This is a genomic window from Patulibacter defluvii (genome assembly GCF_034096925.1).
GTDB classification, from domain to species: domain Bacteria; phylum Actinomycetota; class Thermoleophilia; order Solirubrobacterales; family Solirubrobacteraceae; genus Patulibacter; species Patulibacter defluvii.
Window position 1 is genome coordinate 53748 of record NZ_JAWZSQ010000013.1, and the last position, 56439, is coordinate 110186.

Below are 56439 nucleotides of genomic sequence, written 5' to 3' on the forward strand. Positions count from 1 at the left end.
CGACGTCGCGGGCGCCCTCGACCGCGGCCGCCCAGACCAGCTCGGCCTGCTGGACGTCGCTGCCGGGAGCGACCGGCCGCGCCAGCTCGGGGTCGCGGGCGGCGAGGGCGGCGATCCGCGGCGCCTCGGCCCCGTGCCGCTCGACCAGCCGCCGCGGGACGGCGAGCGCGGCCAGCGACCGCCGCGAGGCGGCGCCGACCAGCGGCACCTCGGTGGTCCGGCAGGGGGTCGCCGGCAGGCCCGCCTCGGCGACGGCGCGGTCGAGCGCGTCCTCCGCCATCCGCCGGTAGGTGGTGAGCTTGCCGCCGGTGATCGTGACCGCGCCGCTGCCGGCGACGTGGACCACGTGGCGGCGCGAGAGGTCGGCGGTCGCCCCGGCGTCGCCGGCCACCAGCGGCCGCACGCCGGCGTAGGCGCCGATCACCTGCTCGGGCCCGATCGGGCGGCGGAAGGCGGCCGAGGCGCTGCGCAGCAGGAACTCGCGGTCGGCCGCGGTCGGCTCGGGCAGGTCGGGGATCGGGCCGTCGATCGGGTCGTCGGTGAGGCCCAGGATCACGGTCCCGTCGGGGCGCGGGATCACCAGCAGGAAGCGGCCGGACTCGCCGGGGACCGGGACCGAGACCTGGGCCCGCAGCTGACCGCCGAAGGCCGAGGGATCGAGCACCAGGTGGGTTCCGCGGCTGGGCCGCAGCTGGACGCCGGGGTCGAGCTCGCCGGCCCAGACGCCGGTCGCGTTGACGACCGCGCGCGGGGCCAGGTGCAGGGTCTCGCCGCTGGTGGCGTCGACCGCCTCGACGTCGCCCGGGGCGGCCCGGCGGACGTCGATCCCGGTCAGGATCGTGGCGCCGTGGGCGGCGGCGGTGCGGGCGATCGCCAGCACCAGCCGGGCGTCGTCCTCCAGCTGGCCGTCCCAGCCGAGCAGCGCGCCGCGGAGGTCGCGCTCGGCCAGGCCCGGGGCCAGGTGCAGCGCCTCGGCCGCACTGACCCGCCGCGAGCGGGGCAGCGCCGAGGGCGCGGTGCGGGCGGCGGCGCGGAGCGCGTCGCCGAGGCCGAGGCCGATCCGCAGCTCGGCCGCCTTGGCGCGGCCGACGTCGCCGGCGAGCGGGATCAGGTAGGGCAGCGGCCGGACCAGGTGGGGCGCGGTGCGGGTCAGCAGCACATGCCGCTCCTGGGCGCTCTCCAGCGCCAGGTCGACCGCGCCCGAGGCCAGGTAGCGGAGCCCGCCGTGGACGAGCTTGCTCGACCAGCGGCTGGTGCCCCAGGCCAGGTCGCGCCGCTCCAGCAGCACCACGCGCAGGCCGCGAGTGGCGGCGTCCAGGGCCACCCCGGCACCTGTGACGCCGCCACCGATCACGACGACGTCGACCGGCTGACCGTCCCCCAGCCGCGCCAGCTGGCGGCCGCGCGCGTGCGGATCGAGCGCGCCGGGGACGGTGGAGAGGTCGAGCGCCATGACCCAATGGTGACTGGTGAACAGATTTTGTGCAAGTGTTCACCAGGACTGTCGTCGTGGACGCCCTCGCGAGCGGGTAGGGTCCGCCGCGTGCCCGGCCCCGCCCCGCTCGCCGCCGCCCGCCGCCGCGGGCTCCCCGCCGCGCTGGCGACGATCGCCCTCGCGGCGCTCACGGGCTGCGGCGGCCAGGCCGAGCAGGTCCGCGAGGCCGGGGCCTACGCCGACCGCGTCAACCGGATCCAGCAGGCGTTCGAGCGCGACCTCGAGCGGCTGAACCGGACCCTCCCCCAGGCCGACCGCCGGGCCGACGTCGAGCGCGCCGTGACCCGCCTGCGCGACCGGATCGACGGCGCCGAGCGGCAGCTCCAGGCCGTCCGCCCACCGTCGGTCGTGGCCGACGCCCACGCCTCGCTGGTCCAGGCCTTCGCCCGCTGGAAGGCCCCGCTCGACGAGTTCCGCCGGGCGCTGCGCGATCGTGAGCCGCGCGCGACGCTGCGCGCCAAGACCCGCTTCGACACCGAGACCGCGTCCGTCGAGGGCCGCGTCAACGACGCCCGCCGGCGGATCAACGAGGGGCTTCGCAGCCTCGCCGACTGACCCACGCCCACGCACATGCCACCGTTCGCGATCGTCCTGCTGCTCGTCGTGCCGCTCGCCCTGATCGGGGGCGGCGCCGGCGTGCTCGTCGACGACGGCAGCTGGTGGCCGGGCGCGGCCGGGGCCGCGGTCGGCGCCGCGATCGGGGCGCTGGCGGCGGTGCTCGTGCTGCGCCGCCGGCGGCGGGTCCGCGACGGCGCCCAGGCCCAGCGGCTGACCGGCCTGCCGCTGGTCGCCCACGTCCCCCCGCCCGGCAGCGGCGACGACGACCGGCGGCGCCAGGAGGAGGCGTTCCGGATGCTGCGGGCAGCGCTCCAGCTGGCCAGCCCCGACGCCCCCGGTGGGCCGACGGTGGCGGTCACCTCGTCGGCGCCGGGCGAGGGCAAGACGACGATCGCCGCCGGGCTGGCCCGGGCGCTGGCCCGCGCCGGCCGGCCGGTGGTGGCGGTCGAGGCCGACCTGCGGCGGCCCGGCCTGGCCGCCGCGCTGGGACGGACGGCCGACGCGGCCCCGCGCGGCCTGACCGCGGCGCTGGTCGGCGGGGTGCCGGTGGCGGACCTGCTGGTCGAGGTCGAGCCGGGCCTGCGGCTGCTGCCCGCCGGCGAGCTGCCGCCGAACGCGCCCGAGCTGCTGGGCAGCCCCGACGGCGCCCGGGTGCTGGCCGAGCTGGGCGAGCTGGACGCGACCGTGGTGCTCGACACCGCGCCGCTGCTGCCGGTCGCCGACACCCGCGAGCTGCTGGCCCACGGGGCGGTGGCGCGGGCGATCCTGGTCGCGCGGCCGGGGCGGGTGCAGCGGGCGGAGCTGGGCGAGGCGGCGGCGCTGCTGCCCGACGGCCTCGGCGCGGTGCTGGCCGTGGCCGGCCGCGCGAGCACCCCGCGCAGCTACGACCGCTACCTGCGCGACACGACCGGCTGAGCGCGCTCAGGCACCGGCGGCGGCGAGGACCGCCTCGGGGTCGGCGACCCCGTAGCCGACGGCCAGCCGCTCCTGCACGCGCTCGGGCGCCATCCCGCGGTGCAGCAGCTCGCGGGCGACGAGGACGGCGCTGCGCTGGATCGCGGGCGCGGGATCGGCGGGGGCCTCGGGGGCGTCGGGGCCGGCGGCGCCCACGCTTGCGTCGGCGCTGGCGGAGGCGGCGGAGGCCGGGGCGGGCGGCGGCTCGATGGCGGCCAGCAGCGCGTCGAGCCGCTCGCGCAGCCGGTCGAGCTGGGGGACCAGCGGGACGGCGGCGGGGGGCTCGGGGGCGGCGACGGGCTCGGGGTCCGGGGAGACCGGGGCGAGCGGCTCGGCAAGCGCGGCAGGCGGGGCGGCCTCGGCGGGCTGGGCGGGCGCGGCGGGCACAGCCGGCGCGTCGGCGACGCTCGCGACGACCTCCTCGACCGGCGCCACCTCGACCTCGGCCCCGGACGCGGCCTCGGCCGCCTTGCGCTTGGCCTTCTTCCGCTTCTTGCCGCCCTTCTTGCGGTCGCGGCGATCCTCGGGGCCGATCATCATCGGCCGAGCGGGTCGGGGGCGTGCGGCGGGCGGGGGACCATGCGCGCGTCCATCCTCGCACGCAGCCCCTACCCTTGTCTGATGCCGTCGACGTGGTTCTGGATGCAGGTGGCGCTGGTCGTCTGCGTGCTCTTCAGCATCGCGATCGCCGCGGTCAAGCTCTGGGCGTGACCGCCGGTAGCGATTTCCCGGCCCGCGACCGTTGTGCGATGATCGGCGCGCCGGCAGGTCCGCCGGTCTCGTACGTCCAGTGACCAGCACGCCAAGGAGTTCCATGTTCGGCTCGATCGTGGTCGGTACCGATGGTTCGGACACCGCCAAGCAGGCGGTCAAGGAAGCCGTCGACATCGCGGTCGCCCTCGGTGCCCGGGTCGAGATCGTCTCCGCCTACGAGCCCGTCTCCGGCGCGCGCCTGCGCGAGGAGGCGAAGCAGGCCCCGGCCGACGTCGAGTGGATGGTCAACGAGCGCGCCGACGTCGAGGTGACCCTCGGCCAGGCCAAGGACTACGCCACCTCCAAGGGCGTCAAGGACGTGCGGACCTACGCCCGCCAGGGCGATCCCGCCGACGCGATCCTCGACGTCGCCGAGGAGTTCGGCGGCGACCTGATCGTGGTCGGCAACAAGGGCATGACCGGCGCCAAGCGCTTCCTGCTCGGCTCGGTCCCGAACAAGGTCAGCCACCACGCTCCCTGCTCGGTGCTGATCGTTCGAACGACCTAGCGGACGCCAGTCATCCACCCGCGGGCCCTGCGATCATCGCGGGGTGGCCGCCCCCGACGACCCCGCCGCCGAGCGCTGGATGCGCCAGGCGATCGCCGAGGCGCGGATCGCCGAGCGGCACGGCGACGTGCCGATCGGAGCGGTCGTGGTAGCCGACGATGGCACCGTCCTCGGGCGCGGGCGCAACGAGCGCGAGCGGGACGAGGACCCGACCGCCCACGCCGAGATCCTCGCCCTGCGGGCCGCCGCGGCCGCGCTCGGCAGCTGGCGGGTCCACGACGCGACCCTCTACGTGACCCTGGAGCCGTGCGCGATGTGCGCCGGCGCGATCGTGCTCGCCCGGATCCCGCGGGTCGTCTACGGCTGCACCGACCCGAAGGCCGGGGCCTGCGGCAGCGTCCTCGACGTCACCGCCGAGCCGCGGCTGAACCACCGGCCGGAGGTGATCGGCGGTGTCCTGGCCGACGAGTGCGGCGACCTGCTGCGGTCGTTCTTCGCCGCCCGCCGACGGCCCCGCCACGGCCGGACCGGGTGACGGCGGCGGCGGGCGGATACCGTGTCCACGTGCCCCCGAACCCCCTGAAGCCGATCCAGGACGTCGTCGAGCGCGTCCTCACCGAGACCGGCGCGGCCGACTTCGGCCGCAGCATGTCGAGCATCGACGACCTGACCGCCGAGGTCCAGCACGTCTACAAGCGGGTCGACGAGATCGAGCAGCGGATCGAGCAGATCGTCCCGCTGCTCGAGCGGCTGGTCGTCGCCGCCGAGGGGCTGGAGCGGGAGATCTCGCCGATCAGCGCGCTCGCCTCCTGGGTGCCCGGCTCCGGCGGACGCCGGCGCCGTCGCGAGCAGCGGGCGGCGCGGGCCGCCCGGGCCGCGCTCGGCGCCGGCCAGCAGCGGCCGTCGGCGGGCGCCGGTGGCACGGCCGCCGCCGAGGCCGAGCCTCCCCCCGGCGCGACCGGCGTCCGCCCGCCCCGCTGAGCGTCCTCAGGCCGGCTCCGGCCCGTCGATCCCGGCCTCGGCGAAGGTCTCCATGTCGCGGTGGAGCCGTCCCGCCTGCTCGATCAACGGCAGCGCCAGCGCCGCGCCGGACGCCTCGCCGAGCCGCAGCCGCAGGTCGAGCAGCGGCTCCAGGCCGAGCTGGGCCAGGACCGCGCCGTGGGCCGGCTCGGCCGAGCGGTGACCGGCGACCAGCCCGTCGCGGACGTTCGGGCAGAGCCGGACCGCGGCCAGCGCGGCGACGCCGACCGCGAAGCCGTCGAGCACCACCGGCGCCCGCCGGCGGCCGGCCTCGAGGATCGCGCCGACGACCGCCGCCAGCTCCAGGCCCCCGACCTCGCGCAGGGCCCGCAGCGGCGTGGTCGGCCAGCCGGCCCGCTCCAGCGCCCCGCGGACGACCGCCCGCTTGCGCTCGAGCCCGGCCGCGTCGGCGCCGGCGCCGCGGCCGACGGCCAGCTCCGGCGTCAGGCCGGCCAGCGCGCAGGCGAGCGCGGCCGCGCTGGTGGTGTTGCCGATCCCGATCTCGCCCGGGACCAGGCAGCGGGCGCCGCGGTCGAGCAGCTCGCCGGCCAGCCGCGCACCGGTGGCGATCGCGGCGCTGACGTCGTCGGCGCTCATCGCCGGGCCGGCGGTCAGGTCGTCGGTGGCGGCCCGGACCCGCTCGGGCCGGACCCCGGCCGGGGTCTCGCCCGCCATCCCGACGTCGACCACCGCCAGCAGCCCGGCGTGGTGGCGGGCGAGGACGCCGATCGCCGTCCCGCCGCGGGCCGCGGCCGCGGCCACCTGGGCGGTCACGTGCGAGCCGTAGAGCGAGGTCCCGCGGGCGACGTGGCCGTGGTCGGCGGCGAGCACCAGGATCCCCGGCCGCAACGGGCTCGGCGGCGCGTCGCCGGTCCAGGCCGCCCACCGCTCGACGGTCTGCTCCAGCACGCCGAGGCTGCCGATCGGCTTGACCAGCCGGTCGGCGCGGTCGCGAACCGCGGTCGCCGCCCGCTCGTCGCTGGCGGCGACGGCCGCGACCAGGGCGGCGAGCTCGGGGGCCAGCGGGTCGTCCGCCGCGGCCACGTCGTCCGTGGCCCCGGGCGCGGCGGCGGTCGCCTCTCCCCCGCGCTCGCCGACCGCCCCGCCGACGGGGGCGACGTCCTCGGCCGGCCAGCGCTCCTCCAGCAGCACCGCCGAGAGCGGCGCGCGGGCGGCCCAGCCGGCGGCCTCGAGCCCCGGGCGGACCGGGCGCTCGTCGGGCCAGCCGACGCAGAGCCAGGCCATCGGCTCGACCCGGCCGGGGATCGCCAGCAGCGAGCGCAGGTCGTCGCGCTGGTAGAAGCTGACCCAGCCGATCCCGAGGCCCTCGGCGCGGGCGGCCAGCCACAGGTTCTGGATCGCGCAGGCGGTCGAGTGGACGTCGGTCTCGGGGATCGTGCCGCGGCCCAGGACCTCGACGTCGGGCCGGCCGTGGTCGCAGCAGACGACGATCCCGAGCGGCGCGTCGACGATCCCCTCGATCTTCTGGTCGAGGAAGTGGCGGGCGCGGTCGCTGAACCGCTCGGCCTGCCGCAGCCGCTCGCGCTGGGCCAGGCCGCGCATCGCGACCCGGGTCTCGTGCTCGCGGACGAGCAGGAACCGCCAGGGCTGCATCAGCCCCACCGACGGCCCGCGGTGGGCGGCGGTCAGCACCCGCTCGAGCACGTCGTCGGGGACCGGGTCGGGCCGGAAGCGGCGGATGTCGCGGCGGGCGCCGATCACCTCGTAGAGCGCGTCCCGCGCGGCGTCGGGGAACCGCCAGCCGGCCGGGTCCTGGGCCCGCTCGGCCGCCCGCGAGCGGTCGAAGCCCTCCGGCGTCGCCGGCCGGAGGTAGCTGTCGGTCCCGTCGCTCATCGCCCGACAGTCTCGCGGACGTGCGGCCCGGGCCGCCTGGTGGGTGGGGGTTGGCGCGTGGTTGGCGGCTCCGCCGCGCCGCCCACGGCGACCTTCCGGTCGCCGAGCGACCGGAACGTCACCGGCGGCGTGGAGGCCGCCGGTCCGCGGCCCGCTGTGCGAGCCTGCCGGGCGTGACGCTCGACGGCCTTCGCCACGCGATCGGCTTCCTGACCCGGATCCCGGTCCGGTTCGGCGACGACGAGCCGCCGCGGCTGGCCCAGGCGGTGCCGTGGTTCCCGCTGGTCGGGGCGCTGGTCGGGGCGATCGCGGCCGCGGTCCTGGCCGCCGCCGCGCAGCTCCCGGGGGCCGAGGCCAGCGGGGTCGCCGCCGCGCTCGGGCTGGCGGCGGGGATCGTCGCCACCGGCGGCCTGCACGAGGACGGCCTGGCCGACACGGCCGACGGACTCGGCGTCCACGGCGATCGCGAGCGGCGGCTGCTGGTCCTGCGCGACTCGCGGCTGGGGACCTTCGGCGCGCTGGCGCTGCTGCTCTGGGCGCTGGTGGCCTGGAGCGCCCTCCGTCCGCTGGCCACCGAGGACGCGGTGCGGGCGCTGGTGGCGGCCGGCGCCGCCTCGCGGTGGGCGATCCTGGTCCACGTCCGCGGCGGCCGCCCGGCGCGACCGGACGGGGCGATCCACGCGCTGCGGGTCGGTCCGCTCGGCGGCGCGCTGGCCTCGATCGTCACCGCCACGGCGACGCTGGTGCTGCTCGATCCGGTCGTCGGGGCGACCGCGCTGGCGGTGGCCGGGCTGCTCGGCCTGCTGACCGCCGCGGGCGCGACCCGGGCCTTCGGCGGCCTGACCGGCGACACCTGCGGCGCGACGGCGGCGCTGGCCCAAGCCGCGGTGCTGGTCGTCGCCCTCGCCTTCGCCGCCTGAGCCGGCGGCCCGGCCGGCCCCGACCCGCTCGCCTCAGCCGGCGACCGCGCGCGCCCCGGCCGCGATCAGCAGCAGCGCCCGGACGGTCTCCTCGACCTGCTCCTCGCCGGTCACCAGCCGCCGCAGCGCCAGGCCGTCGATCGTGCTCACGATCAACGGCGCGACCGCGCCGGGATCGGGCACGTCGAGCAGGATCAGCGCCTCGCGCGCCAGCCGCTCGTAGGCGGCGCGGCTCTCGGCCACGGCGTCGCGCAACTGGGGGTCGCGGGTGGCGTGCAGGTAGAGCTCGAACTGGGCCACGGTCACCGCCACGTCGGCGGCGCCGGCCATCGCCGCGCCGACCATCCCCGGGAGGTCGGCCAGGCCCAGCTCGCCGGTCCGCAGCCCGCGGCCGATCGCCTCCAGCCGCGCGACCTCCTCGCCGACGAACAGCCGCAGGCTCTCGCGCAGCAGCTCGTCGCGGTCGCGGAAGTGGTAGGTCAGCGTGCCCAGCGAGACCCCCGCCTCGCCGGCGACCTGGCGGTGGCTGACGGCGCCGATCCCCTCGCTGCCGATCAGCCGCAGCGCCGCCCGCAGGACCCGCTCGCGGGCCGGGACCTCGACCGCCGGCTCGCCGCTCACCCGGGCCACCGCTCGTGCCAGCGCTCGACGGTCTCGAGCTGGGCGGCGAGCGAGATCAGCCGCGACTCGCCGTTCTCGGGCCCGAGCAGGGTGGCCCCGATCGGCAGCCCGGCGCCAGTGAAGCCGGCCGGCACGTTGATCCCCGGCCAGCCGAGCACGTTCCACGGGTAGCTGTAGGGGCAGGCGCCGGCGACGACCTGGTCGGTCTGGAAGTTGGTCAGCCCGTCGATCGCCTCGACGGCCAGCGGCGCGTTGGCCGTGGTCGGGGCGAGCAGCACGTCGCAGTCGCGGAAGCTGCGGCCGACCCAGCGCTGGTAGGCGGCCTCGACCCGTCGCGCGAACCGCAGCGTCGGCCCGCTCAGCACCAGGCCGGTGCGGGCGTTCTCGCGCGTGCGGTGGTCGATCGCCGCCTCCCGCGGGAGCCGCTGCACCCACTGGCGGACGCCGTTCATCGAGCGCGGCATGAAGATCGGCCCGACCGGCCCGTAGGGAATCGTCCGCTCGACCACCTCGTGGCCGAGGTCGCGCAGCACCTGGCCCAGCCGCAGCACCTCGCGGCGGATCTCGGGATCGAGCCGGCGGTGGGTGGCGACCCAGGGCGCGTTCAGCGCCAGGCCGATCCGCAGCCGACCGGGGTCGCGGGTGGCGGCGATCGCGTAGGGCTCGTCGGGCGCCGGCGGCTGGTGCAGCTCGCCGGGGTGGTTGCCGGTCAGGACGTCGAGCAGCAGCGCCGCGTCGCCGACGGTGCGGGCGAGCGGCCCGTGGACGGTCAGGCCGTGGAACGCCTCGGCGTCGGGCCAGGTGGAGATCCGCCCGCGCTGGGGCTTGATCCCGACCAGGTGGGTCCAGGCGGCGGGGATCCGGACCGAGCCGGCGCCGTCGGAGCCGACCGCGGCCGCGACGATCCCGGCCGCGACCGCCGCCGCCGAGCCGCCCGACGAGCCGCCCGGCGTGTAGGCCGGGTTCCACGGGTTGCGGGTGATCCCGAAGCCATCGCCGACGGTGATCGGCCACTGGCCGATCTCGGGCGTCGTGGTCTTGCCGACGATCACCGCGCCGGCCGCCCGCAGCCGCACCACCAGCTCGGCGTCGGCGGTCGCGGCGGGGAACGGGCCGGCGCAGCCGAAGCGCGTCTCCTCGCCGGCGATGTCGGTGTCGTCCTTGACCGCGACCGGGACGCCGAGCAGCGGGGCCCGCTCGCCCGCGGCCAGCCGCCGGTCGGCCTCGTCGGCCGCGGCGCGGGCGCTGTCGGCGAGCACGGCGCGGAAGGCGTTGAGGGTCGGCTGCGTCTCGGCGATCCGGGCGAGGGCGGTGTCGACCAGCGCGCGCGAGCTGGTCTGGCCGGCGGCGAGGGCGGCGGCCTGCGCGGCGAGGCCGGCGGTCGCCGGCGCGGCGGTCGTGGTGGTGGTGCTCATCGGGCGGTCCGTGGTCGCGGGCGGGACGCGCCGCCACCCCGGCGACCGCGTCGTTCGTACGTACGAACGAACAGTAGCGGCTGTGCTGTCCAGGTCAAGCCGGAACCGGGACGCCGGCCCGCACGGCGACGCGCTACCCTCCCGGTTCCGCTCGTCGCGGTTCCCATGGAGGGGTGCCAGAGCGGTTGAATGGGGCGGTCTCGAAAACCGTTGTGCGGTCATGCCGTACCGAGGGTTCGAATCCCTCCCCCTCCGCCTAGCAGTCGCGAATCGCCCGCCCCGCCGGGCGATTCGCCGTTTCGGGGCCGCTCGCCGCTAGGGTCCCCGCCGGAGCGGGCCGCCCCCGGTCCCGAGCGAGGAGCAGGCGTGAGCGCAGCACGAGCGGAGCAGGCGACGGCCCCGGTCACCGGCACGGTGGTGCGGGTGGCGGTGGCGATCGGCGACCGCGTCCACGCGGGCCAGGAGTTGGTCGTGGTCGAGTCGATGAAGACCGAGTTCGAGCTGCTGGCGCCGGCCGATGGGGTCGTCGAGGCCGTGGCGGCGACGGTCGGCGTCGGGGTCGAGGCCGGCCAGCCGCTAGTGACCGTCCGCCACGCGGGCGAGCAGGCGGCGACTGCCGCCGCCGTCGCGACCGCCGCCGATCCGGACGCGATCCGCCCCGACCTGGCCGAGGTCCACCGCCGCCACGCCCTGACCCGCGACGAGGCCCGTCCCGACGCCGTCGCCAAGCGCCGCGCCCGCGGCCAGCGGACCGCGCGCGAGAACCTGGACGACCTCTGCGACCCCGGCACCCTGGTCGAGTACGGGCCGCTGGCGATCGCCGCCCAGCTGACCCGCCGGCCGCTGCAGGAGCTGATCGAGCGGACCCCGGCCGACGGCCTGGTCTGCGGGCTGGCCGAGGTCAACGGCGAGCTGGTCGGCCGCGAGCGCGCGCGGGCCGCGGTGCTGGCCTACGACGCGACCGTCCTCGCCGGCACCCAGGGTGCCGTCAACCACCGCAAGAAGGACCGGATCTTCGAGGTCGCGCTGCGCAAGCGGCTGCCGGTCGTGCTCTTCGCCGAGGGCGGCGGCGGGCGGCCCGGCGACGTCGACGTGCAGTCGGTCGCCGCGCTCGACGTGCCCGCCTTCGGCCTCTTCGCCCGCCTCAGCGGCAGCGTGCCGCTGGTCGGGATCGCCTCCGGCCGCTGCTTCGCCGGCAACGCCGCGCTGCTCGGCTGCTGCGACGTGGTGATCGCGACCGAGGACGCCACGATCGGGATGGGCGGACCGGCGATGATCGAGGGCGGCGGGCTCGGGGTCCACGCCGCCGACGACGTCGGGCCGATCGACGTCCAGACCGCGAACGGCGTGGTCGACGTGCGCGTGGCCGACGAGGCCGAGGCGACCGCCGTCGCCCGCCGCTACCTCTCCTTCTTCCAGGGGCCGGTCGCCGACTGGCGAGCCCCCGACCAGCGCGCGCTGCGGCACGCGATCCCCGAGCGCCGGACCCGCGCCTACGACCCCCACGTGGTGATCGAGGCGCTGGCCGACGAGGACGCGGTGCTGGAGCTGCGGCCCGCCTTCGGCCGCTCGCTGATCACCGCGCTGGTCCGGATCGAGGGCCGCCCCTACGGCCTGCTGGCCAGCGACCCGCGCCACCTGGGCGGGGCGGTCGACAGCGACGCCGCCGACAAGGCCGCCCGCTTCCTCGGCCTCTGCGACGCCCACGGGCTGCCGGTCGTCTCGCTCGTCGACACCCCCGGCTTCATGGTCGGTCCCGAGGCCGAGCGCAGCGGCAGCGTCCGCCACATGAGCCGGATCTTCGTGACCGGCGCCAACCTGACCGTGCCGCTGTGCGCGATCGTGCTCCGCAAGGCCTACGGCCTGGGGGCGATGGCGCTCTGCGGCGGCAGCACCCTGGCCCCGCTGGCGACCGTCGGCTGGCCGACCGCCGAGCTCGGCGCGATGGGCCTGGAGGGCGCGGTCAAGCTCGGCTTCCGCAAGGAGCTGGAGGCGATCGCCGACCCGGACGAGCGCCAGGCCCGCTTCGACGCGATGGTCGAGCTGGCCTACGAGCGCGGCAAGGGCGTCAGCGTCGCCTCGATGTTCGAGCTCGACGACGTGATCGACCCGCTCGACAGCCGCCGCTGGATCGCGGCGACGCTCGGCGACGTCGACGCCCGCCGCCCCGGCGATCCCCCGCCGCGGCCGAACGTCGACACGTGGTGATCAGTCGCGCCCGGCGGCGCGAGCCCAGGCCAGGAACGCCAGCTGGAACGGCAGCCGCAGCAGCAGCGAGCGGCGGCCGCCGGGGACGAACTCGTAGCGCTCGGGGTGGGTGGCCATGTGAACGTTGGCCGGGAAGACCCCGAGCAGGGTGGCGATCGAGAACCAGCTGCCGAAGCGGCGGGTCCGCGGGTGCAGCGTCGCCGCCCCGCCGACGATCTCGGCGACCCCGCTGGCGTAGACCAGCTCGCGGTGGGCGGGCAGGTAGTCGGGCATGATCGCCTCGTAGGTCTTGGGCGTCACGAAGTGCATGACGCCGGCGACGACGAAGAAGGGCCCGAACGCGCGACGGAGCGACATTGGCGAATCCTACCCGCGGTCGCTAGGCTCGCACCAGCGGCGGAGGGCGGTGTGCGAAAGGCCGTCCGGTCCGTCCGGCAACGCGCCCGCTGGGGGCGCGGCGACCTGGGGAGAGCGTGATGCGGATCCGTGGCCTGGTGGCCCTGCTGGCGGCGATCGCCGCCTTCGCCGTCGGAGCGAGCTCGGCGTCGGCGGTGCTGACGGCACCGGCCGGCCAGCCGCCGGGCAGCAACGACTTCGGCTGCCGGCCGAGCGCGGCCCATCCGCGGCCGGTGATCCTGACCCACGGGCTGAGCGCGTCGGGCCCGCTCAACTGGGCGACGCTGTCGCCGCGGCTGAAGGCGCGCGGCTACTGCGTCTTCGCCCCCACCTACGGCCTCAACCCGCTGATCGCCTTCCTCGGCGTCCCCGGCGGGATCCTGCCGATGGAGCAGAGCTCGCGCGAGTACGCGGCCTTCGTCGACCGCGTCCGGGCCGCGACCGGGGCCAGCAAGGTCGACATCGTCGGCCACTCCGAGGGCACCGTGATGCCCCGCTGGTACCTGGAGAAGCTGGGCGGCGCGGCGAAGGTCCAGAAGTTCGTGGCCCTGACCCCGCTCTGGCGCGGGACGACGCTGCTGGGCCTGGACCAGGTGCGCGACCTCGGCGCCCAGTTCGGCCTGGCCAAGCCGGTCCTCGACCTGCTCGGCGTGCTCTGCGGGTCGTGCTCGCAGTTCCTCCGCGGCTCCGACTACCTGAACGCGCTCAACGCCGATGGCGAGGCGGTGCCCGGGATCGAGCACACCAACATCGTCACCAAGTACGACGAGCTGGTCAGCCCCTACACCAGCGGGATCATGCGCGACGGCGGCACCAACGTCGTGCTCCAGGACGTCTGCCCCAACGACTTCTCGGAGCACGGGCTGGTGGCCTTCGACCCGGTCGTCGCGACGATGGTCGAGAACGCCCTCGACCCGGAGCACGCGCAGCCGGTGCGCTGCGGCTAGGCGCCGGCGACCTCGTCGGCCTCGAGCGTCCGCCCGCGGCCGACGAGCAGGCCCAGCAGCGCGGCGACGACGGCGAGGCCGACGCCGACGTACATCGCGCTGTGAAGGCCGTCGATGAACGAGGCGTAGGCGCCGCTGGTGACCGCGTCGGCGACCTGGTCCGGGGTCCGCCCGCCGCCACCGGCGGCCTGCGCGATCGCCGCCTGCAGCTCGGCCGGGGCCTTCCCCGGGTCGACCGGGGAGACGCCCTGGGCGACCAGCTCCTGGGCGCGAGCGGCGACCGCGGCGACCGGCCCGGGGGTGCCGGAGGCGGCCAGGTCGTCGGCCAGCGAGCTGCCGACCGAGGAGGCGATGATCGAGCCGAAGACCGCCGTCCCGAGCACGCCGCCGAGCTGCTGAGCGGTCGACTGGAGCCCGCCCGCGACCCCGCCGCGCTCGACCGGCACGTTGCCGACGATCGCCTGGGTGGTCGAGACGATCACCAGCCCGAAGGCGATCCCGATGATCAGGAAGTACGGCCACTGGCCGCCGTAGCCGGTGTCGACCTCGAGCCGGGCCAGGCCGACGAAGGCGATCGCCACCAGCAGCATCCCCAGCACCAGCGGCACCCGCGGCCCGTAGCGCTCGGTCAGGTAGCCGCCGAGCGGCGACGAGATCACGAAGACCGCGGTCAGCGGCAGCATCCGGACGCCGGTCTCGACCGGGCTGTAGCCGTTGGTGTTCTGCAGGTAGAGGCCGATGAAGAAGAGCACCCCGAAGAGCGCGAAGAAGCCGACGACGACCAGCACCGTGCCCGACCAGACCGAGCGGACGCGGAAGATGTCGAGCGGCAGCAGCGGGTCGGCGGCGCGGTGCTCGCGGAGCACGAACAGCCCCAGCACCACCAGCCCGGCGGCGGCGAAGCCGAGCACGTAGGCCGAGCCCCAGCCCTGGTCCTGGGCCTTGATCAGCGCCCAGACGACCAGGAACAGCCCGCCCGAGAGCAGCGCCACGCCGGGCAGGTCGAAGGCACCGGTGTGCTCGTCGTCGCGCGACTCGCGGACCCAGGCGATCGCCACCACGGTCGCCAGCAGGCCGAGCGGTAGGTTGAGCAGGAAGATCGACTCCCACGAGACGTGCTCGACCAGCAGGCCGCCGATGATCGGTCCGGAGGCGACCGCCAGCGCCGACGAGCCGCCCCAGATCCCGACCGCGCGGTTCAGCTCGGCCGGCGGGAAAGCGGCCCGGATCAGGGCCAGCGTGTTCGGCATCAGCAGCGCGCCGGCGACGCCCTGGAGGACGCGGAAGGCGATCAGCATCCCGATCGAGGAGGAGAGCGCGCAGCCGAGCGAGGTGATCGCGAAGCCGACGATCCCGATCACGAAGATCCGCTTGCGGCCGAAGCGGTCGCCGAGCTTGCCGCCCAGGATCAGCAGCACGGCGAGCGACAGCAGGTAGCCGTTGGTGACCCACTGGAGCCCGGCGAGGCTGGCGTCGAGGTCGGCGGCGATCGTCGGGTTGGCGACGCCGACGACGGTCCCGTCGAGCCCGACCATCATCACGCCGAGGGCGACGGCGACGAGGGTCAGCCACGGATTGCGCTGGGCCGCGGCGCGGCGGTCGGCGCGGGTCAGGGCGCCCTCGGGCGAGCGCGCGGCGGTCGGTTGGTCGGGCTGGCGAGCGGTCATCGGCGGCGGTTCGGGGAGGATGGGCGGCGTGGCCGGCGGAGCGTCCGCTCCGGTAGCGCCGCGAAACGGTACAACACTGACCCACTTCCTTCCCCGCCCCTGTGACCGACCCCACCGTTCCCGCCCGCGCCGACGCCCGCCGCAACCGCGACGCGGTGCTCGACGCCGCCGTCCGGGTGCTCGCCGAGCGGCCGGAGGCGAGCATGCGCGAGATCGCCGAGGCCTCGGGCCTCGGGCGGACCACGATCTACCGCCACTTCCGCCAGCGCGAGGAGCTGGTCTCGGCGCTGCTGCGGCGGGTCTTCCTCGAGGCCCAGGCGCTGGTCGACGAGACGGTGGCGGCGGCCCGCGCCGCGCGGGCGGCGGGCGACCCCGGCGCCCCCGACGCGGTCGCGACGATCGCCGCGCTGGCGGCCCGGATGCTCGGCCTCGGCGCCCGCTACCGGGTGCTGGAGCGGCACGGCGACAGCGAGGGCGAGCGGGCGCTGCGCGACGCCCAGGGCGACGAGCCGCTGCGCTCGTTCTTGGCCGAGGCCCAGGCCCGCGGCGAGGTCCGCGACGACCTGCCGGTCGACTGGCTGCTGCGGGCGATCGAGGCGCTGATCCGGACCGGGATCGCCGCCGAGGGCGAGCCCGGCGTCGGCGACCACCTGGCCGCCTCGATCCGGGCGCTGCTGACCCCGACCGCAGCCTAGGGCAGCGGCGGCGGGGTCGGCACCACCCGCCCCGGCGCGGCGCAGCGGCCGCCCCGCAGCCGGTAGACCGAGATCATCGGCCCCGGCCGCTCGTAGTCCAGCTCGTAGCTCGTCGCCTGGCGGTCGATCTGGTACTTGACCGGCGCCGAGAGCGGCCCGTACGGCCGCCGCTCGCCCTGCGGCCGGAAGGGGTTGATCTGCCAGACCAGCGTCCCCCGCCGCCGCAGCTCGCGGTAGTAGCGGACGGCGCTCGGCACCAGCTTCGGCGTCCGCGCCGCGCGGCCGGCCTGGTAGCTCGACGTCACGACCCAGCAGTAGCCGTAGCGCTCGAAGACGTCGAGCAGCTCGGGGTAGAGGATCTGGACCCAGGAGGAGAAGCCGGCCTTGGTCCGCGTCTGGCGCGGGTAGCGCTTGCGGTCGCGACGCTGGATCGCCGGCAGCGAGTGGTAGATCGACCAGCGGGTCAGGCTGTACCACTCGTGTCGACCGTCGATCGTCGGCATCCAGCGCAGCGGCGACATCGACTCCAGGACCACGCCGTCGCGGGCCGGCACGTTGCGCAGCATCCAGTCGCGGAGCACGGTGCGGGTGTCGGCGCGGCCGCTGATCGCGACCGCGTTGCCGCTGTGGACCAGCGACTGGGCGGCGAGCGCGAGCCCGAGCACCGCGGCCACCAGCGCCGTCGCCAGCCGCGGGCGGATCCGTGGACGGTCGCGGAGCAGCGCCGTCGCCACCCGCGCCGCCTCCTGGACCGCGAAGCCGGCGGTCAGGCACATCACCGGCACCACCGGCAGCAGCCAGCGGGCGAAGAAGCGGTCCTGGCCGCCCATCACCAGCAGGTAGAGGGCGACCATCGGCAGCAGCAGCGCGGCCACCCGCCAGCGCCGCCGGACCAGCAGCGCGGCGCCGACCACGGCCGCGACCAGCGGCAGCCAGCCGACGCCCCAGGTCGCCGACCAGGCGTAGAAGGCGAAGCCGTTGGTCATCGGCTCGCCGACGTAGCGGCCGCCCGACGCCCACCGCTGCTGGTACTCGATCGCCCGCCACATCTCGTGCGGGTCGAGCAGCACGTAGGGGTCGGCGACGACGAACGCCGCCAGCGCCACCGCGCCCATCAGGACCGTCGAGCGCAGGACCGGGCCGCGGCCGTCGGCCGAGAGCCGCAGCGCCGCCGCCGCCAGCCCGACCAGCACGACGATCCCGGCGTTGTACTTGAAGCCCGCCGCCAGGCCGACGGCGAGCCCGACCGTCAGGTAGCCGCGGCGGCCGCCGTCGCGCAGGATCCAGGCCGCGCCGAGGATCCCGAGCGCCAGGAAGAGCACCGTCGGCCCGTCGCTGAGGGCCAGCCGCGAGTAGGCGACCGGCAGGAACGCGACCGCCAGCAGGCCGGCCGCGACCATCGCCGCCACCCGCCCCAGCAGCTGCCGCCCCGCCAGGTAGAGGACAGGGATCGCGGCGGTGCTGAGGGTGACCGCCATCAGCCGCCCGAGCAGGTAGGCCTGGGTCGGGTGCTGGGCCAGGCCCTCGGCCGGCGACAGCCCCTGGGGCCGGAACCAGGCCTGGTCGAGCAGCGCCAGCAGGCCCATCATCCCGGGCGGGTTGACCAGCTCGCGGAAGCCGAGCCGGGTGTCGAAGTAGCTGGCCGCGTCGGGGACGAAGCGGGCGCTCTCGTCGATGTTGTAGACGAACGGCAGGTTCTGGTCGAGGTTCCAGACCCGCAGCAGCAGGCCGACCGCGACGATCGCCGCGACCAGCCCGACCTCCCAGCGGAGGACCCCCTCGCGCGGGAGCCGCATTCAGCCGGTCACCCGCATCGCCGCCGCCAGCTGCGGGCCGAGCGGGTGGGCCGCCTCGCCGAGCCGGACGGTCAGCGGGCCGCCGAACGGCTGGCGGTCGGTCAGGGTCAGCGTCACGCCGGGAGTGATCCCGCGCTCGGCCAGGTGGCGGAGCATCGAGGGATCGGCGTCGGAGACCCGCACGAACCGGACCCGGTCGCCGACCTCGACGTCGATCAGGCTGCGGGTCGGCTGCTCGGCGATCTCCAGCTCGCGGTCGGGGATCGGGTCGCCGTGGGGGTCGAACGCCGGATGGCCGAGCTTGGCCGCGATCCGCTCGGCGAGGTCGTCGCTGATCGCGTGCTCCAGCCGCTCGGCCTCGTCGTGGACGCGGTCCCAGGGGACGTCGAGCACCTCGACCAGGAACAGCTCCAGCAGCCGGTGGTTGCGGAGCGTCCGCAGGGCCACGCGGCGGCCCTCGTCGGTCAGCTGGACGCCGCGGTAGGGCTCGTGGTCGAGCAGGCCCAGGTCGGCCAGCCGCCGCAGCATCGCCGAGACCGATCCGGGGGTGATCCCCAGCCGCTCGGCGAGGGCGGTGGTCGGCACCGGGCCCTCGAGCCGGGCCTCGAGCGCGAAGACCGCCTTCAGGTAGTCCTCGACGGCCGTCGAGGCGGGCGTCGCGGGGGACGTCGAAGGGGACGCCGCGGGAGGGTCGGCAGGCGAGCGGGCATCCGGCTCCACAACGGGGAGCCTAATCGCCCGTCGGCGGCCCCGCCGCGTCCCGCGCGGGCGGTGGACCACCCGACCGGTCCACCGCCGCCGAAGCGGACCTGGCGGTGGACCGATGGACCCGCGATCCTGTACCGGACCGTGGAGCACCGCTCGTTCATCCCCGTGACCCGCCTGCTGGCGATGCTGGGCGACTGGCTGCCGGCCGCGACGGCCGACGCCGGCGGCCCCAAGTACGTCGCGCTGGCCGACGCGATCGGCGCCCGGATCCACGACGGCGAGGCCGCCGGCGGGCTGCGGCTGCCGTCCGAGCGCGAGCTGGCCGGCCGGCTCGGCGTCAGCCGCGGGACGGTCGTCTCCGCCTACGCGCTGCTCGAGGAGCGGCAGCTCGTCGAGCGCCGCCGCGGCAGCGGCACCTGGGTCCGCCCGGTCGTCGCCCCGGTCACCGCCGCCGACCGCCGCCACGGCCTCTGGTCGCTCTACCGCGGGCCGGCCAGCGGCCCCGACGCCCAGGAGCCGATCGACCTGGCGATCGGCGCCCCGCGCGACATCCCCGAGGTGCTGATCGAGGGGATCGGCTGGGCCGGCAGCCAGCTGCGGGGGATGCGCGACCACGGCTACCACGCGGGCGGGGTGATGGTGGCCCGGCGCGCGATCGCCGACCGCTACACCCGCGCCGGCGTCCCGACCGAGCCGGAGCAGATCGTCGTCACCTCGGGCGCCCAGTCGGCGGTCTCGCTGGTCGGGCGGCTGTTCCTGGGCCAGCACGCCCCGGTCGCGATCGAGACGCCCGCCTACCCGGGCGCGATCGAGGCCTTCCAGCGCGCCGGCGGCACCCTCGTCCCGGTCGCGCGCGACATCGACGGCCCGCGGCCCGAGGCGCTGGCCGCGGCCCTCGCCGCCCGCCCGACGCCGCTGATCTACGTCGTCCCCGACGTCCACAACCCGACCGGCGACGTGATCTCGCTGACCCGTCGCCGGCGGCTGGTGGCGATCGCCGAGGAGCACGACGCGCTGCTGGTCGAGGACGCGACGCTGACCCAGCTCTCCTACGCCCCGCCGCCGCCGTCGCTGCTGGAGCTGGCCCCGCCCGGGCGGGTGCTCCAGGTCGGGTCGATGAGCAAGGAGCTGTGGGGCGGCCTGCGGGTCGGCTGGATCCGGGTCCACGACCCGCACCTCGCCGACCGGATCGCGCGGCTGCAGGCGGCCGACTCGTTCGGGACCGACGTCGTCACCCAGCTGGCGGTCGCCTGGGCGATCCCGCGCGCGGCCGAGGTGGTCGCGGAGCGGCGGGTCGCGCTCGGCCAGCGGATGACGCTGCTGCGGGCGCTGCTCGCCGAGCACCTGCCGAGCTGGACCGTCCACCCGCCGCGCGGCGGCGGCTCGCTCTGGGCGCGGCTGCCGGAGGAGGCGGCCGAGACGCTGATGGCGCTCGCCCGCCGGCGCGGCGTCAGCGTCGTGCCGGGCACCGCCTGCGCGGTCGGCGACGAGTTCGGCGACCACCTGCGGCTGGCCGCCTGGGCCGGCGAGGACGAGCTGCGGATCGGCGTCGAGCGGCTGGCCGCCGCCTGGGCCGACGTCGTCGGCTCGCCGCCCGCCGGCGCCCCCAGCGCGGCCCGGCTGCGGACCTGGGACGCGCCCGACGTCGTCTCGCCCTGACGCTCGGCCGCCCGTCCGCTCCGCGCCGCCGGCGCCCGCCGATCAACTAGCGTGCTCGGCGATGACCGAGCGAGACGACCTGTCCCCGGATCCCGACCTGCTCGCCCGCCTGGCCGCGCTCGCGGTGCGGGTCGGGGCCAACGTCCAGCCCGGGCAGGTGCTGGCGGTCAACGGCCAGGTCGGCGGCCACGAGCCGCTGGTGCGGGCGATCGCCGCCGAGGGCTACCGGGCCGGCGCCCGCTACGTCGACGTCAACTGGTTCGACCCGCTGGTCAAGCGGGCGCGGCTGGAGGGCTCGGCCGAGGACGACCTCGACTTCGTGCCGCCGTGGCTGGGCGCGCGGGTCGAGGCGCTGGGCGCGGCGCGGGCGGCGAACATCTCGCTCGTCGGCCAGGTCCGGCCGGGGGTCTTCGCCGACATCTCCCCCGCCCGGATCGGCCGCGACCAGCTGCCGGCGCTGCGCCAGACCGCCGAGGTGATCAACCGCCGCGAGCTGAACTGGACCGTGATCCCGGCGCCGAACGCGGGCTGGGCCCAGCAGGTCCACCCGGGGCTCGACCCGGCCGCGGCGCTGCGGCGGCTGGAGCGCGACATCCGCACCGTCTGCCGGCTCGACGACGACGACCCGGTCGCCGCCTGGCAGGCCCGCGCGAGCGAGCTGCAGGCCAACGCCGCGCGGCTCAACGAGCACCGCTTCCGGGCGATCCGGCTGGTCGGGCCGGGCACCGACCTGACCGTCGGGCTGCTGCCCTCGTCGCGCTTCATCGCGGCCGGGATGGACACCGCCGGCGGGATCACCCACCAGGCGAACGTCCCGACCGAGGAGGTCTTCACCACCCCCGATCCGGCGCGGGTCGACGGGGTCGTGCGGGCGACCAAGCCGCTGACCCTCGGCGGCACGACGGTCGACGGGATCGAGGTCGAGTTCGCGGGCGGCGAGGTGGTCCGGATCGACGCGACCACCGGCGCCGACGTGCTGCGCGGGTGGATCGAGCGCGACGCCGGCGCCCGCCGCCTGGGCGAGCTGGCGCTGGTCGACGGCGACGGCCGCGTCGGCCGCACCGGCACGGTCTTCCACGAGACGCTGCTGGACGAGAACGCCGCCAGCCACCTGGCGCTCGGCTCGGCCTACCTGATGTGCCTGGCCGACGAGGCCGACCACCAGCACGCCAACCGCTCGGCGATCCACGTCGACTTCATGGTCGGCTCGCCGGAGGTGACCGCGATCGGCGTCGCCGCCGACGGCCACGAGACGCCGGTGCTGGTCGAGGGCGCCTGGCGCGCCTGAGCGGGCCCTATCCTGACGCCATGGGCGAGCAGGACGGCGACGCGATCGGCTTCAAGGTGCTGCGGCGGGGAACGGTCGTCCGCTCCGCCGACGGCATCGAGCTGGGCACGGTCCGGCGGGTCGAGGAGATCGTCCGCGAGCACCTCTTCGACGGGATCGTGATCGACACCGCCGACGGCAAGCGGTTCCTCGACGCGCCCGAGGTGGCGCGGATCCAGGAGCGGGCGGTGACCACCACCTTCCCCGCCGCCGAGGCCGAGCAGCACCTCCAGCCGGTCGGCTCGCGGCTGGCGGCGATCGCCCAGAACACGACCACCGCGCGGCGGCTGAAGCGGCTCTCGAACCGGACGATCGACCGCGCCCGCGACGCCTGGGACCGCCGCTAGGCGGCGGTCGGCGCGGGGCCGAGCATCGCCTCGAGCCCGCGCTGGAAGGCGCCGATCGCTCGTTGCAGGGCCGGCGTGTCGCCCCGCTCCAGGAACTCCAGCAGCAGCCCGCGGACGCCGGCGACGACCAGCACCGAGAAGGTCTCCTCGTCGATCAGCAGCCGCTCGCCGATCCCCGGGACGCGGTCGAGCCAGGCCGGCACCAGGGCCTTGAAGTCGTCGATCACCGCGGTCGCGGCCGGCCGCAGCCGCTCATCGAGGGCGGCCTCGGAGACGACCCCGAAGTAGGCGGCGATCAGCACCCGGTCGGAGGTGAAGCCGTCCCAGATCCCGGCCACGCCGGCCTGAAGCGCGGCGACCGGGTCGTCCTGCTGGGCGATCGCCTCGCGGACCTGGGCCACCAGCCGCTCGCCGATCCGCCGCACCATCAGGTCGATCAGGTGGGTGCGGGTGGCGAAGTAGTAGAGGACCATCCGCTTGGTGACGCCGGCCTCCTTCGCGACCCGGCCGACCGAGGTCGCCGCGTAGCCGTGGTGGGCGACCGAGCGGAGGGCGGCGTCGAGGATCGCGTCGGCCTGCCGCAGGCCCTTGCGGGTCGGCGGCTCCTTGCGGGCGGCGAGCGCGGTCTCGGGCGGGCGGTCGCTCACGTCCCCCAGCCTAGAGGGGGCGGTGGCCGGGGCGATTTCGTACCGCTCGGTACGGATGATGCTACGGTCCCGTAGGAAGGAACGGACCGAGTGGTTCGTTCTGGAGTCCCAAGGAGCCGACGATGCCCCCGATCGCGACCGCCCCGACCACCCCCGGCGCCCCCGCCGTCCCGCCGCTGGATCCGGCCACCGCACCGCTGCCGCCCGGCCCCCGCGGGCGGGCGATCGGCCGCTGGCTGCTGCGGCTGCAGGAGCAGGAGGGGCCGCTGGAGTTCCTCGACCTGATGGCCCAGCGCTACGGCGACGTGGCGATGCTCCACACCCCGCGCCAGAAGGTCGCCGTCGTCCGCGGGCCCGAGGCGGTCCGCCACGTGCTGGTCGCCAACCAGGACGTCTACGGCAAGTCGAACCAGTACGAGCTGCTGGAGCCGGTGCTCGGCAAGGGGCTGGTGACCAGCGGCGGCGAGCTGTGGCAGCGGCAGCGCAAGCTCGTCCAGCCGATGTTCGCCAAGCGCCACCTGGTGCCGTTCGCGGATCACATGGCCGCCGCCGCCGGCAGCGCGCTCGACGAGTGGGAGCGCGACCTGCCCGACGGGGCCGGGGTCGAGGTCGCGTCGCAGATCCTCCACATCGGGCTCGACACCGTCGGCCGGGCGCTGGTCGGGACCGACTTCACCGGCCACGCCGAGCGCTTCGGCGAGGCGCTCGGCAACGCCCTCCACCAGGCCGGCGCCGTCGGCCGCTCGGCGACGGTCGCGATCGGCCAGTACGCGCCCGGGGTCGGGATCCAGCGCGCCGCCCGCTTCGGCCATCCGCGCCGCTGGGCCAGCGGGATGGGCTCGGCCGAGATCCTGCTGGGGACGGTCGACGCGCTGATCGACGAGCGGCTGGCCCACGGCCACGGCGACCGCGACGACCTGCTGCGGCTGCTGATGGAGGCGCGCGACGAGCAGACCGGCGCCCCGATGAGCCGCGAGCAGGTCCGCGACGAGCTGATGACCTTCGTCGCCGCCGGCCACGAGACGACCGCCCACGGGCTGGCCTGGATGACCTACCTGCTGTCGCAGCACCCCGAGGCCCGCGAGCGGCTGGAGGCCGAGGTCGACGAGGTGCTCGGCGGCGACGTCCCGACCGCCGAGGACGCCGACCAGCGGCTGCCGTGGACGACCGCCTGCTTCCAGGAGGCGATGCGGATCTTCCCGCCGGTCTGGCACGTCCAGCGGGTGGCGGCCGAGGACGACCTGCTGGGCGGCTACCGGATCCCGGCCGGGACGCTGGTGCTGGTCTCGATCTGGTCGACCCACCGCGACCCGAAGGTCTGGCCGAACCCGGCCGGCTTCGACCCGCGGCGGTGGCTGGGCGACGCGCCCAAGCAGCGCTCGCGGTTCGCCTACCTGCCGTTCGGCGGCGGCCGCCGGATCTGCGTCGGCCAGGGCTTCGCGATGATGAACGCCACGATCCTGGCCGCGATGATCGCCCAGCGCTTCCGCTTCGACTTCGTGCCGGGCTCGCCGATCGTGCTCGATCCGACGGTCACGATCCGGCCGCTGCACGGGATCCCGATGACGATCCACCGGCGCCGCTGAGCGGGCCCGCGGTCGGCCCCGGCCGCCGCCCCGGCGCCCGCCCCGCTACCCTCGACAGTCCCCGGAGAGGTGCCGGAGCGGTTGAACGGGCACGACTGGAAATCGTGTAACGGGGAAACTCGTTCGGGGGTTCGAATCCCCCTCTCTCCGCCTGATGAGCGCATATCGAGCCCCGGTCCTGTGTGCAGGGACCGGGGCTCGATACGTTTCCCGTCGGGGGTTTCCGCGTGACGCACGACGAGCAGCCGGCCGCCGGCCCGACGCCCGAGCCCGCCCGGCTCGACGGCTCGCGGCTGCTGGCCGAGCTGGCCGACGAGCGGCGGCGCGAGCGGACGCGGCTGGCCGACGCGCTCCACGACGACGCGCTGCCGCGGCTGTTCGTGCTCGGCCAGGACCTGGCCGAGGTCCGCGAGACGATCGACCAGGACGAGGTCGCCCAGCTGCGCGAGCAGGTCGGCGGGGTGCTCGCGGCGCTGCGCTCGCTGACCCGGTCGCTGCAGGAGGACGCGCTCGCCACGCTGCCGCTCGACCATGCGATCGAGCGGATCGTCGAGGACGTCGCCCGCCGCGGCCGCTTCGCCCACGCCGTCACGGTCGACCCCGCGGCCAGCGGCGTCCACGACGCCCAGATCCGCGACATCGTCCGCGAGCTGACCGGCAACGCCGCCCGCCACGCCGCCCCCAGCCGGGTCGAGGTGACCGTCGATGTCGAGGACGACGGGATCCGGGTCGTGGTCGCCGACGACGGCCGCGGCCTGACCGACGGCGCGGTAGCGGCGGCCCGCGATGCCGGCCACCTGGGCCTCTCGCGGCTCGATCGCGCCGCGACCGCCTTCGGCGGCCGGCTGCGGCTGGAACCCGCCGGCCCCGGCCTGCGGGCGACCGTCTGGCTGCCGCGGACCGCGCTCGCCGCCCAGCGGCGGCAGGAGGAGGAGCTGGGCGAGGAGCGGCGGTGGGCGGCGGCGCTCGTCTCGGCCCTCCGCGACGCCCTCTTCGTGGTCCGCGACGGCCGCGTGGTGCAGGTCAACGACGCGCTGGTCCAGCTGACCGGCTACCCCCGCGACCGGCTCGTCGGCCAGCCCCCGGCGCGGCTGCCGTTCTGGCTCGACGACGGCGAGCTGGTGGCCCGCGAGATCGTGCGCGAGCGGCCGCTGCCCGATCCCGGCGTCCAGACGACCACGCCGCTGCTGCGCCTCGACGGCACCCGCGTCACCGCCCAGTGCGTCGCGCAGGCTGTCCAGTACGGCGTCGGCGGGCTGACCGGCACGCTGGTGGTGGTCCGCGACCTCGACGAGCTGCGGCAGGCCACCGAGCGGGCGCGGGCCGAGGAGGACCGGCGGACGGCGATCGATCTGACCCGCCGGCTGTCGCGCCTGCACCACGCCGTCGCCGGCGGCCGCGACGCCGTCCTCGACGAGCTGGCGCTGGTGCTGCGCGACGTGCTCGGCTGGCACAACGCACTGCTGAACCTGCGCGAGCCCGACCGCCTGCGCGTGGTCTGGGCCAGCAACGAGCCGCTCGCCCGCAAGGCGGTCGGCACCACCTACCCGCTCGACGGGCTCGACTACTACCTGCAGCCGCGGTTCGAGCGCGCCGGTGCCTTCCACGTCCCCGAGGAGCTGGCCCCGGACCGCACGACCGAGATCTCGTGGGCTCCGGCGTTCGAGCCGCTGCCGGACGACAGCGATGCCGAGCAGCCCGGCGACGTGATCCTGGTGCGGCTGCGGCGCGCCGACGGCGAGCTGCTGGGCCTGCTCTCGGTCGACCAGGCGACCTCGGGCCGGCGTCCCGACGACACCCAGCTCGGGTTCCTCGTCGCCGTCGCCGACCACGCCGCGCTGGCGCTCGAGCAGGCCGGCGTCTGAGGTGGAGGGCCTGCTGTGGGCCGCCGGAATCGCGGTCGGCCTGTGGGCGCTCTGCGGCCTGGCGATGGTGCTGCTGGCCCGCCGCCTGCCGCCGGGGCTGCTGCGCGACCTGCTGGAGTTCCTGCCCGCCTGCGTCGCGACCGCGCGGACGCTGCGTGGTGCGCCCGAGGTGCCACGGCGGGCGAAGCTCGCGCTGCTGCTCGCGGTCCTCTGGGTGCTCTCCCCGATCGACCTGCTGCCCGAGTTCCTGCCGGTGATCGGCCCGCTCGACGACGTGGTCGCGGTGGTGCTGCTGATGCGGTTCGCCGCCCGCAGCGTGCCGCGACCGCTGATCGAGGCCGCCTGGCCGGCCAACCCGCGGGTCCTCGCGCGGCTGCTCGACGGCCGCCGCGGCGGCGAGCGGCCGCGCTAGCCGACGTCCTGCGGGAACCGCAGCCGGCGGTCGGGGTCGACCCGCCGGCGGACCGCCCGCAGCCGCTCGAGGCTGGCCCCGTAGTAGGCCCGCCGGAAGCCGCCGAGGCCCGGGTCCGGGTAGTTGACGTAGGCGCCGCCGGTCGTCCGCCCGCGCAGCGCCCGCCGGTTGCCGCGGACCCAGGCCCGGGCGCCGGCCAGGCCGCCGCTGCCCGGCTGGGCGTAGTGCTGGATCTGGGCGATCGCCGCCCGGTGCGGGAACGCCCCGGGATCGGCGGCGTCGCGGACGGCGCCGCCGAGCGCGTCGAGGATGATCGCCCCCGAGCCGCCGCGCCGCGCCTCCAGCCGGGCGGTCAGCCGCCGGCGGCCGGCGGCGTCGAGCGGCCGCGCCAGGTAGTCGCTGGTGCCGGCCCAGGTCTCGCGCGGCATCCGCCCGCCGGGCCGGGTGCCGGCCGTGTGGCAGGCGGCCAGCGGCTGGCCCAGGCAGCCGGCCCAGCGCAGCTGGTTGGTCAGGTGCGGGGCGACGCCGCTCGACAGCCGCGCGCCGCCGATCCGGGTCAGCGGCGCGATCGCCCGCCGCAGCGCGCCGACGTCGTCGCCCAGCCACTGGCCGATCGCCCGCACCGCCGGCGTCGTGCCCCGCAGCAGCGAGAACGTGCTCGACAGCCGCGGGTCGGCGTCGGGCACCAGCGCCTGCCAGGCGGCCAGCGCCTGCTCGGCCGCGGACCACGGCCACGAGATCGCGAACCAGGCGCTGCGGCGGACCGCCGCCGGCTCCAGCCGCGCCTCGAGCAGGACCGCGAACTGGCCGCCCCCGCCGCCGCGCAGCGCCCACAGCAGCTCCTCGTCGCCGCGGCGGTCGACGGTCCGCAGCTCGCCGGTCGCGGTCGCCACCCGCGCCGACCGCAGCCGGTCGCTGGTCAGGCCGAGCCCGCGGACCGCCGGGCCGATCCCGCCGCCGAGCGCCAGGCCGCCGAAGCCGACCGAGGGGCAGGTGCCGGCCGGCAGCGTCAGGCCGCGCCGCGCGAGGCCGGCGTAGACGTCGATCAGCTGGGCGCCGGGGCCGACCACCGCCTGGCCGTCGGCGATCCCGACGTGGCGCAGCCGGCCGAGGTCGACGACGACGCTGGCCGGATCGCCGCCCGCCCAGCCGGCGAAGCCGTGGCCGCCGCTGCGCGGGACCACCCGCACGTCGCGCTCGGCGCCCCAGCGGAGGGTCGCCGCCACGTCGGCGGCGTCGCGGGCCTGGACCACCGCCGCCGGCCGCGGCGCGTAGGCGCCCTGGGCGATCCGGCGGGCGGCGGCGTAGCGCGAGGAGCCGGGGGTGACGACCGGGCCGCGGGTCCGCCGGGCCAGCTCGCGGAGCGCCGCCGGCGAGGGCCGGCCGGCCGCGGTCGCGCCGTCGGCGAGCAGCGCACCGCCGGCCGCGGCCACCGTCAGCGCGGCGCCCTCGCGCAGCAGCGTCCGTCGCGAGCGCCGATCGACCATCGTCCGAGGATGACCGATCGGCGCCCCGCCGCCGACCTTCCCGGCGCCGCCCCGCTCGCCGCGATCAGCGGGCGGTCAGCCGCAGCGTCCGCGCCCGCTGGGGGGTCAGCAGCGGCGTGCCGCCGAAGCGGGCGCTGGCCCGCAGCGCCACCCGACCGCGCCCGGGCAGCGCCCGCGCCGGCACCCGCAGCGTCCGCTGGTAGCGGCAGCGAGCGCCGACGGTCCGCAGCCGCGCGCTGGTCCGCGCCACCCGCCGGCCGCCGCGGTGGAGGTCGATCCGGACCGTCCCCGAGCAGCCGGCGACCGCACCGATCCCGAGCGGCAGCCCGAGCTCGCCGCTGAGCCGGAAGCGGAACGGCGCCCGCCGGTCGCTGGTCGGGCGGGCCCGCAGCGAGAGCCGGCCGGGCGCCACCCGCTGGGCCGGCGGCGAGCTGGAGGGCAGCCCCGAGCCGTCGCGCAGGCGGCCGACGCGGACCCGCTGCGGGTGGTCGCCGACGGGGATGCTGGCGATCTCCTTCTCGCTCGCGTAGGAGATGATCGCGACCCGGTCCTCGCCGCTGACCGAGACGTAGCAGTACTTGCCGTCGCTGCTGTTGGTCGCCCAGTAGGGCTTGTCGCCGACCGGGATCACCGTCGTCCGGAAGTCGGCGCGGGCGACGATCGCGGCGTAGTCCGACATCGTGCCGGCGACGCACAGCTTCGTGCCCTCGGGGTTGATCGCCAGCCCGTGATGGGCCGAGTCGAGTACATACTGCTCGCGGCTGAGGGTCTTCGCCTTCGCGCTCAGCGGCAGCGCGGCGACCCGGGTCACCCGCTGCTCCTGCTGGTCGTACTCGACGAAGCCGTGGAGGAACGACAGCTGCAGGTAGATGTAGCGCTCGCCGGGGGCGATCGCCATCGGCCGCACGGCCGCGCTGGCGCCCTGGACCCCGAACTCGGCCATCTTGCGGTTCATGTGGACCTGCTGGAGGACCTTGAACGTCTTCGCGTCGATCACCTCGAAGACCCGGTCGCCCTTGGCCGAGTCCTGGCTGGGGTCGTCGAAGTTGGTGAAGACCGAGCCGATGCTGGCGTGGTAGATCCGCTTGCCGTCGGCCGAGTAGTTGCTCTCGTGCGGCTGGTCGCCGGAGGGGATCCGGTGGGTGATCCGGCCGGTGGCGGTGTCGACCACGTCGACGACCTTGGCCGTCGAGGCCGAGACCAGCAGCTGCTTGCCGTCGGGCGAGATCGCCATGTGGTCGGAGCGGTTGCCGTCGATCCGGGTCCGCCAGACCAGCCGGTGGGTGCGGAGATCGATCGCGACGACGTCGGCCAGGCTCGGCCGCGAGACGTAGACGTAGCGCCCGTCGTGGCTGGTGAACATGTCGTCGACCAGCTGGTCGTGGCCCTCGCCGATCAGGTTGCGGATCAGCAGCGCGTAGTAGACGAGCTGGACCGGGTCGCGCTGGATCTCGGCGATCCGCTGCTGCAGGTCCGGCACGATGTTGATCCGGAACAGCCGCTTGAAGCTGGTGGTGTCGACGACGTCGGCGGTGCCGTCCCAGTTGTTGCCGACGAGCATCACCTCGCGGGTGCCCGGCTGGGCGGGGACGGCCGGCCCCTCGGCGAGCGCGGCGGCGGGCCCGGCGGCGGCGGTCGCGAGCAGGCTCGCGACCAGCAGCGCGAGCCGGCGTGGGCGGCGGAACAGCGGCATCAGGACTCCCTCGGAACGACCGGCCGGCGCGCCTGCGGTGCCGCGGCGAGCCAGCGAACGGCGCCAGCCTACCAGGGTGGTTACACTTCTGAAACTCCGGGTGGCTCCGCGCCACGCCGACGTGGCCCTGCCCGGGCCGCGCGATCGCTCCTGCCCCCGCGCCGACGGGTGCTCCTGGCATGATCGGCGTCGTGTCCACGCCTTCGACACCCGATCTGCTCGCCCTCGCGCTCGCCAACGCGGGCGCCGACGACGAGGATCCGGTCCGCGATCGGATCCTCGACGCCGCCGTCGAGCAGTTCCAGGCGATCGGGATCCGCCGGGCCAGCGTCGGCGACATCGCCCGCCGCGCCGGCGTCGGGCGGATGACCGTCTACCGCCGCTTCCCCCAGCGCGACGAGCTGATCATGGCCGCGATGCTGCGCGAGGCGCAGCGGGTCGTGGCCCAGATCGCCGCCCCGCTGCTGGCGATCGAGGATCCGGTCGAGCAGCTGGCCGAGGCGACGGTGCTGGCGTTCAACGCGATCGTCGAGCAGCCGATCCTCAAGCGGGTGCGCGAGACCGAGCCGGAGGACGTCGGCCAGTGGGTCACCGGCGGCAGCGGGCCGCTGCTGACGCTCGGCCGCAGCGTGGTGGCGGCGCTGCTGCGGGGTCACGTCGAGGCCGGCCGGCTGCGGCCGCAGAACGTCGACCTGACCGCCGAGCTGCTGGCGCGGTTCACGATGTCGCTGATCGCCCAGCCGGAGACGCTGATGCCGATCGGCGACGACGACGCGCTGCGCGAGTTCGCCCGCCAGCACGTGCTGCCGATCGTGACCGGCCAGGCGCCGCCGCCGCGCCCGCCGGCCAAGCGCGCCCGCAAGCGTTGACCGCCCGGCTGCTCCTCGTCCGCCACGGGACCACGGCCGCCGTCCGCGCCGCGGCCTTCCCGCACGACGAGCCGCTCGACCCGCGCGGCGTCGCCGAGGCCCGGGCGCTGCTCCCGCACCTGCCCGCGCGCCCGGCCGTCCGCCGCTCCCCCGCCCGTCGCTGCGGCGAGACGGCGGCCGCGCTCGGCCACCCCGACGCGCCCGTCGACGACGAGCTGCGCGAGGCCGGCTTCGGCGACTGGGCCGGCCGTGCGCTGGCCGACCTCCACGGCGAGACGCCCGAGGCGGTGGTGGCCTGGATGACCGACCCCGGCTTCGCCCCGCCCGGCGGCGGCGAGTCGCTGGAGGCGCTCTGCGCCCGCGTCGGCGGCTGGCTGGAGCGGCGGGCGGCCGACGAGCAGCCGACGGTGGCCGTCACCCACGGCGGGGTCGTGCGGGCCGCGATCGCCGTCGCGCTCGGGGCCCCGGCCAGCGCCGCCTGGCGGATCGACGTCGCCCCCGGATCGCTGACCGAGCTGCACGCCCACGACGGCCGCTGGCGGCTGGTGCGGGCCAACTGGACCCCGCCCCGCGACGAGCTGCGGCGGGCGCGGGCGACCGCCGACGACGACCCCGACGACGGCCCGCCGGCGTGAGCGAGCGGGCCCCGATCGCCGCCGGGCTGCTGCTCGGCTGGGCCGCCGACCGCGCCTTCGGCGACCCGCGGCGAGCGCATCCGGTGGCGCTCTTCGGCCAGGCGATGCTGGCGGTCGAGGCACGGCTGTGGCGCGACGACCGCGCGGCCGGGACGGCCTACGCCGCCACCGGGGCGCTGCTCGGCGCCGGGCCGGTGCTGCTGGCCGACCGCGCCCTGCGGCGGCGCCCCGCGGCCCGCACGGGGCTGGTCGCGGCGGTCACCTGGGCCGCGCTCGGCGGTCGCTCGCTGGCCGCGGCCGGCCACGACCTGGCGACGCTGATCGCCCGCGACGACCTGGAGGGCGCGCGGGCGCTGGCGCCGACGCTGGTCGGCCGCGACCCGGCGACGCTCGACGCCGCCGGGCTGGCGCGCGCGGGGCTGGAGTCGGTGGCCGAGAACAGCTCCGACGCCGTCGTCGCCCCGTTCGTCTGGGGCGCGCTGCTGGGCGCGCCCGGGGTGGCGCTGCACCGCGCCCTCAACACGATGGACGCGATGGTCGGCCACCGCTCGCCCCGCTACGAGCGATTCGGCTGGGCGGCGGCCCGCGCCGACGACGTCGCCGGCTGGCCGGCGGCCCGCGGCGGCGCCGCGCTGACCTGCCTGGCCGCGGCCACCGTCGGCGGCTCGGCGGGCGGGGCCTGGCGGACCTGGCGCCGCGACGGCCACCGCCACCCGAGCCCCAACGCCGGCCGGGTCGAGGCCGCCTTCGCCGGCGCGCTCGGGGTCCGGCTGGGCGGGCGCAACGTCTACGGCGGCCGGGTCGAGGAGCGGCCCGAGCTGGGCGACGGCCGCGCCCCCGAGCCGGCCGACCTGGAGCGGGCCGCGCGGCTGTCGCTGCGGGTCGGCGCGCTGGCCGCGCTCGCCGCCGCGGCCGTCGCGCTGCGGCCCGGCCTCCGCCGCGGGCGACGCTGACCGCCGACCCGACAGCGACCCCACCCGTCAGGATCCCGTCCGTGCCGCCCGTCCCCCGCACCCGCCCGCTCGACCCGTCGGCGCCCGCCGGGACGCTGCTGGTGGCCGGCACCACCTCGGACGCCGGCAAGTCGCTGCTGACCGCCGGGATCTGCCGCTGGCTGGCGCGCCAGGGCGTGCGGGTGGCGCCCTTCAAGGCCCAGAACATGGCCCTCAACGCGGCCGTGACCCCGGACGGGCTGGAGCTGGGCCGCGCCCAGGCGGTCCAGGCCGCCGCCTGCGGGATCGAGCCCGAGGCGCTGATGAACCCGGTGCTGCTGAAGCCGACCGGCGACCGCGTCAGCCAGGTGGTGCTGCTGGGACGGCCGTTCGGGACCGCCGGCGCCCGCGACTACCGGCGGCTGCGGGCCGAGCTGCGCGATGCCGTGCTCGACAGCCTGGCGACGCTCCGCGGCCGCTTCGACGCGGTGATCTGCGAGGGCGCCGGCAGCCCGGCCGAGATCAACCTCCGCGAGGGCGACTTCGTGAACATGGGCCTGGCGCGGGCCGCGTCGATCCCCACGATCGTCGTCGGAGACATCGACCGCGGCGGCGTCCTGGCCGCCCACTACGGGACGATCGCGCTGCTCGACCCGGCCGACCAGGCGCTGATCGCCGGCACCGTGATCAACAAGTTCCGCGGCGACCCGGGACTGCTGGAGCCGGGCGTGGCGGCGCTGGAGCGGCTGACCGGGCGGCCGCTGCTGGGGGTCGTCCCGTGGGCCGAGGGGCTGGAGCTGGACGCCGAGGACGGCCTGGCGCTGCGCCGCTTCGACCGCCGTTCGAGCGCCGCCGACGCGCTGCGGGTGGCGGTCGTCGGCCTGCGCCGGATCAGCAACTTCACCGACCTCGACGCGCTCGCCGTCGAGCCCGAGGTCGACCTGCGGCTGACCCGCGACCCCGACCTGCTGCGCGAGGCCGACCTGGTGGTCCTGCCCGGCAGCAAGGCGACGGTCGCCGACCTCGAGCACCTGCGGGCCGACGGCCTCGACCAGGTGCTGCGCGAGCGGGCGGCGCGCGGGCGGGCGATCCTCGGCGTCTGCGGCGGGTACCAGATGCTCGGCGAGCAGGTCGAGGACGACGGGATCGAGACCGGCGACGGCACCGTCCCCGGGCTCGGCCTGCTGCCGGTCCGGACGGCGATGGCGGCCGACAAGATCACCCGCCGGCGGACGGGGCGGCTGCGGGTCGGCGGCGACGGGGCGCTCGCGGCCGACGGGCCGGGGGTCGACGCCGGCGGCTACGAGATCCGCCACGGCCGGGTCGTCCGCCACGGCGGCCTCCGCCTGATCGACGCCGATCCGGTCGCCGCGGCCGGCGGCGAGGCCGATCCGGCCGACGAGGGCTGCGTGGTCGGGACGGTCGTCGGCAGCTCGTGGCACGGGCTGCTGGAGCACGACGAGGCGCGGCGGGCGCTGCTCGGCTGGGCGGCGGCAACCGCCGGCCGCGGGTTCCGTCCCGGCGACGTCCGCTTCGCCGAGGTCCGCGAGCGGCGGCTGGACGCGCTCGGCGACCTGGTCGAGCAGCACCTCGACGGCCCGGCGCTGCTGCGGCTGCTGCGGGAGGGCGCGCCGGGCGGGCTGCCGACGCTCGCCTGCGGGCCGCTGGACTAGACCGGCAGCTCGTACTCGATCCAGGTCGAGCGCGACGCCCCGAGCCGGTCGTAGACCGCCTGCGCCCGCGCGTTGCCGGGCGCCGTCGTCCAGGTCAGCGCCCGCACCCCGTGGCGGCGGGCCTGGTCGCGGGCGGCGGCGATCAGCGCCTCGGCCAGGCCGCTGCCGCGATCGCTCGGGGCCACGTAGAGGTCGTAGAGGACGGCGATCCGGGCCGCGTCGATCGTCGACCAGGTCCAGTAGACCGTCGCGAAGCCGACCGCGGTCCCGTCCGACTCGCGGCGGGCGAGCAGCTGGACGCCGTGCCGCTCGGGGTCGGCGACCAGCGCCCGAGCCAGGTCCTCGAGCGCGTCGGCCGGGGCCGGCGGGATCTTCTCCGTCTGCTCGTAGAAGCCGCAGTAGGCCTCCATCAGCGGGACCAGGGCGCCGACGTCGCCGGCGCCGACGAGGTCGATCCGATGCGGGCTCATGACCCCAAGTGAAGCGCAGCGACCGGCTCCACCGCCGTCCGCGAGCGGGGCGTGACGCCGCCGTCCCCCGGATCAGGCATGGTTGTCGCGATGCGTGCGCTGATCGTGGGTGCGGGCGAGGTGGGGTGGTACCTGGCGGGCCACCTGGCGCGGGAGCAGCACGAGGTGGTCGTGCTCGACCGCGACCGGGACCTGCTGCTGCGCCGCTCCCGTTCCGGGCTCGACGTGCGGGTCGAGCGGGCCGACGCCGTCAGCCCGCGCGAGCTGGCCGAGCACCGGGCCGGCGAGGCCGACCTGTTCGTCGCCGTCACCGCCAGCGACGCCACCAACCTGCTCGCCTGCCTGCTGGCCCGCGAGCAGAACCCGGACAACCCGCCCCAGACGATGGCCCGGGTCCGCGACGCGGACTACTACGCCGAGGGCGAGGACTCGGTCGCCGGGACGCTCGGGATCGACCTGCTCGTCAGCCCCGAGCTGGCCGCGGTCGGCGACCTGGAGCGGGCGCTGCGGGTCCGCGGCGCGGTGCGGGTGGAGACCTTCGTCGACGACCGGCTGGCGCTGGCCGAGTGCATCGTCACCGAGGGCTCGCCGGCCGCCCGCCGCGCGATCAGCACCCGCCCCCACGTCACCGACTCGCGGATCGTGGCGCTGCTGCGCGAGGGCCGCGTGCACCTGACGAACAAGGACACCACCCCGCTGCCCGGCGACCACCTGGTGCTGGCCTGCCCGCGCGAGCAGCTGAAGGAGGCTTGTCGCGAGATCGACCCCGACGCCCAGCCGGTCCACCGGGTGGCGATCTTCGGGGCCGGTCAGATCGGCGTCGCGCTGGCCGCCCGGCTGGCCGCCGCCGGCCGCGAGATCGTGGTCCTGGAGCCCGACGAAGCGCTGGCGCGGGAGGCGGCCGAGGAGCTGTCCGACCGCACGATCGAGGTGCTGTGGGAGGAGGGCGCCTCGGAGGACGCGCTGCGCGAGGCCGGCGTCGACACCTGCGACGCGTTCGTCTCCTGCGCCGGCGACGACCGGACGACGCTGCTGGCCTGCACCCACGCCGACCGGCTCGACATCGGGCTGGTCCAGGCGGTGCTCTCGCGCGAGGAGTTCACGCCGCTGGCCGAGGCGCTCGGGGTCGACGGCACGGTCGCCCCGCGGCTGGCCGCCGCCGAGCGGATGCTGCGGACCTCGCGCGGGACCGGGGCCCGCAAGAGCACGCTGCTGGTCGACGGGCTCGAGGCGCTGGAGTACCGGATCGGCGACGGCAGCCCGCTCTGCCGGCGGCCGCTGGTCGGCGCGCTCCCGCGCGAGACGCTGCTGGCGGCGGTGGTCCGCGACGGCGAGGTCCGCTTCCCGGGCCAGATCGACCGCTTCGCCGGCGGCGACGTGCTGCTGGTGCTGGCGACCGGCAACGGCGCGGCCAAGCTCGGCTCGGTGCTCGGGTCGTGAGCCGCCGGCCCGCCCCGGCGCTCGACCGCGCGTCGCGGGCGCGGGCCGCGCGTCGCTCCGCCGCCCGCGTCCGGCGCTCGCCGATCGGCGCCCGCTTCGGCCCGCTGACCCGCCGCGCGCTGACCGCCGGCGCGGTCGCGATGGCCGCGGCGGCGCTGCTCTGCACGCTGGTGGCGGCGATCACCGACCAGCGGGCGGTGGGGGCGTTCGGCGGGACCGCGGTCGCGGCGACGATCCTGACGCTGCTGCTGCGGCGCTCGTGGGTCGGCCGCGCGATGCCGACCCCGACCGGCCGCGACGGGCTGATGGCCGCCGGCCTGACCTGGCTGGCGACGAGCCTCTTCGCCGCCGTCCCGCTGCTGTTGAGCGACGCCACGCCGCGGCTGGCGCAGGCGATCTTCGAGGGCACCAGCGGGATCACCACCACCGGCGCGACCGCGATCGCCGACGTCGACGGCCAGGCCCACGCGGTGCTGCTGTGGCGCTCGCTGAGCCACTGGATCGGCGGCATCGGCATCGTCGTCCTGCTCGTCGCGGTCGCGCCGGCGGCGGGCGGCGCGGCGCGGCGAGTGCTGCTCGGCGAGACCAGCCGCGCGACCGAGGAGACCGTCGCCCCGCAGATGCGCGACACGGCCCGGATCACCGCCCAGCTCTACCTGGCGGCGACCGCGGTCGCGCTGGTGGTGCTGCTGCTGGTCGGCCTGACGCCGTGGGAGGCGATCAACCACGCGATGTCGATGGTGGCCAGCGGCGGCTTCTCGACCCGCACCGCCTCGGCCGGCGGCTTCGACTCGGCACCGGTCGAGATCGCGATGTTCGTGCTGATGGTGGCCGCGGGCGTCAGCTACGTGGTCTGGTGGCGGCTGGTGCTGCGGCGCGGGATCGGCCACCACTGGGCGGAGCTGCGGGCCTACCTGCTGTTCATCCTCGCGATCGGGGTGCTGCTGGCGATCGCGGCCCACGGCGGCGACGCGCCGCGCTCGGCGCTCGACGGGCTCTTCACCTCGGCCTCGATCGTGACCGGGACCGGCTTCACCACCGCCGATCCCGACAGCTGGGGCGAGGAGGCGCGGCTGCTGGTGCTGATCGCGATCGCCTCGGGCGGGATGGTCGGGTCGACGACCGGCGGCTTCAAGGTCCGCCGCTGGATGACGCTCTTCGGCGGCGTCCGGGCCGAGATCCAGCGCCAGATCGCGCCGCAGCGGATCGTGGTGGTGCGGATCGGCGGCAAGCCGGTCACCGACGACACGGTGCGGGCGGCGTTCGGCTTCATGGCGGTCGCCTTCATCGCCCTGGTCGGCGGGGCGGCGCTGCTGGCCGCGGCCGGCTACGACCTGCTGTCGGCCTTCTCCGGCGCCGCGGCCTGCCTCTTCAACGTCGGTCCCGGGCTCGGGCGCCTGGGCGGGATCGAGTCCTACGCCGAGGTGCCCGACTCGGGGCTGCTGGGCCTGAGCTTCCTGATGCTGCTCGGCCGGTTGGAGCTGTTCACCGTGCTGGCGCTGTTCACGCGCGGGCTCTGGCGCGCCCGCTGATCGGCGGCGTAGGCGGCGGCCGCGCCGGCGGCGGCGACCAGCGCGGCGATCCCGCCGATCGCCATCCCGACCCGCGGCCCGGCGGCGCCGGCGATCCAGCCGACGAGCGGGGCGCCGATCGGGGTCGAGCCGAGGAAGACCAGCGAGTAGAGCGCCATCACCCGGCCGCGCATCGCCGGCTCGACCTCCAGCTGGAGGGTCGAGTTGACGCCGGCGGAGAAGGTCACCGAGGCCATCCCGAGCAGGATCAGCGGGGCGACCTGGAGCGGCAGGCTGGGGGCGACGGCGGCCAGCAGCTGGAAGCCGCCGAAGAGCGTGGCGGCGCCGACCAGCAGCCGCGGGGTGACGCGGGCGCGGGCGCCGGCGACGAGCGCGCCGATCACCGAGCCGACGGCCATCGTCATGGTCAGGAGGGTGAAGGTGGTGGCGGTCCCCTGCCAGGTGTCGTGGGCCATCAGCGGCAGCACGATCTGGAAGTTGAAGGAGAGCAGGCCGATCAGGGCCATCATCCCCAGCGGGATCAGCAGCGTCGGGGTGCGGCGGACGTAGCGGACGCCCTCGCGGACGGCGCCGGGGCGGCGCTCGGCGCGGGGGGCGACGTGCATCTGGTCGGGGTCGAGCCGCCAGAGGGCGGCGATCATCGCCACGAAGGTGAGGGCGTCGAGCACGAAGCACCAGGCGATCCCGACCAGCGCGATCGTGGCGCCGGCGATGCCCGGGCCGACGATCCGCGCGCTCTGGATCACGACGCTGTTGAGGGCGACGGCGTTGACCAGGCGGTCGGGGCCGACCAGCTCGATCGGCAGCGACTGGCGGGCGGGGTTGTCGATCGCCATCGCGGCGCCGCGCAGGAAGACCATCGCGTAGACGACCAGCGGGGTGACGATCCCGGTCGCGGTGGTGACGGCGAGCACGACCGCGGGCAGCATCAGCGCGGTCTGGGTGGCGATCAGCAGCCGCCGCTTGTCGACGCGGTCGGCGAGCAGCCCGCCCCAGGCGCCGAAGAGCATCAGCGGCAGGAACTGGAGGGCGGCGGTCAGGCCGACGGCGAGCCCGTCGCCGGTCAGCTGGACCATCAGCCACATCGCGGCGACGTTCTGGATCCAGTTGCCGCTGACCGAGACGACCTGGCCGGCGAAGTAGCGCCGGTAGTTGGGGACGTGCAGTGAGTCGAAGGTGCGGTGGAGGGTCTCCGTCATCGGGCTCCCTTCGTCGCCGCCGTCGCGGGCGTGAGGTGGGTGTCGTTCGGGGTCGCGGCCGGGCCGTCGTCGTCGAGCAGCTGCTCGATCAGCGTCGCGGCCCGTTCGAGGGTCTGGCGGTCGGCGGCCGAGAGCCGCTCGACCCGCCGGGCGAGGAACGCGGTCTTGCGCGACCGGACCTCGGCCAGGTGGGCCTGGCCGGCGTCGGTGATCGCGACCCGGCAGGAGCGCCCGTCCTCGGGATCGCTGTGCCGGACCAGGTAGCCGTGCTGCTCCAGCTTGGCCACGATTCGCGTGGCCGACGGGCGCCGGATCCGCTCCCGCTCGGCCAGCTCGCTCGGCGTCAGCGGCCCGTGCCGGGCGATCGTCGCCAGCGCGGCACCGAGCGTCGGGCCCAGATCGGGATGGTCGGGGTCGCTCGTCTGCCGCAGCCGCCGCGCGGCGCGGGCGATCGTGATCCGCAGATGCGCGGCCAGCTCGGCTGGATCGTCGTCGGACGTAGTTCGCACTGGTAATTAGTTTAGCGAACTATATGGCGGTGGGTGGGGCGCGTCGGCGTGGTCGGCGGGTGGCGTGGTGGCTCGGGGCGTGGGCAGCTGGCCGGTGAGCGTGCCGTGGCCGGGTCGGTCAGGCGAGCGGGCCGCGGCTCCGGCGGGCCTGATTGGCCTTCGTCAGAGGCACGTACGGGAGCGGGGGCTGGTGGCGGTTCGGGGCGGCGTCGGCGGGATCAGCCGCACGGCAGCGGCGTCATTCCGCCCCTGCCCCGGCGGGAGGCCAACGTCACATGCCCCAGCCGCTCCGTCCGCCGTGTGACGTTCGCCCCCGCCCGCGGCCGCGAACGTCGCATGGGGCGGGTGGGGGCCGCCGGCATGTGACGTTCTTCCCGGCCAGCGACCGAAACGTCACATCTGGCGACGGGCGCCCGCCCCAACGCCGCATTCGCCTCCCAGCCGCTCCCCGCCACCACCCGACCCCGCCCCGCGCCACCACGGCCCAGGTCTCCCTCCCCTACGTGCCCCCGCCGAAGGCCAGTCAGGCCCGCCGGAGCCGCCACCGCCCACCCGACCAACCCGGCGACGGCACCCTCACCGGCCAGCTGTCCAGCCCCCGAACGACCACGCCACCCGCGGACCTGACCAGCCATCCCCACCGGCCAGCCGAAACCAGGCCAGCCGAACCCCGACCGGCCGAAGCCCGCGCCACTCCTCAAGCCGACATCGGCCCCCGCCGCCGCAGGTCCTTCTCCGACAGCGCCACGTGGTCGATCTCGAAGCGGTCGGGATGCGCGGCGGTCCACCAGGGACGCCAGGCCTCGGGCGGCTCGCGCAGCAGCTCGCCCTCGTCGAGCCAGTCGTACAGCTCGGCGTAGTTGGCCGACCAGGCCGAGCCGACGCGGCGGCGGAGCTGGGCGTGCCGCAGGTCGGCGGGATCGCGCACGCCCATCGCCGCCATCATCCGCTGGGCGCTGTGGACGGTCGCCGCCTGGTACCGGGCCACCCGCGGGGCCTTGTCCGACACCACCAGCGAGCGGTAGCGCTTCGGGTCCTGGGTCGCCACGCCGGAGGGGCAGGTGTTCGTGTGGCAGCGCTCGGCCTGGATGCACCCCGCGGCGAACATCATCGCCCGGGCCGAGTTGGTGAAGTCGGCCCCCTGGATGATGCGCTTGACGATGTCGGCCCCGGTGGCGACCTTGCCGCTGGCGCCGATCCGGATCCGGTCGCGCAGGCCGCAGCCGACCAACGCGTTGTGGACGAACAACAGGCCCTCGGTCAGCGGCAGCCCGACGTGGTCCTCGAACTCGAGCGGCGCCGCCCCCGTCCCGCCCTCGGCCCCGTCGACGATGATGAAGTCGGGCGTCACCCCGGTCTCGACCATCGCCTTGCAGACGGCCAGGAACTGGACCCGCGAGCCGACGCAGAACTTGAACCCGGCCGGCTTGCCGTCGGCCAGCTCGCGCATCCGGGCCACGAACTCGACCAGCTCGCGCGGGGTCGAGTAGACCCGGTGCCCCGGCGGCGAGACGCACGTCTGGCCGATCGGCACTTCGCGCGCGGCGGCGATCTCGGCCGTCACCTTCGCCCCCGGCAGCACCCCGCCGATCCCCGGCTTCGCGCCCTGCGAGACCTTCAGCGAGACCATCTTCACCTGCCGCAGCGCCGCCTGGTCGCGGAACCGCTCGGGGTCGAAGTCGCCGTCCTTCGTCCGCGCCCCGAAGTAGCCGGTGCCGATCTCCCAGACCAGGTCCCCGCCCGGCTCGCGGTGGTACTTCGACATCCCGCCCTCGCCGGTGTCGTGGGCGAAGCCGCCGATCCGCGCCCCCTCGTTCAACGCCAGGATCGCGTTCTGCGACAGCGCCCCGAAGCTCATCGCCGAGACGTTCAGCAGCGCCATCTCGTAGGGCCGCGTGCAGTCCGGCCCGCCGACGGTCACCCGCGGCTGCGGGGCGTCGGCCGCCGGCGGGTCGACCGGGGCCATCGAGTGCACCAGGTACTCGCGGTCGACCGCGTCCAGATCGAGCTCGGTCCCGAACGGCGACTCGTCCTCGACTCCCTTCGCCCGCTCGTAGACGATCGAGCGGGTGTCGCGGTCGAACGGCCGGCCGTCGGTGTCGCTCTCGACGAAGTACTGCTGGATCTCCGGCCGCAGGTCCTCCGCCACCCACCGCAGGTGCCCGGTCAGGGGATAGGTCCGCAGCACCACGTGCCGCGTCTGGACCAGGTCCCAGCCGGCCAGCGCGGTCAGGGCCAGCAGCGGGACCGCCGCCCACCACCAGCCGGCGCCGACGGCCAGCGCCAGCACGGTGGCGACCACGGCCAGGACGGCGACGGCAACGGCGGGAACGAAGCGGAGCACGGTGAGGGACCTCCGGAAGACGACGACGCCAACGCTACGGCGCCGGGCGGCCGTCCCCCGCCGACCTGGCGGGCCGCCGCTCAGCCGTCGCCGTCGCGCACGAAGACGCCCGCCGCGGCTGCCGCCACCGCCGCCGCGGCCGCCCGCCGCGCGTCGGCCGGCGCGGGCGGCCGGCCGCGGGTCAGCCGCTGGTAGTAGAGCGGCGCCGAGACCGCCCGCACCACCGCCGCCGCGTCGGTGCCGGCGGGGACCTCGCCGCGCGCGACGGCGTCCTCGACGCAGCCCGCCCAGACCGCCACCCGCCGCTCGTAGAACCGCTCCAGCGCCGCGGCCGCCCGCTCGTCGCAGGTCGCCGCCGCCACCAGCGCCGCGTAGAGCCGCCCCTCCTGCGGGTCGGCGAGGGTCCGCTGGACGCGGCCGGCGTTCTCCTCCAGGTCGGCCAGCAGCGACCCGCGGTCGACCCGGTCGCCGGCCCGGTCGGCCATCTGGTCCAGCAGGTCGGCGACCAGCGCGGTGGCGCTGCCCCAGCGGCGGTAGACCGTGGTCTTGCCGACGTCGGCGGCCGCGGCGACCGCACCGAGGTCGATCCCGTCCAGCCCGCGGGCGGCGAGCGCGTCGCGGGTCGCGGCCAACACCGCCTCGCGGACCCGCGCCGTCCGTCCCCCCGGTCGCGTCTGCGGCTGCTCCATGCCGCCATCCTAACGGGACCCGAGAACCATTAGCCCGCCCGACTGCGCTACCTTCCTAATGGAACTGCATTCCCTTTAGAGGAGAAACGACGATGGAGTACCGACGGATCGGCGACTCGGGGCTGCTGGTCCCCGAGCTGAGCTTCGGGGCCGGCACCTTCGGCGGCCGCGGGCCGCTGTTCGGGGCCTGGGGCGACAGCGGCGTCCGCGAGGCGCGCGAGCTGATCGACATCTGCTTGGAGGCCGGGGTGACGCTCTTCGACACCGCCGACGTCTACTCCGACGGCGCCTCCGAGGAGGTCCTCGGCGCCGCCCTCGAAGGTCGCCGCGACGAGGTCCTGATCTCGACCAAGGCCGGCCTGCCGCTGAGCGACGACCCCCGCGACGGCGGCACCTCGCGGAGCCGGATCGTGGCCGCGGTCGACGCCGCGCTGCGGCGGCTGCGAACCGACCGGATCGACCTCTTCCAGCTCCACGCCCACGACGCCGGGACGCCGGTCGCGGAGGTGCTGTCGACGCTCGACGCGCTGGTCCGGGCCGGCAAGCTGCGCTACGTCGGCGTCTCGAACTTCCCCGGCTGGCAGCTGATGGACGCGCTCGCCGTCGCCGACCGCCACGGCTGGCCGCGCTACGTCGCCCACCAGGTCTACTACTCGCTCGTCGGCCGCGACTACGAGTGGGACCTGATGCCGCTCGGCGCCAAGCACGGCGTCGGGGCGCTGGTCTGGAGCCCGCTCGCCTGGGGCCGCCTGACCGGTCGGATCCGCCGCGGCGCCCCGCTGCCCGACGGCAGCCGCCTGCACCGGACCGCGGCGTTCGGGCCGCCGGTCGACGACGAACGGCTCTACGACGTGGTCGACGTGCTGGAGCAGGTCGCCGGCGAGACCGGCCGGACCGTCCCCCAGGTGGCGCTCAACTGGCTGCTGACGCGGCCGACCGTCGCCTCGGTGATCGTCGGCGCCCGCAACGCCGAGCAGCTGCGCGACAACCTCGGCGCGGTCGGCTGGCGGCTGAGCGACGAGCAGCGGGGCCGGCTCGACGCGGTCAGCGCCCAGCCGGCCCCCTACCCCCACTTCCCCTACCGCCGCCAGGAGGGCTTTGCGCGGCTGGCGCCGCCGATCGCCGGCTGACCGGCTCAGGCCGCCCGCAGAGCCGGCGTGCCGTCCTCGATCACGAACCGGCGCGCGGTCCGGATCGGCGCGCCGGGGCGGCTGACGTAGTCGACCGTGCGGTAGTCGGCGCGGGCCTCGCGGGCGTCGACCGCCACCCGCACGTAGCCGCGCCGGCGGCTGTACCACTTGACCTGCGGGTTGTCGGCCAGCTGCGCCGGCTGGCTGTCGTTGCCGTCGCCGGTCGAGGTGATCGAGGTGCCGATCAGCTCGACCCCGACCCGCTGCGAGTCCGGCACCCGGGTGTCGCGGTTGATCTCGCAGGCCCAGTTCGAGTGGACGTCGCCGGTGATCGCCAGCGGGTTGCGGACCCGGCGGTCGACGATCCCCTGCAGGAACCGCTCGCGCGCCACCGGGTAGCCGGCCCAGCCGTCCATGTAGAGCGTCAGCCCGTCGCCGGCCTTCTGGTCGATCGCGGTCAGCGGCACCTGGTTGGCGATCACGTTCCAGCGCGCCGACGAGCGGCCCAGGTCGCGCAGCACCCGCCGCTCCTGGTCGTCGCCGAGGAACGTGCGCGCGGGATCGGCCCAGGCGTCGCAGGGCGCCTTGGTGCCGTCGCCGCAGGCCTGGTCGCTGCGGAACTGACGGGTGTCGAGGACCGCGAACTGGGCCAGCTGGCCGTACTCCAGCGTCCGGTCGAGCCGCATGTCCGGGCCCTTCGCCCGCTGCCGCCGGCGCAGCGGCATGTGCTCCCAGTAGGCCTGGTAGGCCGCCGCCCGCCGGGCCCGGAACGCCTCGGCGGTCTGGCCGTCCTCCGGCACCAGCCCGGCGTAGTTGTTGTCGACCTCGTGGTCGTCCCAGGTGACGACGAACGGGTGCGCGGCGTGGGCGGCCCGCAGGTCGGCGTCGGAGCGGTACTGGGCGTAGCGGCGGCGGTAGTCGAAGAGGCTGGTGATCTCGTCGCCGACGTGGTGGCGGACGTTGCCGTTCTCCGACTTGTAGACGTCGGTGCCGTGCTCGTAGATGTAGTCGCCGAGGTGCAGGACCAGGTCCAGGTCCTCCTCGGCGACGTGGCGCCAGGCGGTGTAGAAGCCGTGCTCGAACTGCTGGCAGGACGCGAACGCGAACGCCAGCGAGGCCGGGGTGGCGCGCAGGTCGGGCGCGGTGCGGGTGCGGCCGACCGGGCTGACCTCGTCGCCGGCCGCGAACCGGTACCAGTAGCTGCGGTGCGGGCGCAGGCCCTCGACCTCGACGTGGACGCTGTGGGCCGCGTCGCGGTCGGCGATCGCCACGCCGCGGCGGACGACGCGGCGGAAGCGGTCGTCCTCGGCGATCTCCCAGCGGACCTGGATCCGGTCGTACGCGATCGGGTCGACGCCCAGCCCGTCGGTCGCCAGCCGCGTCCAGAGCACGACGCCGTCGGACGACGGATCGCCCGAGGCGACGCCGAGCGCCCACGGGCTCGACGGGAAGCGCGGGCGGGAGCGGGCGAACGACGGCGCGACCGGGAAGCCGGCCGTGGCGGCGACGGTGGCGCCGGCCAGGCCGGTGCGCAGCAGCGTTCGACGGGTCAGGGACGACACGCGGGACCTCCGGGGGGATGCGGGGCGGTCGTGCCGGGAAGCCGGCTGCGAGGGGGCGACCGCCGGGACGCGTCGATCACACCAGCGCCCGCGCGGCCGCGGTGTGACCGTTCGGTGACCGGATCAGCCGGCGGCGTCGGCCGCCGCGTCCCACGGGTCGCGGATCCGCGCACTGGCCCAGGCCGGCCGCGGGTCGAGCACGAAGGCGCGGAAGCCGGCGACCCGCACGAAGACCTCGGGATCGCCGTGCTGCGCGCCGCAGGCCACGCCCCACGAGTCGACCCCGACCAGCAGCGACCGGCGGCGCTCCCGGTCCCAGCGCAGCAACGGGCCGCCGCTGTCGCCGTTGCAGCCCGACGCGTAGGGCGCGCGGCCGTCCGGATCCTGGGTGCAGAGCATCCGGGTCGGGTGGAACTGGGACTTCTGGTCGGGATCGGCGCGGGCGATCGCGTGGCGGCAGACCGTGGCCGAGCGGACCACCAGCCGCGCCGTCCGCAGGACGCCGAAGCGGCCCGGCCGGCGCGGGTCGCTGGTCCCGTAGCCGAGCAGCCGCAGCCGCTCGCCGCGGCGGACGGGGCGGGTCGAGAGCGCCACCGGGGCGATGTCGGGCACCGGCCGGTCGAGCTCGACGATCGCCAGGTCGTGGTCGGGCTGGGCCGGGTAGGCCGGCAGCTGGTAGCGGAACCGCGGGTGGCGGGCGACCCGCGCGGCGACGTAGGCCGCGCCGCCGATCCGGACCCGCGTGACCCCGGGATCGACGTGGCTGGCGCAGTGGCCGGCGGTCAGCAGCCGGTCGGGCGCGACCAGCGTCGCGGTGCAGGCGTCGGCCAGCGAGACGACCGCCGCGTGGGCCCGCGGCGTCGCCCGGGCCCCGCCGACGACCGCCGTCGCCGGCGCCACCAGCGCCCCCGCGAGCAGGCCGGCCAGCGCCGCCGCGAGCAGCCCGCGACGGGCCCGACCACGAGCCTCGAGCGCGGACGTCATCGACCGAGCGTAGACCCTCGCGCGGCGGGCGCCCGCCGCGTGCGCCGTCCTCCCGCGGGTCGGCGGGACCCGGCCGCTCGCGGTGGTCCCTACCCTTGTTGCTCGCATGACCGCCGTACGAGAAGACCTGCGCACCGTCGCGATCGTCGCCCACGTCGACCACGGGAAGACGACGCTGGTGGACGCCATGCTGCGCCAGTCCGGGTCGCTGCAGCGCGGCGAGGACACCGAGCGGATCATGGATTCCGACGACCAGGAGCGCGAGCGCGGGATCACGATCCTCGCCAAGCACACGGTCATCCGCTGGAAGGACACGACGGTCACGATCGTCGACACCCCCGGCCACGCCGACTTCGGCGGCGAGGTCGAGCGCGGCCTGGCGCTGGTCGACGGCGTCGTGCTGCTGGTCGACGCCGCCGAGGGCCCCCTCCCCCAGACCCGCTTCGTGCTCCGCAAGGCGCTCGAGGCGAAGCTGCCGGTGATCCTGGTCGTCAACAAGATCGACCGCCCCGACGCCCAGATCGAGGAGGTCGTCGGCCAGGTCGAGGAGCTGTTCCTGGAGCTGGACGCCGACGACGACCAGCTGGAGTTCCCGGTCTACTACGCGATCGGCCGCGACGGCCGCGCCGGCATCCGCCCCGACGAGCTGGCCGACGACCTCAGCGAGCTGCTGGACGGCGTGCTGGCCGCGATCCCGGCCCCGCGCCACGATCCCGACCACCCGCTGCAGGCGCAGGTCGGCAACCTCGACGCGTCGCCCTACCTGGGCCGGCTGGCGATCTCGAAGATCACCCACGGCACGCTCCGCCGCGGGCAGCAGGTGACCTGGGCCAAGCGCGACGGCACCCAGGTGAAGGCGAAGGTCGGCGAGCTGTTCAAGACCGAGGGCCTGGAGCGGGTCCCGGCGGAGGAGATCGGCCCGGGCGAGATCGCCGCGATCGCCGGCTTCCCCGACATCGTCCTCGGCGACACCCTGACCGACGTCGACGACCCGCGGCCGCTGCCGCCGATCACCGTCGACGAGCCCTCGCTGGCGATGACGATCGGCGTCAACACCTCGCCGCTGGCCGGTCGCGACGGCGACAAGCTGACCGCCCGGATGATCGAGGGCCGGCTGGAGCAGGAGCTGATCGGCAACGTCTCGCTGAAGGTCGTCCCGACCGAGCGGCCGGACACCTGGGAGGTCCACGGCCGCGGCGAGCTGCAGCTGGCGGTGCTGGTGGAGAACATGCGCCGCGAGGGCTTCGAGCTGACGGTCGGCAAGCCGCGGGTGCTGGTCCGGACCACCGACGACGGCAAGCGCGAGGAGCCCTACGAGGCGGTCACGATCGACGTCCCGGAGGAGCACCTGGGCGCGGTCACCCAGCTGATGGCCGAGCGCAAGGGCCAGATGCTGAACATGGGCGGCCACGGCAGCGGCTGGATCCGGCTCGACTACCGGATCCCCGCCCGCGGCCTGATCGGCATGCGGACCGAGTTCCTGACCCAGACCCGCGGCGCCGGGATGATGCACTCGATCTTCGACGGCTGGGACGCCTGGGCGGGCGAGATCCGCTCGCGCCAGTCCGGCTCGCTGGTCTGCGACCGCGCGGGCAAGATCACCACCTACGCCGTGATCGCCCTGCAGGACCGCGGATCGCTCTTCGTCAGCGTCGGCGACGAGGTCTACGAGGGCTCGGTGATCGGCGAGAACCGCCGCGCCGAGGACCTCGACGTCAACGCCGTCCGCGAGCGCAAGGTCACCAACATCCGCTCCTCGACCGCCGAGGAGCTGGTGAAGATCGCGCCCCCGCGCGAGATGACGCTCGACCAGGCGCTCGAGTTCATCGCCGACGACGAGCAGGTCGAGGTGACCCCGAACCACGTCCGCCTGCGCAAGGCCGTGCTCGACACCACGCAGCGCCAGAAGCTGGCCAAGCGCAAGGCCCGCGGCGACGCGCCGTCGTAGGGCTCGGCCGGCCGCGGGCGCTCAGCCTCGCGTGGCGGCTGACCCCCGGCGTCCGGGGCCTATCCGCCACGCGAGCGGGCGAGCAGGGTGTCGACGTCGCGGCAGACCTGGGCCGGGCGGAAGCGCACGTCCTGCCAGGTGAACCGCGCCGAGCGGATGCCGAGCTTCAGCAGCTCGCGGTCGCGCCGGCGGTCCTCCTGGAACTGGCGAGCGCGCTCGTGGGTGGCGCGACCGTCGATCTCGACGGCCAGCCCGGCCGCCGCGAACAGCAGGTCGATCACGATCGTGCGGCCGCCGGGCAGCCGGAACGGCGCGTTGAGGGCGAAGCCGTCGATCCCGGCCCGTCGCAGGGCGACGGTCGCGAACCGCTCCAGCAGGCTGCGGTGCTCCTCGTCGGTCAGGGTCAGGAACGGCTCGAGCGCCCGCCGCAGCTTCGGCAGCCCCGGTCGTCGGTGGGCGGCGATCGCGGCCTCCAGCCGCGGCAGGTTGAGCAGCCCCTGCCGCTCGACCCCGTCGAGCGCGTCCTGCAGCTGGACGACGGTGCCGGACGCCGCCAGGTCGACGATCGCCCGTGGCCAGCGGCAGATCCGCAGGCCGTGCTGGTCGGTCCAGAGGTCGTCCTCGGGCAGGTGGCGGGTGCGGCGGACGGCGACGTCCGGGATCCGCCGCGTGCCGCCGGTGACGATCACCTCGGGCCGTGACGGCCACGGCAGGGCAGCGACCGCCGCCAGCGCGCTGCGAGCGGCCAGCGCGCCCGCTCCCCGCGTGGCCAGGACCGCCGAGAACGCCGCCCCGTAGGGCGACACGGTCGGCCGCCCGACCGCGTAGACGCCGGGCTGGCGGCGGTGGAGGATCCCGGCCGCGCGCCGCCGGTCGACGGTGGTCGGGGTGATCCCGGCCGCCGCCAGCTGCCCGCGGCCGATCACCCCGCCCTGCCGGTCGGCGATCGCCACCGCTCGACGCCACGAGTCCATGCCGGCGATCGTGCGGCCGGCCGCCGTGCCGGAACAAGGGGCGGACGGTGCCCGAACCGCGCCGATCCTGCACCGAAACCGCACCAAGTCCGCACCGATGCCCGCCGCCGCCTGCCGTCGCCCGCTCCCTCCCGCTCGCGTGGCGGCGGGCACCCGGACGCCGGGGGTCAACCGCCACGCGAGGCCAGGAGCGGCGGACCGAGGGACCGATCGTGGCGCATTGCCGCTCGTTGGTCGTCAGACTGCGGGGGCGATGTCGTTCTCCGAGATCCTCCGCGACCTCGGCTATGCCGGCCTCGCGCTGCTGATGCTGGCCGAGACGGTGTTCCCGCCGATCCCGTCCGAGGCGGTGCTGCCGCTGGCCGGCTACCTGGTCGAGCGGGGAGAGCTGGTCTGGCCGTTGGTGCTGCTGGCCAGCACCGCCGGCTCGGTGGTCGGGGCGCTGGTGCTCTACGAGGCCGCCCGCCGCGGGGGACGGCCGTTCGCCGAGCGGTTCCTGCGGATCGGCCGGATCGACCCGGCCAAGCTCGACGACGCCGAGCGCTGGTTCGCCCGCCGCGGGCCGCTGGTGGTGCTGGTGGCGCGCTGCATCCCCGGGGTCCGCAGCGTCGTCTCGCTGCCCGCCGGGCTGCTGCGGATGCCGCGCTGGGAGTACCTGCTCTTCACGGTCCTCGGCTCGCTGGCCTGGAACGCACTGCTGATCGGGGCCGGCTACCTGCTCGGCGCGCAGTGGGAGCAGGTCGGCGACGCCGTCGGACCGGTCGCCAAGCCGGCGCTGGCGCTCGTGGTCGTGGCCGGCGGCGGCTGGCTGCTGTGGCGCGGCCTGCGGGCCCGGCGGCGCGCGAACGCCACCGGCTGAACCGCCGCGCCGGCCGCGCCGCCGCTACTCCTGCGGCTCGTCCTCGGTGACCTCGTTCTCGTAGCGCGTGGTCGTCGGCTGGTTGACGACGCGGCCGTCGGCGTAGCGGACGGTGCGGGTGACCGTGATCTGGAAGTTGCCGCCGTCGACCGGCTCGCGCTCGCCGGCCTTGGCCTGGACCCGGCGGCCGCCGTTGTCGCCGTAGAGCGTCACCGTCACCCCGGCGCTGTCGTAGCTGGTCCGCACCAGCACCGGCGCCTGGGTGTCGTTGGTCCACTTCAGGTCGATGTCGGGGAAGTTCAGCGTCGACTCGCGGCCCGGCGGGTAGCGATCGATGTAGAGGCTGTGCGCCCGGTGCGCGTCGAGCCGCAGCCCCGCGAAGAAGGCCGCGTTGTACATCGTGGTCGAGAACTGCGAGACGCCGCCGCCGACCGAGGGCTCGATCTTGTTGCCGGCGATGAACGGTGCCTCGACGTAGCCCTTGGCCGTGGTCCGCTCCCCGGTCAGGCCGTTGAGCGAGAACGTGCCGCCGGCCGGGATCACCGTGTTGTCGATCGTCCGCGCCATCCGCTGGATGTTCGTCACCCGCGGCTGGCCCGCCACGTAGGGCGTGGTGAAGCTGCCGATCAGCGAGTCGACCTTGCGCGCCGCCTCGGTGCTGACCGCCGGCTGGGCCACCGCCATCGGCACCCGCACGGTGTGCTCGCCGTCGCGGACCGCCCGCCGGATCGCCGTCGCCAGCGCCTCGCGACGGACCGTGCGGCCGCTGCGGGCGGGGACGACGCCGACGTCGGCCGGGCGCGGACGCCAGCTGACGTCGCCCTTGCCGGTCTCGATCGGACCGGTCGCGGGCGCGGTCGGACGGGCGTTGCGGGCCGGCCGGTCGCCGCGCTCGGCCAGCCGCCCGACCAGCGCCGTCATCTGCTCGTCGCCGACGCCGAGCCGGGCCCGACGGCCGCCCTCGCGGCCCTCCAGCGCCAGGATCCGCGCCAGCTCGCCGCCCGACAGCTCCAGCGGCGCCCCGGCACCGGTGATCCGCAGCGGGCTCCTCAGGTAGCGCTCGGCCTGGTCGGCCAGCTCGCGCAGGCGGTCGCCCGGGACCGCGTCGACCGGCTCCTGGGGGACGGCCAGCGGACCGCGGCCGCCGCCGAGCAGCTCGCCGCGGATCCCCCGCGCGAGCCCGTCGACGTCGACCGCGCGACCGGGCCGCGAGGGCCGGGTCGACGCCTTCAGGGTCTGCGGGTCGACGGTCAGGGCGCCCGGGAACGGGTCCTGGTCGACCCGGGCGGCGATCCGCTCGGCCGCCTTGGCCAGCGCCTTGCCGTCGATCGTCGCCCGCACCGCCACCCGCCGGCGACCGAGCGGCAGCCCGCCGAGCAGCCCGCCGCGGCCGGCGGCGACCGCCGCCCGGGCGGTCGCCTGCAGGTCGAGCCGGTAGCCGGCGTCGGCCGGGATCAGCCGCAGCTCCTCGCCCTCGGCCCGCAGCCGCAGCGGCCGCTTGGCGTCGAGCAGCGGCCGCAGCCGGCGGACGATCTCCTGCTCGGTCGCGCCGCCGACGTCGACCCCCGCCACCCGGGTACCGGGCAGCGCCTGGCCCTCGTGGGCCGAGCGCACGATCAGGCCGGCGGCGAGCAGCACCACCAGCAGCGCCAGCACCGCCAGCGCGGCCAGGGTCCCGCGGCCGACCGGCAGCCGCCGCGGCGGGCCGCCGCGGGCGCGGTCGGCGCCGGATGACCGACCCTCCGGACGAGGACGAGGGCGGGGACGGTCGGCCTCGGGGCGCGACGGACGCGGTCGCGGCGGTCGCGGCGGTCCGCCGGCCCGGTCGCCCGTCTCCGGCGGCAGCGGCTGGCGCGGACGAGGACGCTCGCCGCCGCCGGCGCCGGCGCGCGGGGGCCGCCGTCGCGGACCGTCGTCCCAGGCGAAGTCGTCCCCGGGGTCCGGTCGCCGGAGGCGCCGATCGGGGGCGGGACGGGACGGACGGTGACGACGGGACTCGTGCATCGCGTCCCTCTGACGGTAGAGACCCGCCGCCGCGACCGCGCTCCACCGGGGCCCCTGCAAGCGTCCCTGCACGCACGACCGGCTACCGTCTGCGGCGTGCGTGGCCTCTGCCGCTTCCGGGTCGTCCGCTGGTTCGGCACGCTGCTGCTGCTCGCCGGCCTGCTGATCGCCGCCGCCAACGTCTACGTCCTCTCCGAGGGCTCGGGCGCGACCGACGACGTCCGCGACGTGCGCCACGCCCAGGTGGCGATCGTGCTCGGGGCGATGGTCCACCGCGACGGCAAGATGAGCGCGATGCTGGCCGACCGGGTGCGGCGGGCCGAGCAGCTGTTCCGGGCCGGCAAGGTCGACCGGATCCTGGTCACCGGCGACCACCGCGCGTGGCGCTACGACGAGACCGGGACGATGCGGACCGCGCTGCTGCGGGCCGGGATCCCGCCGGCGGCGATCTTCACCGACCACGCCGGGATCGACACCCACGCCTCGATGGTCCGCGCCCGCCGGATCTTCGGCGTCCGGACGGCGATCGTCGTCACCCAGGGCTTCCACATGGCCCGCGCGCTCTACCTGGCCCGCGACGCCGGGATCGACGCCCAGGGCGTCACCAGCGACATCCAGGGCTACGGCGGCAAGGTGATTCAGAGCGACGTGCGCGAGGTCCTGGCGCGGGTCAAGGCGGTCGGCGACGTGGTCCTCGGCAGCGACGTCCAGGGCGGCCCGCGCCACCCGATCAGCGGCGACGGCCGCGGCAGCTGGGGACCGACCCCGCCCGCCGGCAGCGACGCCCCCGCCGCGTCGACGCCCGGCCGCTGATCCTGGCCGCGCAGCCAACCGTTCACGCGTCGCGGCGGCGGACGCGCGAGAATGTCCGCCATGTCCGACCAGCGGGTGACGATCGAGATCGCCGACCACGTCGCAGACGTCCGGCTCAACCGGCCGGAGAAGCACAACGGCCTCGACACGGCGATGTTCGAGGCCCTGCGCGATGCGGCCGCCTCGCTGCGCGAGAACGCCGACGTCTGGGCGGTCGTGCTCTCCGGCGAGGGGCCCAGCTTCTGCGCCGGCCTCGACGTCCAGGACGCGGTCCAGAGCGGCGCGCTGGCCCAGGCCGGCACGCTCGACGAGCGGCTGCCGGGCGAGCTGGTCAACCTGTACCAGTCGGTCGCCTACGACTGGCGGCGAGTGCCGGCGCCGGTGGTCGCGGCGATCCACGGCAACTGCTTCGGCGGCGGGCTCCAGATCGCGCTCGGGGCCGACGTCCGGATCGCCGCGACCGACGCCAAGCTGTCGGTGATGGAGATCAAGTGGGGCCTGATCCCGGACATGGGCCTGGCCGTCACGCTGCCGCCGCTGGCCCGTCAGGACGTGGCCAAGGAGCTGACCTTCACGGGCCGGATCGTCTCGGGCCTGGAGGCGCGCGAGCTGGGCCTGGTGACGAAGGTCGCCGAGGATCCGCGGGCCGCCGCGCTGGCGCTGGCGACCGAGATCGCCGGCAAGTCGCCGGACGCCACCCGCTTCGGCAAGCGGCTGCTGAACGACGCCTGGTTCGCCGACGACGCCGAGAGCCTGCTGCTGGAGTCGCGGCTGCAGAAGGCCCTGATCGGCTCGCCGAACGCGATGGCCGCCGCCACCGCCGCCTTCACCAAGCAGCCGGGCGAGTACGTCGCTCCCGAGCTGGTGGTCGACTGATGGCGACGCTGACGGTCTACGAGAAGCCGACCTGCACGACCTGCCGCAAGCTGCACGCGCTGCTGGTCGAGCGGGGCGTCAACGTCGAGTCGGTGAACTACCACGTGACCGGCCTGACCGAGCCCGAGCTGCGGGGGCTGCTGGAGAAGACCGGCGCCGCCCCGCACGAGCTGCTGCGGACCCGCGAGCCGCTGGTCAAGGAGCGCGGCCTGGGCGCGGACACCGACCCCGAGCAGCTGATCGCGCTGATGGTCGAGCACCCGTCGCTGCTGCAGCGGCCGGTGGTGGTGCGCGGCGACCGGGCCGTGCTGGCGCGCCCGATCGAGCGCGTCCTCGAGCTGCTGGACTGAGCTGCGCCCCGCGCGCGTGTCACGTTCCGGTCGTCCGGCGACCGGAACGTCGCAGCGGGCGCGGCGCTAGGTGCCGTCGGCGGTCGTCGGATCGCCGTCGGTGCCGGCCAGCTCGGCCATCGCCGCGCTCATGCTGGTCGGGTAGGGCGACGAGCGCGGGACGGTGCCCATCAGCCACTTGGTGAAGGCCAGCAGCCGCTCGGGCGCGTACTCGGCGGGGTGCAGCAGCATCAGCCGGCCGCCCTCCTCGGCGTTGCCGATCAGCAGCCGTGTGAGCAGGTCGACGTCGATCTCGGTGGTGCTGCTGCCGCGGACGGTCAGCCCGATCGTCAGCAGCTCCTTCGCCAGCTGCACGATCCCCTCGCGGATCTCCTCGACCTTGTGCCGGATCTCCTCCGGCGAGCCCTCGGCCGGGTGCAGGATCAGCAGCCAGCGGCTGGGGTTGCGCTGGACGGCGTCGAGGAAGGTGCCGATCGCGTGCAGCAGCACGTCGTCGGGATCGATGTCGAGCCACGGCGGGCTCGGGATCGCCTCGGCCAGCTCGGAGAGCGTCCGCTGCTCCTCGCGCTCCAGCAGCGCGGCCAGCAGCTCGCCGCGGTTGGCGAAGAAGTCGTAGACCACCGGCTTCGTGACCCCCGCCGCGCGGGCCACCGACTCCATCGAGATCGGGTCGAACGAGCGGGCCTCGGTGATCAGCCCCAGCGTGGTGTCGAGCAGCTGCTCGCGCCGCTGCTCCGGCGGCAGCCGCGGCGCGGGGCGCCGGCGACGCGCGGGAGGGCGAGGTCGTGGAGCCACCGGCCCAGTGTGACAGTTCGACCCGCATAACCGAATCCGTACCGAGTGGTACACATCTTCACCGGAACTCGGATACGCTCCCGTAGGTACGGAGGCGTAGGAAGCGCGGCCGGCCGTGGCCGCCCCGCCCGAGCGCTCACCCCAACGGAGAACCACCGCGCATGACCCCGCTCCTCGCCCAGGCGGCGCCATCGTCCGTCAACGGCGCGCCGCTCGAACAGATCGCGATCGTCGGCGTCGGCACCACCGTCGTCACGCTGCTGACGCTGTGGCTGGTCGTCGCCTACCGGGCCGGCCGCGCCCGCCCGCTGCGGGCCGTCGGCGGGCTCGCCGAGCGGGTGCTGGGGATCCCCGCCTGGTCGGCCGTGCCCGCGATCGCCGGCATCGCCTTCATCTTCCTGGCGCTCTTCGGCGTCACCTGGGACGTCGCGCTCCACATCGACCAGGGCCGCGACGAGGGGCCGCTCGGGACCGCCGCCCACTACCCGATCCTGCTCGGCCTGCTGGGGCTGTTCCAGGCCGCGCTGCTGGCGATCGGGATGGCGCCGGCGAAGAAGGCCCACGCCAGCCGCGCGTCGCTGCGGATCCGCGGCCTCTGGCCGGTCCCGATCAGCGCCGCGCTGATGCTGGTGGCGGCCTCGCTGGCCTTCCTCGGCTTCCCGCTCGACGACGTCTGGCACCGGATCTTCGGCCAGGACGTGACCCTCTGGGGCCCGACCCACGTGCAGATGATCGGCTGCGCGATCCTCGGCGTCGTCGCCGCCGTGCTGCTGCTGGTCGAGGGCGCCCGCGCCGCTGGCCGCGACCTGCGCCACCCGCGCGGCGTCACGATGCGGCCGATCCCGGTCCTGCTGGGCGCGATCTGCCTCTTCGGCTGGGCGGTGCTGCTGGGCGAGTTCGACTGGGGCGTGCCGCAGTACCGGATGGTCTGGCACCCGCTGATCCTGGCCTTCGCCGCCGCCCAGGGCCTGGTCCTGGCCCGCACCTGGGGCGGACGCGGCGGGGCGCTGGCCGCGGTCGCGATCTACATCCCGGTGATGGGCGCGCTGAGCCTGCTGGTCGGCGGCCCGCTCGGCCAGTCGCTGCCGTCGATGCCGCTCTTCGTCGTCGAGGCGCTGGCGATCGAGCTGCTGGCCGCCCGCGGCGACTGGCGGCGGCCGATGCGGTTCGGGATCGTCGCCGGCGCGGTCGTCGGGACGGTCGGCTTCGCCGCCGAGTACGGCTGGTCGCAGATCGCGATGCCGCTGCCGTGGACCGCGCAGCTGCTGCCCGAGGGCCTGCCGACGGCGATCGTCGCCGGGATCGCCGGCGGCGTCCTCAGCACCGTGATGGTGCAGGCGCTGCTCGGCACGTCGCCCGCGGCGTCGCCCGGTGCCGGCCTCGGCGCGGCGCTGCGGCGGCCGGTGGTGGCGTCGAGCCTGGCCGGGATCGCCGTCGTCGTGCTGGCCGTCAACGCGCTGACCGTCTCGACCCCGGACGACGTCCGCGCCACGATCACCGTCAGCGACGTCCGCACCACCGAGGGCCCCGGCTACGGCGGTCCCCAGACGACCGGCAACATCAGCGTCCGCTTCGACCCGCCGTCGATCGCCGAGGACGCCCACTGGGTGCAGGCGATGGGCTGGCAGGGCAAGGGCAGCTACGTCGACCGCCTGACCCACCAGCCGGACGGCTCCTGGACCACCAGCGAGCGGGCCCCGCTGGCCGGCAACTGGAAGACGATGATCCGCGTCCACAAGGGCCGCACGATGCTGGCCGCGCCGGTCTACATGCCGGCCGATCCGGCCGTCGGCTTCGCCGGGCGCCCGGTCGAGCCGACCGTCACCCGGCCGATGATCTTCGACCAGGAGATCCTCCAGATCGAGCGCAAGGACGACGTCCCCGGCTGGATCTGGACGCCGGCGATCCTGCTCGTGCTGAGCATCGTCGCGCTGCTGGTGGTGGCGACCGGCGTCGTCGCCGGCCGGCTCGGCCGGGTCGACCGCGCGACCGCGGCCGCGGCCGGCGGCGTCGGCCTGCTGGCCGAGGTGGCGACCTCCGTCCTCGACCGCCTGCGCCCCCACGGACCGGCCCGCGGCGGCCACGCCTAGGAGCCGACCGTGACCGCGCTCGACCCGACCTTCCACGCGGTCGCCGCGATGGTGACCGTGCTGGCGCACCACCTGAGCGGCCCGCTGGCGCTGGCCTTCGCGCTGCCGCCGATCCTGGTCGTCGGCGGCGCGGTGCTCTTCCTGCGGCGGCGCGCGGGCGACGAGGACGAGGAGTTCGACTGGGCCGACGACGAGCCCGAGCCCTCCGCCCCGCTGTCGCCTTC

The 56439-nt window shown here is 76.1% G+C and carries 51 protein-coding genes and 2 tRNA genes (2 of these 53 running past the window's edge); 31 read left to right on the top strand and 22 right to left on the bottom strand.

Features of this window, described 5'->3' with window-relative positions; all coding sequences use genetic code 11:
- A protein-coding gene (locus tag SH587_RS14180; RefSeq protein ID WP_320671284.1) for a glycerol-3-phosphate dehydrogenase/oxidase crosses the window boundary here: on the bottom strand, positions 1-1453 show its 5' portion. 119 nt of this gene lie to the left of the window's left edge; 1453 of the gene's 1572 nt are visible here — the first part of the coding sequence; it begins with the start codon at positions 1451-1453; its stop codon lies off the left edge, out of view.
- 90 nt (positions 1454-1543) lie between these two features.
- Here SH587_RS14180 and SH587_RS14185 point away from each other — a divergent pair, with 90 nt between their 5' ends.
- Positions 1544-2050, top strand: a complete 507-nt coding sequence (locus SH587_RS14185) for a hypothetical protein (RefSeq protein WP_320671285.1) — start codon at positions 1544-1546, stop codon at positions 2048-2050.
- A gap of 15 nt (positions 2051-2065) precedes the next feature.
- Positions 2066-2968, top strand: coding sequence for a CpsD/CapB family tyrosine-protein kinase (locus tag SH587_RS14190; RefSeq protein ID WP_320671286.1), 903 nt, complete (start codon positions 2066-2068; stop codon positions 2966-2968).
- Between the two features lie 6 nt (positions 2969-2974).
- Here the strand turns inward: SH587_RS14190 and SH587_RS14195 are convergent, their stop codons facing one another.
- A complete protein-coding gene (locus SH587_RS14195) occupies positions 2975-3547 on the bottom strand; it encodes a hypothetical protein (RefSeq protein WP_320671287.1) in 573 nt (190 codons plus the stop codon).
- Positions 3548-3821: 274 nt separating this feature from the next.
- Between SH587_RS14195 and SH587_RS14200 the strand changes: the two genes are divergently transcribed.
- The 3 genes from SH587_RS14200 (at position 3822) to SH587_RS14210 (ending at position 5249) form a co-directional block, all read left to right on the top strand.
- Positions 3822-4268 (top strand): universal stress protein, encoded by a 447-nt coding sequence (locus SH587_RS14200; protein WP_320671288.1) that lies wholly within the window; start codon positions 3822-3824, stop codon positions 4266-4268.
- Positions 4269-4347: 79 nt separating this feature from the next.
- Entirely contained in the window at positions 4348-4803 is a 456-nt protein-coding gene (gene tadA / locus SH587_RS14205) for a tRNA adenosine(34) deaminase TadA (RefSeq protein WP_375341768.1), read from the top strand.
- Between the two features lie 29 nt (positions 4804-4832).
- A complete protein-coding gene (locus SH587_RS14210; RefSeq protein WP_320671290.1) occupies positions 4833-5249 on the top strand; it encodes a hypothetical protein in 417 nt (138 codons plus the stop codon).
- A 6-nt stretch (positions 5250-5255) separates the two neighbouring features.
- On the opposite strand, the gene cobT is transcribed toward SH587_RS14210, so the two are convergent.
- On the bottom strand, positions 5256-7142 hold the full coding sequence (cobT, locus tag SH587_RS14215; protein WP_320671291.1) for a nicotinate-nucleotide--dimethylbenzimidazole phosphoribosyltransferase: 1887 nt from the start codon (positions 7140-7142) through the stop codon (positions 5256-5258).
- A gap of 173 nt (positions 7143-7315) precedes the next feature.
- Here cobT and cobS point away from each other — a divergent pair, with 173 nt between their 5' ends.
- Positions 7316-8062, top strand: a complete 747-nt coding sequence (cobS, locus tag SH587_RS14220) for an adenosylcobinamide-GDP ribazoletransferase (RefSeq protein ID WP_320671292.1) — start codon at positions 7316-7318, stop codon at positions 8060-8062.
- Positions 8063-8095: 33 nt separating this feature from the next.
- Here cobS and SH587_RS14225 read toward each other — a convergent pair whose 3' ends face one another.
- Positions 8096-8683, bottom strand: a complete 588-nt coding sequence (locus SH587_RS14225) for a TetR/AcrR family transcriptional regulator (protein ID WP_320671293.1) — start codon at positions 8681-8683, stop codon at positions 8096-8098.
- Positions 8680-10098 (bottom strand): amidase, encoded by a 1419-nt coding sequence (locus tag SH587_RS14230; RefSeq protein ID WP_320671294.1) that lies wholly within the window; start codon positions 10096-10098, stop codon positions 8680-8682. The genes SH587_RS14225 and SH587_RS14230 overlap by 4 nt, the downstream gene beginning before the upstream one ends.
- 167 nt (positions 10099-10265) lie before the next feature.
- Between SH587_RS14230 and SH587_RS14235 the strand changes: the two genes are divergently transcribed.
- Both SH587_RS14235 and SH587_RS14240 read left to right on the top strand, forming a co-directional pair.
- A tRNA-Ser gene (locus SH587_RS14235) sits at positions 10266-10353 on the top strand.
- A 111-nt stretch (positions 10354-10464) separates the two neighbouring features.
- Positions 10465-12306 (top strand): carboxyl transferase domain-containing protein, encoded by a 1842-nt coding sequence (locus tag SH587_RS14240; RefSeq protein WP_320671295.1) that lies wholly within the window; start codon positions 10465-10467, stop codon positions 12304-12306.
- On the opposite strand, the gene SH587_RS14245 is transcribed toward SH587_RS14240, so the two are convergent.
- On the bottom strand, positions 12307-12663 hold the full coding sequence (locus SH587_RS14245; protein WP_320671296.1) for a DoxX family protein: 357 nt from the start codon (positions 12661-12663) through the stop codon (positions 12307-12309).
- A gap of 119 nt (positions 12664-12782) precedes the next feature.
- Between SH587_RS14245 and SH587_RS14250 the strand changes: the two genes are divergently transcribed.
- A complete protein-coding gene (locus SH587_RS14250) occupies positions 12783-13649 on the top strand; it encodes an esterase/lipase family protein (protein WP_320671297.1) in 867 nt (288 codons plus the stop codon).
- Here the strand turns inward: SH587_RS14250 and SH587_RS14255 are convergent.
- The gene (locus tag SH587_RS14255) at positions 13646-15316 is read right to left on the bottom strand and encodes an MFS transporter (protein ID WP_320671298.1); all 1671 of its coding nucleotides are present in this window, start codon (positions 15314-15316) and stop codon (positions 13646-13648) included. The two genes, SH587_RS14250 and SH587_RS14255, sit on opposite strands and share 4 nt — an antisense overlap.
- A gap of 101 nt (positions 15317-15417) precedes the next feature.
- On the opposite strand from SH587_RS14255, the gene SH587_RS14260 reads away from it, so the two are divergent.
- Complete coding sequence (locus SH587_RS14260) at positions 15418-16011, top strand: TetR/AcrR family transcriptional regulator (RefSeq protein ID WP_320671299.1); 594 nt, start codon at positions 15418-15420, stop codon at positions 16009-16011.
- Here the strand turns inward: SH587_RS14260 and SH587_RS14265 are convergent.
- Together SH587_RS14265 and SH587_RS14270 are read right to left on the bottom strand one after the other, a co-directional pair.
- Entirely contained in the window at positions 16008-17807 is a 1800-nt protein-coding gene (locus tag SH587_RS14265; RefSeq protein ID WP_320671300.1) for a glycosyltransferase family 39 protein, read from the bottom strand. The two genes, SH587_RS14260 and SH587_RS14265, sit on opposite strands and share 4 nt — an antisense overlap.
- Positions 17808-18527 (bottom strand): metal-dependent transcriptional regulator, encoded by a 720-nt coding sequence (locus tag SH587_RS14270; RefSeq protein WP_320671301.1) that lies wholly within the window; start codon positions 18525-18527, stop codon positions 17808-17810.
- A 129-nt stretch (positions 18528-18656) separates the two neighbouring features.
- Between SH587_RS14270 and SH587_RS14275 the strand changes: the two genes are divergently transcribed.
- The 3 genes from SH587_RS14275 (at position 18657) to SH587_RS14285 (ending at position 21848) form a co-directional block, all read left to right on the top strand.
- The gene (locus SH587_RS14275; protein WP_320671302.1) at positions 18657-20174 is read left to right on the top strand and encodes an aminotransferase-like domain-containing protein; all 1518 of its coding nucleotides are present in this window, start codon (positions 18657-18659) and stop codon (positions 20172-20174) included.
- A gap of 61 nt (positions 20175-20235) precedes the next feature.
- Positions 20236-21462, top strand: coding sequence for an aminopeptidase (locus tag SH587_RS14280; RefSeq protein ID WP_320671303.1), 1227 nt, complete (start codon positions 20236-20238; stop codon positions 21460-21462).
- A gap of 20 nt (positions 21463-21482) precedes the next feature.
- Positions 21483-21848: a hypothetical protein gene (locus SH587_RS14285; protein ID WP_320671304.1), complete on the top strand. Its 366-nt coding sequence runs from the start codon at positions 21483-21485 to the stop codon at positions 21846-21848.
- Here the strand turns inward: SH587_RS14285 and SH587_RS14290 are convergent.
- Positions 21845-22495, bottom strand: coding sequence for a TetR/AcrR family transcriptional regulator (locus tag SH587_RS14290; protein WP_320671305.1), 651 nt, complete (start codon positions 22493-22495; stop codon positions 21845-21847). The genes SH587_RS14285 and SH587_RS14290 overlap by 4 nt on opposite strands.
- A 122-nt stretch (positions 22496-22617) precedes the next feature.
- Here SH587_RS14290 and SH587_RS14295 point away from each other — a divergent pair, with 122 nt between their 5' ends.
- The 4 genes from SH587_RS14295 (at position 22618) to SH587_RS14310 (ending at position 26358) form a co-directional block, all read left to right on the top strand.
- Positions 22618-24081, top strand: a complete 1464-nt coding sequence (locus tag SH587_RS14295) for a cytochrome P450 (protein WP_320671306.1) — start codon at positions 22618-22620, stop codon at positions 24079-24081.
- Between the two features lie 63 nt (positions 24082-24144).
- A tRNA-Ser gene (locus SH587_RS14300) sits at positions 24145-24231 on the top strand.
- A gap of 77 nt (positions 24232-24308) precedes the next feature.
- Positions 24309-25946 (top strand): PAS domain S-box protein, encoded by a 1638-nt coding sequence (locus SH587_RS14305; protein WP_320671307.1) that lies wholly within the window; start codon positions 24309-24311, stop codon positions 25944-25946.
- Position 25947: 1 nt separating this feature from the next.
- The gene (locus tag SH587_RS14310) at positions 25948-26358 is read left to right on the top strand and encodes a YkvA family protein (RefSeq protein WP_320671308.1); all 411 of its coding nucleotides are present in this window, start codon (positions 25948-25950) and stop codon (positions 26356-26358) included.
- On the opposite strand, the gene SH587_RS14315 is transcribed toward SH587_RS14310, so the two are convergent.
- Both SH587_RS14315 and SH587_RS14320 read right to left on the bottom strand, forming a co-directional pair.
- Entirely contained in the window at positions 26355-27845 is a 1491-nt protein-coding gene (locus SH587_RS14315) for an FAD-binding oxidoreductase (protein ID WP_320671309.1), read from the bottom strand. The genes SH587_RS14310 and SH587_RS14315 overlap by 4 nt on opposite strands.
- 64 nt (positions 27846-27909) lie before the next feature.
- On the bottom strand, positions 27910-29538 hold the full coding sequence (locus SH587_RS14320) for a YncE family protein (RefSeq protein ID WP_320671310.1): 1629 nt from the start codon (positions 29536-29538) through the stop codon (positions 27910-27912).
- Between the two features lie 191 nt (positions 29539-29729).
- Between SH587_RS14320 and SH587_RS14325 the strand changes: the two genes are divergently transcribed.
- Genes SH587_RS14325 through SH587_RS14340 form a run of 4 tightly spaced genes read left to right on the top strand, consistent with a single transcriptional unit; the run spans position 29730 to position 33647 of the window.
- A complete protein-coding gene (locus SH587_RS14325) occupies positions 29730-30407 on the top strand; it encodes a TetR/AcrR family transcriptional regulator (RefSeq protein ID WP_320671311.1) in 678 nt (225 codons plus the stop codon).
- Positions 30404-31042, top strand: coding sequence for a histidine phosphatase family protein (locus SH587_RS14330; protein ID WP_320671312.1), 639 nt, complete (start codon positions 30404-30406; stop codon positions 31040-31042). The genes SH587_RS14325 and SH587_RS14330 overlap by 4 nt, the downstream gene beginning before the upstream one ends.
- Positions 31039-31995, top strand: a complete 957-nt coding sequence (locus SH587_RS14335; protein ID WP_320671313.1) for a cobalamin biosynthesis protein — start codon at positions 31039-31041, stop codon at positions 31993-31995. The genes SH587_RS14330 and SH587_RS14335 overlap by 4 nt, the downstream gene beginning before the upstream one ends.
- Before the next feature lie 41 nt (positions 31996-32036).
- Complete coding sequence (locus SH587_RS14340) at positions 32037-33647, top strand: cobyric acid synthase (protein WP_320671314.1); 1611 nt, start codon at positions 32037-32039, stop codon at positions 33645-33647.
- On the opposite strand, the gene SH587_RS14345 is transcribed toward SH587_RS14340, so the two are convergent.
- Complete coding sequence (locus tag SH587_RS14345) at positions 33644-34117, bottom strand: GNAT family N-acetyltransferase (protein ID WP_320671315.1); 474 nt, start codon at positions 34115-34117, stop codon at positions 33644-33646. The genes SH587_RS14340 and SH587_RS14345 overlap by 4 nt on opposite strands.
- A gap of 90 nt (positions 34118-34207) precedes the next feature.
- Here SH587_RS14345 and trkA point away from each other — a divergent pair, with 90 nt between their 5' ends.
- Entirely contained in the window at positions 34208-35557 is a 1350-nt protein-coding gene (trkA, locus tag SH587_RS14350; RefSeq protein WP_320671316.1) for a Trk system potassium transporter TrkA, read from the top strand.
- Positions 35554-37089 (top strand): TrkH family potassium uptake protein, encoded by a 1536-nt coding sequence (locus tag SH587_RS14355; protein ID WP_320671317.1) that lies wholly within the window; start codon positions 35554-35556, stop codon positions 37087-37089. The genes trkA and SH587_RS14355 overlap by 4 nt, the downstream gene beginning before the upstream one ends.
- On the opposite strand, the gene SH587_RS14360 is transcribed toward SH587_RS14355, so the two are convergent.
- The 4 genes from SH587_RS14360 to SH587_RS14375 form a co-directional block, all read right to left on the bottom strand.
- Positions 36972-38288, bottom strand: coding sequence for an MFS transporter (locus SH587_RS14360; protein ID WP_320671318.1), 1317 nt, complete (start codon positions 38286-38288; stop codon positions 36972-36974). The two genes, SH587_RS14355 and SH587_RS14360, sit on opposite strands and share 118 nt — an antisense overlap.
- Positions 38285-38797: a MarR family winged helix-turn-helix transcriptional regulator gene (locus SH587_RS14365; protein WP_320671319.1), complete on the bottom strand. Its 513-nt coding sequence runs from the start codon at positions 38795-38797 to the stop codon at positions 38285-38287. Before SH587_RS14365 ends, SH587_RS14360 begins: the two co-directional genes overlap by 4 nt.
- A 697-nt stretch (positions 38798-39494) precedes the next feature.
- Positions 39495-41141 carry an FMN-binding glutamate synthase family protein gene (locus SH587_RS14370; RefSeq protein ID WP_320671320.1) on the bottom strand — a complete coding sequence of 549 codons (1647 nt, stop codon included), beginning with the start codon at positions 41139-41141 and terminating at the stop codon, positions 39495-39497.
- Positions 41142-41221: 80 nt separating this feature from the next.
- Entirely contained in the window at positions 41222-41830 is a 609-nt protein-coding gene (locus SH587_RS14375) for a TetR-like C-terminal domain-containing protein (RefSeq protein WP_320671321.1), read from the bottom strand.
- Between the two features lie 92 nt (positions 41831-41922).
- Here SH587_RS14375 and SH587_RS14380 point away from each other — a divergent pair, with 92 nt between their 5' ends.
- Positions 41923-42960, top strand: coding sequence for an aldo/keto reductase (locus tag SH587_RS14380; RefSeq protein WP_320671322.1), 1038 nt, complete (start codon positions 41923-41925; stop codon positions 42958-42960).
- Positions 42961-42965: 5 nt separating this feature from the next.
- On the opposite strand, the gene SH587_RS14385 is transcribed toward SH587_RS14380, so the two are convergent.
- Together SH587_RS14385 and SH587_RS14390 are read right to left on the bottom strand one after the other, a co-directional pair.
- Complete coding sequence (locus SH587_RS14385; RefSeq protein ID WP_320671323.1) at positions 42966-44522, bottom strand: alkaline phosphatase D family protein; 1557 nt, start codon at positions 44520-44522, stop codon at positions 42966-42968.
- A gap of 123 nt (positions 44523-44645) precedes the next feature.
- Positions 44646-45506 carry a S1 family peptidase gene (locus SH587_RS14390; protein WP_320671324.1) on the bottom strand — a complete coding sequence of 287 codons (861 nt, stop codon included), beginning with the start codon at positions 45504-45506 and terminating at the stop codon, positions 44646-44648.
- A 106-nt stretch (positions 45507-45612) separates the two neighbouring features.
- Here SH587_RS14390 and typA point away from each other — a divergent pair, with 106 nt between their 5' ends.
- Complete coding sequence (typA, locus tag SH587_RS14395) at positions 45613-47454, top strand: translational GTPase TypA (RefSeq protein ID WP_320671325.1); 1842 nt, start codon at positions 45613-45615, stop codon at positions 47452-47454.
- Positions 47455-47513: 59 nt separating this feature from the next.
- Here typA and SH587_RS14400 read toward each other — a convergent pair whose 3' ends face one another.
- The gene (locus tag SH587_RS14400; RefSeq protein ID WP_320671326.1) at positions 47514-48428 is read right to left on the bottom strand and encodes a type IV toxin-antitoxin system AbiEi family antitoxin domain-containing protein; all 915 of its coding nucleotides are present in this window, start codon (positions 48426-48428) and stop codon (positions 47514-47516) included.
- 253 nt (positions 48429-48681) lie between these two features.
- Here SH587_RS14400 and SH587_RS14405 point away from each other — a divergent pair, with 253 nt between their 5' ends.
- On the top strand, positions 48682-49287 hold the full coding sequence (locus SH587_RS14405) for a DedA family protein (protein WP_320671327.1): 606 nt from the start codon (positions 48682-48684) through the stop codon (positions 49285-49287).
- 24 nt (positions 49288-49311) lie between these two features.
- On the opposite strand, the gene SH587_RS14410 is transcribed toward SH587_RS14405, so the two are convergent.
- Positions 49312-50943, bottom strand: coding sequence for a VanW family protein (locus SH587_RS14410; RefSeq protein WP_320671328.1), 1632 nt, complete (start codon positions 50941-50943; stop codon positions 49312-49314).
- Between the two features lie 444 nt (positions 50944-51387).
- Here SH587_RS14410 and SH587_RS14415 point away from each other — a divergent pair, with 444 nt between their 5' ends.
- Genes SH587_RS14415 through SH587_RS14425 form a run of 3 tightly spaced genes read left to right on the top strand, consistent with a single transcriptional unit; the run spans position 51388 to position 53330 of the window.
- Positions 51388-52104 carry a SanA/YdcF family protein gene (locus SH587_RS14415; protein WP_320671329.1) on the top strand — a complete coding sequence of 239 codons (717 nt, stop codon included), beginning with the start codon at positions 51388-51390 and terminating at the stop codon, positions 52102-52104.
- Positions 52105-52164: 60 nt separating this feature from the next.
- Positions 52165-52980 carry a crotonase/enoyl-CoA hydratase family protein gene (locus SH587_RS14420; RefSeq protein ID WP_320671330.1) on the top strand — a complete coding sequence of 272 codons (816 nt, stop codon included), beginning with the start codon at positions 52165-52167 and terminating at the stop codon, positions 52978-52980.
- Entirely contained in the window at positions 52980-53330 is a 351-nt protein-coding gene (locus SH587_RS14425; RefSeq protein ID WP_320671331.1) for an arsenate reductase family protein, read from the top strand. Before SH587_RS14420 ends, SH587_RS14425 begins: the two co-directional genes overlap by 1 nt.
- Before the next feature lie 66 nt (positions 53331-53396).
- Here the strand turns inward: SH587_RS14425 and SH587_RS14430 are convergent, their stop codons facing one another.
- On the bottom strand, positions 53397-54125 hold the full coding sequence (locus SH587_RS14430; RefSeq protein ID WP_320671332.1) for a TetR/AcrR family transcriptional regulator: 729 nt from the start codon (positions 54123-54125) through the stop codon (positions 53397-53399).
- 161 nt (positions 54126-54286) lie between these two features.
- On the opposite strand from SH587_RS14430, the gene SH587_RS14435 reads away from it, so the two are divergent.
- Positions 54287-56215 (top strand): hypothetical protein, encoded by a 1929-nt coding sequence (locus SH587_RS14435; protein ID WP_320671333.1) that lies wholly within the window; start codon positions 54287-54289, stop codon positions 56213-56215.
- A gap of 9 nt (positions 56216-56224) precedes the next feature.
- On the top strand, positions 56225-56439 hold the 5' portion of the coding sequence (locus tag SH587_RS14440) for a hypothetical protein (RefSeq protein WP_320671334.1). It continues 25 nt past the right edge of the window; the window shows 215 of its 240 coding nt (coding positions 1-215); its start codon is at positions 56225-56227; its stop codon lies beyond the right edge, outside the window.

Coding starts and splice junctions, on each gene's coding strand:
- SH587_RS14345 (WP_320671315.1), bottom strand. CDS start 34,117: ATGAGCCCGCATCGGATCGACCTCGTCGGCGCCGGCGACGTCGGCGCC.
- SH587_RS14250 (WP_320671297.1), top strand. CDS start 12,783: ATGCGGATCCGTGGCCTGGTGGCCCTGCTGGCGGCGATCGCCGCCTTC.
- SH587_RS14200 (WP_320671288.1), top strand. CDS start 3,822: ATGTTCGGCTCGATCGTGGTCGGTACCGATGGTTCGGACACCGCCAAG.
- SH587_RS14265 (WP_320671300.1), bottom strand. CDS start 17,807: ATGCGGCTCCCGCGCGAGGGGGTCCTCCGCTGGGAGGTCGGGCTGGTC.
- SH587_RS14230 (WP_320671294.1), bottom strand. CDS start 10,098: ATGAGCACCACCACCACGACCGCCGCGCCGGCGACCGCCGGCCTCGCC.
- SH587_RS14190 (WP_320671286.1), top strand. CDS start 2,066: ATGCCACCGTTCGCGATCGTCCTGCTGCTCGTCGTGCCGCTCGCCCTG.
- SH587_RS14435 (WP_320671333.1), top strand. CDS start 54,287: ATGACCCCGCTCCTCGCCCAGGCGGCGCCATCGTCCGTCAACGGCGCG.
- SH587_RS14280 (WP_320671303.1), top strand. CDS start 20,236: ATGACCGAGCGAGACGACCTGTCCCCGGATCCCGACCTGCTCGCCCGC.
- SH587_RS14420 (WP_320671330.1), top strand. CDS start 52,165: ATGTCCGACCAGCGGGTGACGATCGAGATCGCCGACCACGTCGCAGAC.
- SH587_RS14295 (WP_320671306.1), top strand. CDS start 22,618: ATGCCCCCGATCGCGACCGCCCCGACCACCCCCGGCGCCCCCGCCGTC.
- SH587_RS14405 (WP_320671327.1), top strand. CDS start 48,682: ATGTCGTTCTCCGAGATCCTCCGCGACCTCGGCTATGCCGGCCTCGCG.
- SH587_RS14360 (WP_320671318.1), bottom strand. CDS start 38,288: ATGACGGAGACCCTCCACCGCACCTTCGACTCACTGCACGTCCCCAAC.
- SH587_RS14285 (WP_320671304.1), top strand. CDS start 21,483: ATGGGCGAGCAGGACGGCGACGCGATCGGCTTCAAGGTGCTGCGGCGG.
- SH587_RS14245 (WP_320671296.1), bottom strand. CDS start 12,663: ATGTCGCTCCGTCGCGCGTTCGGGCCCTTCTTCGTCGTCGCCGGCGTC.
- tadA (WP_375341768.1), top strand. CDS start 4,348: ATGCGCCAGGCGATCGCCGAGGCGCGGATCGCCGAGCGGCACGGCGAC.
- SH587_RS14255 (WP_320671298.1), bottom strand. CDS start 15,316: ATGACCGCTCGCCAGCCCGACCAACCGACCGCCGCGCGCTCGCCCGAG.
- SH587_RS14320 (WP_320671310.1), bottom strand. CDS start 29,538: ATGCCGCTGTTCCGCCGCCCACGCCGGCTCGCGCTGCTGGTCGCGAGC.
- SH587_RS14375 (WP_320671321.1), bottom strand. CDS start 41,830: ATGGAGCAGCCGCAGACGCGACCGGGGGGACGGACGGCGCGGGTCCGC.
- cobT (WP_320671291.1), bottom strand. CDS start 7,142: ATGAGCGACGGGACCGACAGCTACCTCCGGCCGGCGACGCCGGAGGGC.
- SH587_RS14195 (WP_320671287.1), bottom strand. CDS start 3,547: ATGATGATCGGCCCCGAGGATCGCCGCGACCGCAAGAAGGGCGGCAAG.
- SH587_RS14390 (WP_320671324.1), bottom strand. CDS start 45,506: ATGACGTCCGCGCTCGAGGCTCGTGGTCGGGCCCGTCGCGGGCTGCTC.
- SH587_RS14380 (WP_320671322.1), top strand. CDS start 41,923: ATGGAGTACCGACGGATCGGCGACTCGGGGCTGCTGGTCCCCGAGCTG.
- SH587_RS14315 (WP_320671309.1), bottom strand. CDS start 27,845: ATGGTCGATCGGCGCTCGCGACGGACGCTGCTGCGCGAGGGCGCCGCG.
- SH587_RS14425 (WP_320671331.1), top strand. CDS start 52,980: ATGGCGACGCTGACGGTCTACGAGAAGCCGACCTGCACGACCTGCCGC.
- SH587_RS14400 (WP_320671326.1), bottom strand. CDS start 48,428: ATGGACTCGTGGCGTCGAGCGGTGGCGATCGCCGACCGGCAGGGCGGG.
- trkA (WP_320671316.1), top strand. CDS start 34,208: ATGCGTGCGCTGATCGTGGGTGCGGGCGAGGTGGGGTGGTACCTGGCG.
- typA (WP_320671325.1), top strand. CDS start 45,613: ATGACCGCCGTACGAGAAGACCTGCGCACCGTCGCGATCGTCGCCCAC.